Annotated in this window: 50 protein-coding genes and 2 tRNA genes; 36 read left to right on the top strand and 16 right to left on the bottom strand. The window is 65.5% G+C overall.

The window, feature by feature from the left end; all coding sequences use genetic code 11:
• Nucleotides 1-62: 62 nt before the first annotated feature.
• Entirely contained in the window at nt 63-911 is an 849-nt protein-coding gene (locus VJS90_RS12675) for a glycine betaine ABC transporter substrate-binding protein (protein ID WP_324121997.1), read from the bottom strand.
• A 216-nt stretch (nt 912-1,127) separates the two neighbouring features.
• Between VJS90_RS12675 and VJS90_RS12670 the strand changes: the two genes are divergently transcribed.
• A complete protein-coding gene (locus VJS90_RS12670) occupies nt 1,128-2,684 on the top strand; it encodes a beta (1-6) glucans synthase (RefSeq protein ID WP_324121996.1) in 1,557 nt (518 codons plus the stop codon).
• Between the two features lie 176 nt (nt 2,685-2,860).
• Here the strand turns inward: VJS90_RS12670 and VJS90_RS12665 are convergent, their stop codons facing one another.
• Nucleotides 2,861-3,220, bottom strand: coding sequence for a hypothetical protein (locus tag VJS90_RS12665; protein ID WP_324121995.1), 360 nt, complete (start codon nt 3,218-3,220; stop codon nt 2,861-2,863).
• A 160-nt stretch (nt 3,221-3,380) separates the two neighbouring features.
• Between VJS90_RS12665 and VJS90_RS12660 the strand changes: the two genes are divergently transcribed.
• Both VJS90_RS12660 and VJS90_RS12655 read left to right on the top strand, forming a co-directional pair.
• Entirely contained in the window at nt 3,381-4,679 is a 1,299-nt protein-coding gene (locus VJS90_RS12660; RefSeq protein ID WP_324121994.1) for a serine/threonine protein kinase, read from the top strand.
• Nucleotides 4,672-5,487, top strand: coding sequence for a VacJ family lipoprotein (locus VJS90_RS12655; protein ID WP_324121993.1), 816 nt, complete (start codon nt 4,672-4,674; stop codon nt 5,485-5,487). Before VJS90_RS12660 ends, VJS90_RS12655 begins: the two co-directional genes overlap by 8 nt.
• A 152-nt stretch (nt 5,488-5,639) precedes the next feature.
• Here VJS90_RS12655 and VJS90_RS12650 read toward each other — a convergent pair whose 3' ends face one another.
• Nucleotides 5,640-6,569, bottom strand: coding sequence for a lipid A biosynthesis lauroyl acyltransferase (locus VJS90_RS12650; RefSeq protein WP_324121992.1), 930 nt, complete (start codon nt 6,567-6,569; stop codon nt 5,640-5,642).
• A gap of 111 nt (nt 6,570-6,680) precedes the next feature.
• On the opposite strand from VJS90_RS12650, the gene minC reads away from it, so the two are divergent.
• From minC to VJS90_RS12615, 7 genes are all read left to right on the top strand, one after another.
• The gene (minC, locus tag VJS90_RS12645; protein ID WP_324121991.1) at nt 6,681-7,439 is read left to right on the top strand and encodes a septum site-determining protein MinC; all 759 of its coding nucleotides are present in this window, start codon (nt 6,681-6,683) and stop codon (nt 7,437-7,439) included.
• A gap of 97 nt (nt 7,440-7,536) precedes the next feature.
• Nucleotides 7,537-8,349 carry a septum site-determining protein MinD gene (gene minD / locus VJS90_RS12640; protein WP_324121990.1) on the top strand — a complete coding sequence of 271 codons (813 nt, stop codon included), beginning with the start codon at nt 7,537-7,539 and terminating at the stop codon, nt 8,347-8,349.
• A gap of 3 nt (nt 8,350-8,352) precedes the next feature.
• Nucleotides 8,353-8,607 (top strand): cell division topological specificity factor MinE, encoded by a 255-nt coding sequence (gene minE / locus VJS90_RS12635; RefSeq protein WP_010224188.1) that lies wholly within the window; start codon nt 8,353-8,355, stop codon nt 8,605-8,607.
• A gap of 94 nt (nt 8,608-8,701) precedes the next feature.
• Nucleotides 8,702-9,337 carry an RluA family pseudouridine synthase gene (locus VJS90_RS12630; protein WP_324121989.1) on the top strand — a complete coding sequence of 212 codons (636 nt, stop codon included), beginning with the start codon at nt 8,702-8,704 and terminating at the stop codon, nt 9,335-9,337.
• Nucleotides 9,338-9,500: 163 nt separating this feature from the next.
• On the top strand, nt 9,501-10,790 hold the full coding sequence (locus VJS90_RS12625) for a M18 family aminopeptidase (protein ID WP_324121988.1): 1,290 nt from the start codon (nt 9,501-9,503) through the stop codon (nt 10,788-10,790).
• Nucleotides 10,791-10,956: 166 nt separating this feature from the next.
• A complete protein-coding gene (locus VJS90_RS12620; RefSeq protein WP_324121987.1) occupies nt 10,957-11,121 on the top strand; it encodes a hypothetical protein in 165 nt (54 codons plus the stop codon).
• A gap of 49 nt (nt 11,122-11,170) precedes the next feature.
• Nucleotides 11,171-13,327, top strand: a complete 2,157-nt coding sequence (locus VJS90_RS12615; protein WP_324121986.1) for a mechanosensitive ion channel family protein — start codon at nt 11,171-11,173, stop codon at nt 13,325-13,327.
• A 281-nt stretch (nt 13,328-13,608) separates the two neighbouring features.
• On the opposite strand, the gene VJS90_RS12610 is transcribed toward VJS90_RS12615, so the two are convergent.
• Complete coding sequence (locus tag VJS90_RS12610; protein WP_324121985.1) at nt 13,609-14,322, bottom strand: UTRA domain-containing protein; 714 nt, start codon at nt 14,320-14,322, stop codon at nt 13,609-13,611.
• 316 nt (nt 14,323-14,638) lie between these two features.
• Here VJS90_RS12610 and VJS90_RS12605 point away from each other — a divergent pair, with 316 nt between their 5' ends.
• The 6 genes from VJS90_RS12605 to VJS90_RS12580 all read left to right on the top strand — a co-directional run bounded on the left by VJS90_RS12605 (nt 14,639) and on the right by VJS90_RS12580 (nt 20,123).
• Nucleotides 14,639-15,703 carry an ABC transporter substrate-binding protein gene (locus VJS90_RS12605; RefSeq protein ID WP_324121984.1) on the top strand — a complete coding sequence of 355 codons (1,065 nt, stop codon included), beginning with the start codon at nt 14,639-14,641 and terminating at the stop codon, nt 15,701-15,703.
• A gap of 324 nt (nt 15,704-16,027) precedes the next feature.
• Entirely contained in the window at nt 16,028-16,834 is an 807-nt protein-coding gene (locus tag VJS90_RS12600) for an alkaline phosphatase family protein (RefSeq protein ID WP_324121983.1), read from the top strand.
• Nucleotides 16,831-17,670: an ABC transporter permease gene (locus VJS90_RS12595; RefSeq protein ID WP_414704936.1), complete on the top strand. Its 840-nt coding sequence runs from the start codon at nt 16,831-16,833 to the stop codon at nt 17,668-17,670. The genes VJS90_RS12600 and VJS90_RS12595 overlap by 4 nt, the downstream gene beginning before the upstream one ends.
• Nucleotides 17,660-18,454, top strand: a complete 795-nt coding sequence (locus tag VJS90_RS12590) for an ABC transporter permease (RefSeq protein WP_324121982.1) — start codon at nt 17,660-17,662, stop codon at nt 18,452-18,454. Before VJS90_RS12595 ends, VJS90_RS12590 begins: the two co-directional genes overlap by 11 nt.
• A gap of 1 nt (nt 18,455) precedes the next feature.
• Nucleotides 18,456-19,445: an ABC transporter ATP-binding protein gene (locus tag VJS90_RS12585; RefSeq protein ID WP_324121981.1), complete on the top strand. Its 990-nt coding sequence runs from the start codon at nt 18,456-18,458 to the stop codon at nt 19,443-19,445.
• Nucleotides 19,446-19,469: 24 nt separating this feature from the next.
• Nucleotides 19,470-20,123, top strand: coding sequence for an HAD family hydrolase (locus VJS90_RS12580; protein ID WP_324121980.1), 654 nt, complete (start codon nt 19,470-19,472; stop codon nt 20,121-20,123).
• A gap of 224 nt (nt 20,124-20,347) precedes the next feature.
• Here the strand turns inward: VJS90_RS12580 and VJS90_RS12575 are convergent, their stop codons facing one another.
• Entirely contained in the window at nt 20,348-21,310 is a 963-nt protein-coding gene (locus tag VJS90_RS12575) for an NAD(P)H-quinone oxidoreductase (RefSeq protein WP_324121979.1), read from the bottom strand.
• 141 nt (nt 21,311-21,451) lie between these two features.
• On the opposite strand from VJS90_RS12575, the gene VJS90_RS12570 reads away from it, so the two are divergent.
• Both VJS90_RS12570 and VJS90_RS12565 read left to right on the top strand, forming a co-directional pair.
• Nucleotides 21,452-23,533: a carboxy terminal-processing peptidase gene (locus VJS90_RS12570; RefSeq protein ID WP_324121978.1), complete on the top strand. Its 2,082-nt coding sequence runs from the start codon at nt 21,452-21,454 to the stop codon at nt 23,531-23,533.
• Nucleotides 23,534-23,647: 114 nt separating this feature from the next.
• The gene (locus VJS90_RS12565) at nt 23,648-25,426 is read left to right on the top strand and encodes a bifunctional diguanylate cyclase/phosphodiesterase (protein WP_324121977.1); all 1,779 of its coding nucleotides are present in this window, start codon (nt 23,648-23,650) and stop codon (nt 25,424-25,426) included.
• On the opposite strand, the gene VJS90_RS12560 is transcribed toward VJS90_RS12565, so the two are convergent.
• From VJS90_RS12560 to VJS90_RS12545, 4 genes are all read right to left on the bottom strand, one after another.
• On the bottom strand, nt 25,408-25,776 hold the full coding sequence (locus tag VJS90_RS12560; RefSeq protein ID WP_324121976.1) for a hypothetical protein: 369 nt from the start codon (nt 25,774-25,776) through the stop codon (nt 25,408-25,410). The two genes, VJS90_RS12565 and VJS90_RS12560, sit on opposite strands and share 19 nt — an antisense overlap.
• On the bottom strand, nt 25,773-26,117 hold the full coding sequence (locus VJS90_RS12555; protein ID WP_324121975.1) for a helix-turn-helix transcriptional regulator: 345 nt from the start codon (nt 26,115-26,117) through the stop codon (nt 25,773-25,775). The genes VJS90_RS12560 and VJS90_RS12555 overlap by 4 nt, the downstream gene beginning before the upstream one ends.
• A gap of 99 nt (nt 26,118-26,216) precedes the next feature.
• Complete coding sequence (locus tag VJS90_RS12550) at nt 26,217-26,657, bottom strand: YkvA family protein (RefSeq protein ID WP_324121974.1); 441 nt, start codon at nt 26,655-26,657, stop codon at nt 26,217-26,219.
• A gap of 298 nt (nt 26,658-26,955) precedes the next feature.
• Nucleotides 26,956-27,720, bottom strand: a complete 765-nt coding sequence (locus VJS90_RS12545) for an FKBP-type peptidyl-prolyl cis-trans isomerase (protein WP_324121973.1) — start codon at nt 27,718-27,720, stop codon at nt 26,956-26,958.
• A 268-nt stretch (nt 27,721-27,988) separates the two neighbouring features.
• Between VJS90_RS12545 and VJS90_RS12540 the strand changes: the two genes are divergently transcribed.
• The 11 genes from VJS90_RS12540 to VJS90_RS12490 all read left to right on the top strand — a co-directional run bounded on the left by VJS90_RS12540 (nt 27,989) and on the right by VJS90_RS12490 (nt 39,532).
• Entirely contained in the window at nt 27,989-28,726 is a 738-nt protein-coding gene (locus tag VJS90_RS12540) for an AraC family transcriptional regulator (RefSeq protein ID WP_324121972.1), read from the top strand.
• Nucleotides 28,727-28,919: 193 nt separating this feature from the next.
• A complete protein-coding gene (locus VJS90_RS12535; RefSeq protein WP_324121971.1) occupies nt 28,920-29,993 on the top strand; it encodes an SDR family oxidoreductase in 1,074 nt (357 codons plus the stop codon).
• Nucleotides 29,994-29,998: 5 nt separating this feature from the next.
• Complete coding sequence (locus VJS90_RS12530; RefSeq protein ID WP_324121970.1) at nt 29,999-31,255, top strand: aspartate aminotransferase family protein; 1,257 nt, start codon at nt 29,999-30,001, stop codon at nt 31,253-31,255.
• Between the two features lie 9 nt (nt 31,256-31,264).
• Nucleotides 31,265-31,708 (top strand): type II toxin-antitoxin system RatA family toxin, encoded by a 444-nt coding sequence (locus VJS90_RS12525; RefSeq protein WP_324121969.1) that lies wholly within the window; start codon nt 31,265-31,267, stop codon nt 31,706-31,708.
• A gap of 4 nt (nt 31,709-31,712) precedes the next feature.
• Nucleotides 31,713-32,858, top strand: coding sequence for an acyl-CoA dehydrogenase (locus VJS90_RS12520; protein WP_324121968.1), 1,146 nt, complete (start codon nt 31,713-31,715; stop codon nt 32,856-32,858).
• The gene (locus tag VJS90_RS12515; RefSeq protein ID WP_324121967.1) at nt 32,855-33,682 is read left to right on the top strand and encodes an SDR family NAD(P)-dependent oxidoreductase; all 828 of its coding nucleotides are present in this window, start codon (nt 32,855-32,857) and stop codon (nt 33,680-33,682) included. The genes VJS90_RS12520 and VJS90_RS12515 overlap by 4 nt, the downstream gene beginning before the upstream one ends.
• Nucleotides 33,683-33,692: 10 nt before the next feature.
• The gene (locus VJS90_RS12510) at nt 33,693-34,664 is read left to right on the top strand and encodes a fatty acid desaturase (protein WP_324121966.1); all 972 of its coding nucleotides are present in this window, start codon (nt 33,693-33,695) and stop codon (nt 34,662-34,664) included.
• A 42-nt stretch (nt 34,665-34,706) separates the two neighbouring features.
• Nucleotides 34,707-35,507: a DUF3050 domain-containing protein gene (locus VJS90_RS12505; protein ID WP_324121965.1), complete on the top strand. Its 801-nt coding sequence runs from the start codon at nt 34,707-34,709 to the stop codon at nt 35,505-35,507.
• 76 nt (nt 35,508-35,583) lie between these two features.
• Nucleotides 35,584-36,648: an HlyD family secretion protein gene (locus tag VJS90_RS12500; protein ID WP_324121964.1), complete on the top strand. Its 1,065-nt coding sequence runs from the start codon at nt 35,584-35,586 to the stop codon at nt 36,646-36,648.
• Nucleotides 36,645-38,216, top strand: coding sequence for a DHA2 family efflux MFS transporter permease subunit (locus VJS90_RS12495; protein ID WP_324121963.1), 1,572 nt, complete (start codon nt 36,645-36,647; stop codon nt 38,214-38,216). Before VJS90_RS12500 ends, VJS90_RS12495 begins: the two co-directional genes overlap by 4 nt.
• The gene (locus tag VJS90_RS12490) at nt 38,186-39,532 is read left to right on the top strand and encodes a TolC family outer membrane protein (RefSeq protein WP_324121962.1); all 1,347 of its coding nucleotides are present in this window, start codon (nt 38,186-38,188) and stop codon (nt 39,530-39,532) included. The genes VJS90_RS12495 and VJS90_RS12490 overlap by 31 nt, the downstream gene beginning before the upstream one ends.
• A gap of 20 nt (nt 39,533-39,552) precedes the next feature.
• On the opposite strand, the gene pcaQ is transcribed toward VJS90_RS12490, so the two are convergent.
• A complete protein-coding gene (pcaQ, locus tag VJS90_RS12485; RefSeq protein WP_324121961.1) occupies nt 39,553-40,485 on the bottom strand; it encodes a pca operon transcription factor PcaQ in 933 nt (310 codons plus the stop codon).
• A gap of 75 nt (nt 40,486-40,560) precedes the next feature.
• Nucleotides 40,561-41,490: an AraC family transcriptional regulator gene (locus tag VJS90_RS12480; protein WP_324121960.1), complete on the bottom strand. Its 930-nt coding sequence runs from the start codon at nt 41,488-41,490 to the stop codon at nt 40,561-40,563.
• A gap of 350 nt (nt 41,491-41,840) precedes the next feature.
• Between VJS90_RS12480 and VJS90_RS12475 the strand changes: the two genes are divergently transcribed.
• From VJS90_RS12475 to VJS90_RS12460, 4 genes are all read left to right on the top strand, one after another.
• A complete protein-coding gene (locus VJS90_RS12475; RefSeq protein ID WP_324121959.1) occupies nt 41,841-43,190 on the top strand; it encodes an MFS transporter in 1,350 nt (449 codons plus the stop codon).
• 91 nt (nt 43,191-43,281) lie between these two features.
• On the top strand, nt 43,282-43,995 hold the full coding sequence (locus VJS90_RS12470; RefSeq protein WP_324121958.1) for a fumarylacetoacetate hydrolase family protein: 714 nt from the start codon (nt 43,282-43,284) through the stop codon (nt 43,993-43,995).
• Between the two features lie 16 nt (nt 43,996-44,011).
• A complete protein-coding gene (locus tag VJS90_RS12465; RefSeq protein WP_324121957.1) occupies nt 44,012-44,776 on the top strand; it encodes an SDR family oxidoreductase in 765 nt (254 codons plus the stop codon).
• Nucleotides 44,777-44,806: 30 nt separating this feature from the next.
• Nucleotides 44,807-45,757, top strand: a complete 951-nt coding sequence (locus VJS90_RS12460; RefSeq protein WP_324121956.1) for a 2-hydroxyacid dehydrogenase — start codon at nt 44,807-44,809, stop codon at nt 45,755-45,757.
• 289 nt (nt 45,758-46,046) lie between these two features.
• Here VJS90_RS12460 and nirD read toward each other — a convergent pair whose 3' ends face one another.
• From nirD to VJS90_RS12445, 3 genes are all read right to left on the bottom strand, one after another.
• Complete coding sequence (gene nirD / locus VJS90_RS12455; protein ID WP_324121955.1) at nt 46,047-46,409, bottom strand: nitrite reductase small subunit NirD; 363 nt, start codon at nt 46,407-46,409, stop codon at nt 46,047-46,049.
• Nucleotides 46,409-48,967 carry a nitrite reductase large subunit NirB gene (gene nirB, locus VJS90_RS12450; protein WP_324121954.1) on the bottom strand — a complete coding sequence of 853 codons (2,559 nt, stop codon included), beginning with the start codon at nt 48,965-48,967 and terminating at the stop codon, nt 46,409-46,411. The genes nirD and nirB overlap by 1 nt, the downstream gene beginning before the upstream one ends.
• A gap of 361 nt (nt 48,968-49,328) precedes the next feature.
• Nucleotides 49,329-53,363 carry a bifunctional nitrate reductase/sulfite reductase flavoprotein subunit alpha gene (locus VJS90_RS12445; protein WP_324121953.1) on the bottom strand — a complete coding sequence of 1,345 codons (4,035 nt, stop codon included), beginning with the start codon at nt 53,361-53,363 and terminating at the stop codon, nt 49,329-49,331.
• A 451-nt stretch (nt 53,364-53,814) separates the two neighbouring features.
• Between VJS90_RS12445 and VJS90_RS12440 the strand changes: the two genes are divergently transcribed.
• Together VJS90_RS12440 and map are read left to right on the top strand one after the other, a co-directional pair.
• Complete coding sequence (locus tag VJS90_RS12440) at nt 53,815-54,018, top strand: ParD-like family protein (RefSeq protein WP_324121952.1); 204 nt, start codon at nt 53,815-53,817, stop codon at nt 54,016-54,018.
• A 38-nt stretch (nt 54,019-54,056) separates the two neighbouring features.
• Nucleotides 54,057-54,791, top strand: coding sequence for a type I methionyl aminopeptidase (gene map, locus VJS90_RS12435; RefSeq protein ID WP_414704937.1), 735 nt, complete (start codon nt 54,057-54,059; stop codon nt 54,789-54,791).
• A 323-nt stretch (nt 54,792-55,114) separates the two neighbouring features.
• Here map and VJS90_RS12430 read toward each other — a convergent pair.
• A tRNA-Asp gene (locus VJS90_RS12430) sits at nt 55,115-55,191 on the bottom strand.
• 16 nt (nt 55,192-55,207) lie between these two features.
• Nucleotides 55,208-55,283, bottom strand: a tRNA-Val gene (locus VJS90_RS12425).
• A gap of 158 nt (nt 55,284-55,441) precedes the next feature.
• Here VJS90_RS12425 and rdgC point away from each other — a divergent pair.
• Nucleotides 55,442-56,362: a recombination-associated protein RdgC gene (gene rdgC, locus VJS90_RS12420; RefSeq protein WP_324121950.1), complete on the top strand. Its 921-nt coding sequence runs from the start codon at nt 55,442-55,444 to the stop codon at nt 56,360-56,362.
• Nucleotides 56,363-56,437 lie beyond the last annotated feature (75 nt).

Below are 56,437 nucleotides of genomic sequence, written 5' to 3'. Positions count from 1 at the left end.
CCGCGTGGGAGCTGGCTTGCCAGCGAATGGGTCAGACACTGCGGATCCAGGACTGGATGACCTTATTTCCCCGTCCACTCCTTCACCCGGTCCGGATGCTTGGCCACCCAATCCTTGGCCGCGGCTTCAGGCTTGGCGCCTTCCTGGATCGCCAGCATCACTTCACCGATCTCATCCTTGGACTGCCACGAGAATTTCTTCAGGAACTCGGCCACCTCGGGCGCCTTGGTGGCCAGCTGCTTGCTGCCAATGCTGTTGACGGTCTCGGCCGCGCCATACACGCCCTTCGGGTCATCCAGGAACTTGAGTTTCCACTTGGCGAACATCCAGTGCGGCACCCAGCCGGTGACGGCGATGGACTGCTGCTTGGCATACGAGCGCCCGAGCTCGGAGGTCATGGCGGCACCGGAACTTGCCTGCAGCTTGTAGCCGGTCAGGTCGTAGTCCTTGATCGCCTGGTCGGTCTTGAGCATGACGCCTGAGCCGGCGTCGATGCCGACGATCTTCTGCTTGAAGCTGTCATCGGTCTTGAGGTCGGCGATGCTGGTGGCCTTGACGTATTCGGGGACGATCAGGCCGATGCGCGCATCCTTGAAGTTGGGACCGTAGTCGACCACCGCGTCCTTGTTCTTGGTCCAGTACTCGCCATGGGTCACCGGCAACCAGGCCGAGAGCATGGCGTCGAGCTTGCCGGTGGCCACGCCCTGCCACATGATGCCGGTCGCCACGGCCTGCAGCTTCACGTCGTAGCCCAGCTTCTGCTTGATCACTTCGGCGGCAACGTTAGTGGTCGCCACGCTGTCGGCCCACCCGTCCACGTAGCCAATGCTTACTTCCTTGGCCATCGCCTGCGCGGCACTGATGGCCAGTGCCAGGGCGGTGCCCACTCCCAGGAGTTTTCGCATTTTCATCAAAGCATCCCCTCGTCAGGTCTCGGAGAGTGCATCATCGGCCTGCGGGGGTGGACAACCTGATCTGTCAGCGACCTCCAGCCAGCGATCCACGACATCACATAGCCATTAACGCCACGCGCCTCCCCTGCCCTGCGCGATCTTTGCATGCCAAAGCGTTGACGCCGGGCGTTTGCGGTTACTATCGGCGCTTTGCCCTCGTCGACGGACCGCCCCATGCCCGGCACCGCCCGCCCTTTGCTGCCTTTCTACCTGCTCGCCTGCGTGGCCGCCTTGCTGGCCCTGGGGGGGCTCTGGTACGGGCTGGGCAAGCCGGTGCAGCTGCCTGATGCGGCCAGTGCCACGCATAAACTGCAGTGTGCCTCCTATACGCCGTTCGACAAGGACCAGTCGCCGTTCGACCAGCCGTTCAAGCTGCGTCCGGCGCGCATGGACGCCGACCTGGCGCTGCTGGCCGAGCGATTCCAGTGCATCCGCACCTATTCGATGACCGGTCTTGAGGCAATCCCGGCGCTGGCGCGCAAGCACGGGCTCAAGGTGATGCTCGGTGCCTGGGTGAACGCCAACCCGGTGGACACCGACAAGGAAGTCGCCGCGCTGATCGCCCAGGCCAACGCCAACCCGGACGTGGTCAGCGCGGTGATCGTCGGCAACGAGGCCTTGCTGCGCAAGGAAGTCACCGGCGAGCGCCTGGCCAGCCTGATCCACCGTGTGAAAAGCCAGGTGCAGGTGCCGGTCACCTACGCCGATGTCTGGGAGTTCTGGCTGCAGCACCCGCAGGTGGCCCCGGCGGTGGATTTCCTGACCATCCATCTGCTGCCCTACTGGGAGGATGATCCGCGTGGGATCGAGGATGCGCTGGCGCATGTCGGCGAGGTGCGCAGGCAGTTTGGCGAGCGCTTCGCGCCCAAGGACATCGTCATCGGCGAGACCGGCTGGCCCAGCGAGGGCCGCCAGCGCGAGACCGCCCTGCCGAGCCGGGTCAACGAGGCGAAGTTCATCCGCGGGTTCGTGGCGATGGCCGAGCAGCACGGCTGGCACTACAACCTGATCGAGGCGTTCGACCAGCCCTGGAAGCGCGCCAGTGAAGGCGCGGTGGGCGGGTACTGGGGGCTGTATGACGCGGATCGCCACGACAAGGGGGTGCTTGAAGGGCCGGTGAGCAATCTGCCGTTGTGGCCCCAGTGGTTGCTGGCCGGGGTGGTGCTGTTTGCTTCGACGCTGATGCTGGCCGGGCCTGCGCGTGATCGCCGCGCCGCTGTGCTGCTGCCCTTCCTGGCGGCCCTGGGCGCGGGGTGCCTGGGGTTGTGGGGCGAGCTGATGCGCACCAATGCGCGGTTTGCCGAGGAGTGGGTCTGGGCGCTGTTGCTGGCCGGGCTGAACCTGCTGGTGCTGGCGCATGGGGCGCTGGCGCTGGCCCGCCGCGACGGCTGGCGCCAAGGGCTGTTTGCCTGGCTGGAGGCGAGAGCCGGCTGGTGGCTGACGGCGGCCGGGTTTGCCGCGGCGGTGAGCATGCTGGCGATGGTGTTCGATCCCCGTTATCGCAGCTTCCCCAGCGCAGCGCTGCTGTTGCCGGCGCTGGCGTACCTGCTGCGGCCTGCGGCGGCGCCCAAGGCGGAGATCAGGTTGCTGGCGGTGATTGTCGGGATGGGGATCGTGCCGCAGCTGTATCAGGAAGGGTTGAGCAATCAGCAGGCGTGGGTCTGGGCGGTGGTGAGTGGGTTGATGGCCATCGCGCTGTGGCGCGGTTTGCGGCAATCCAGATCCCTATGACCGGCGAAGCCAGGGCATTGTTGGAGCGTGCCTTGTGCCGGAACGCCGGACCGCGCGAAATGAGGGCGTAGCCCTCACCGGGGCGCAGAAATGTCGAGTTATGCGATGCTGGCAGGTAGCACAGAACTCAGTCTGGTACCCCCTCTGCAACGCCGGTGCAATGTCGGGATATGGCCTCAGGAAGACCGCACCAACCGCAGTCCAGCCAATACAACGGCAAACACAGCAAGACTTGCGGTATACAGCACCAGCGCAGGAATGCCGAACGCCAACGCCGCCACGGCAATCCACCTCCCGCCCTGACGCGGCACCACCTGGGCGATCAAGGCCAACCCCAGCGCGCTCCACGCGATCACCCGGAAATGAATCCCCAGCCCCAGCACCGAGCGCACCTGGCATTGCCAGTACGCGCCAGGCTCGGCGCACAGCCCGACCCACTGCCCATCTTCCATCAACCCATAACGCACCCCGTAGCTCGCGGCCAGCCACAAGGCCAGAAAGGCCAGCAAGGCGATCAAAGGTAAAGAACGGGACATAGGCCTCTCCGGCGACGGTTACAAACGGCCAGCATACGTGCGTGGTATGTTCAGATGATACGTTTTGAGCGATAAATACCCCAGCGCCCGGCAACTTTGCCACCGTGCGCGGGGTCTTAGCCTGCGTACCGCATTTTGCAGTATCTCTATGGGGGTTTGAATGCTTCGATCTATGCGCCTCGCTGCCGTGCTCGGCGGTGTGCTCCTGAGTGCGGCCGCGACGGCGCGGGACATCGACGCCGCGAGCTACGGCTACCCCTTGACCAACCCGTTCGAGGCGACCATCGCCACCACCCCACCGGAGCTGCGCCCGACGCTGCCGACCGATGAGGACATCACCCAGAACGACTACACCCTGAACCTGCGCCCGGAGCGCTCGTTCACCTTGCCGGACAACTTCTGGCCGGTGAAAAAGCTGACCTACCGCCTGGCCCGCCAGGACCACGAGGCGCCGCTGATCTTCCTGATCGCCGGCACCGGCGCGCCGTTCTCGAGCAGCATCAACGAGTACCTGAAGAAGCTCTACTACCAGGCCGGCTTCCACGTGGTGCAGCTGTCCTCGCCCACCAGCTACGACTTCATGAGCGCCGCCTCGCGCTTCGCCACCCCCGGGATCAGCAGCGAGGACGCCGAGGACATGTACCGGGTGATGCAGGGCGTGCGCGCCCAGCACCCGCGCCTGCCGGTCAGCGAGTTCCATCTCAGCGGCTACAGCCTGGGCGCGCTCGACGCAGCCTTCGTCGCCAAGCTCGACGAAACCCGGCGCAGCTTCAACTTCAAGCGCGTGCTGCTGCTCAACCCGCCGGTCAACCTGGTCACCTCGATCACCAATCTCGACAAGCTGGTGCAGACCGAGGTGAAGGGCGTCAGCAGCAACACCACCTTCTATGAGCTGATGCTGAGCAAGCTGACCCAGTACTTCCGCCACAAGGGCTACATCGACCTGAACGAGGCGCTGCTCTACGACTTCCAGCAATCGCGCCAGCACCTGTCGAACGAGCAGATGGCGATGATCATCGGCACCTCGTTCCGCTTCTCGGCGGCCGATATCGCGTTCACCTCCGACCTGATCAACCGTCGTGGGCTGATCATTCCGCCCAAGTACCCGATCAGCGAGGGCAGCAGCCTCACGCCGTTCTTCAAGCGGGCCCTGCAGTGCGACTTCGACTGCTACCTGAGCGAGCAGGTGATCCCGATGTGGCGCGCCCGCAGCGATGGCGGCAGCCTGCTGCAGCTCAACGACCAGGTGAGCCTGTACGCGCTGAAGGACTACCTCGCGACAAGCCCGAAGATCGCCGTGATGCACAACGCCGACGACGTCATCCTCGGCCCGGGCGACATCGGTTTCCTGCGCCAGGTATTCGGCGACCGGCTCACGCTCTATCCCCACGGCGGGCATTGCGGCAACCTCAATTACCGCGTCAACAGCGACGCCATGCTGGAGTTCTTCCGTGGTTAAGCACCTCTTGATCGTCTCCGCCCTGGTGGCGAGCACTGGCGCGATGGCAGCCGAGACCGCCCCGCGTACCAGCGTGATCGAAGCCGACGTGATCGACACGCCCGCGGTTGAAAGCGATGGTTTCACCGATCCGCTGCGTGCGCTCAAATTCAACCCGGGGCTCGACCAGCGCGAGTTCGAGCGCTCGACCTTCGATGCGCTCAACGTGTACGACCCGTTCGAATCGGTGAACCGGCGCATCTATCATTTCAACTACCGCTTCGACCAGTGGGTGTTCCTGCCGACGGTCAGCGGCTACCGGTACATCACCCCGCATTTCGTGCGCACGGGGGTGAGCAACTTCTTCAACAACCTGGGCGATGTGTCGAGCCTGGCCAACAGCCTGATGCAGCTGAAACTGCAGCGCTCGGGGCAGATCACCGCGCGCTTGATGTTCAACACCATTCTCGGTGTGGGCGGGCTGTGGGATCCGGCGACCAGGATGGGCCTGCCGCGCCAGAGCGAGGACTTCGGGCAGACGCTGGGCTTCTATGGGCTGGATGAAGGGCCCTACCTGATGCTGCCGGTGTTCGGGCCCTCGAACCTGCGCGACACCACGGGGCTGGTGGCGGATTACCTGGGCGAGCGCGAGGCCAATTACCTGGACTTCGCCGATGCCAGCGATGACCAGCCGGCGCTGACCGTGCTGCGCGCGGTGGACAAGCGGTATACCACCAGCTTCCGCTATGGCCAGCTCAACTCGCCGTTCGAGTATGAGAAGGTGCGGTATGTGTACACCCAGGCGCGGAAGTTGCAGATCGCGGAGTAGATTCCATCTGTGGGAGCGGGCTTGTCCCGCGATCGGGCCCGGAGGGGCCGAAGAACAGGCAATGCCAACTTGCCTGATTCACCATGATAGCCGGTTCTACGGCCCATTCGGGCCCGATCGCGGCACAAGGCCGCTCCCACAGGTGGCCACCGCTATTTCTTGTCGTAGAGCTTCGGCTCCCCCGGCGGCCGTGACTTGAACCGGCGGTGTGCCCACAGGTACTGCTCGGGACACTCGCGGAGCACCCCTTCCACCCACTGGTTGATCCGCAGGCAGTCGGCCTCTTCGCTCTCTCCCGGGAAATCCGCCAGCGGCGGATGCACCACCAGCCGGTACCCGCTGCCATCCGTGAGCCGCCGCTGGGTGAACGGGATCACCTGCGCCTTGCCCAGCCGGGCGAACTTGGTGGTCGCGGTGACCGTCGCCGCGGGAATGCCGAACAACGGCACGAACACGCTCTGCTTGGCGCCATAGTCCTGGTCCGGGGCATACCAGATCGCCCGGCCCTTGCGCAGCAGCTTGAGCATGCCGCGCACATCGTCGCGCTCCACCGCCAGCGAATCAGCATTGTGCCGCTCGCGGCCGCGGCGCTGGATGAAGTCGAACAGCGGGTTGCCATGCTCGCGGTACATGCCGTCGATGGTATGCCGCTGCCCGAGCAGCGCGGCGCCGATCTCCAGGGTGGTGAAGTGCACGGCCATCAGGATGGCACCCTGCCCTTGCTGCTGCGCGGCCTGCAGGTGCTCGATGCCTTCGATGTGCGCCAGCCGCGCCAGCCTGGCCTGGGGCCACCACCAGCTCATGGCCATTTCAAAGAACGCGATGCCGGTCGAGGCGAAGTTTTCCTTCAGCAGGCGCTGCCGTTCGTCGTCGGACAGCTCGGGAAAACACAGCTGCAGGTTGCGCGCGGCGATCCGCCGACGCTCACCGGCAACCCGGTACATCAGCGCACCCAGCGCGCGGCCGAGCCCGAGCAGGGCCTTGTAGGGCAGCTGTACCAGCAGCCACAGCAGGCCCAGGCCCAGCCACAGGCCCCAGAAACGCGGGTGCAGGAAAAGGGGACGAAAACGCGGGCGATCCATTGAAGCTTCCACAAAGACATGGGCCGGGCATTCTACAACGGTTCGCTGCTGGTTGCGGCTAACCCAGGTAATCGTTATAACCTTGGGCACTTTTATCGTTACAAGCCGTCTATGCAGACCATGAGCCTCAACCAGACACCCGACTCCGTACCCGTGTTCCAGCTCAAGGGCAGCATGCTTGCCATTACTGTGCTGGAACTGGCCCAGAACGACCTCGAAGCCCTCGACCGGCAACTGGCGGCGAAAGTGGCGCTGGCGCCCAATTTCTTCAGCAATACGCCGCTGGTATTGGCCCTGGACAAGCTGCCCGCGGGCAGCGGCGCCATCGACCTGCCCGGCCTGATGCGCGTCTGCCGCCATCACGGCCTGCGGACCCTGGCGATCCGTGCCAGCCGCATCGAGGACATCGCCGCGGCGATCGCCATCGACATGCCGGTGCTGCCGCCCTCCGGCGCCCGCGAGCGCGCGCTCGAGCCCGAGCCCGAGGTAAAGCAGCCCGAGCCGCCTCCGGCCCCCCCCGCGCCGGCCGAGCCTGAAATCAAACCGACGCGCATCATCACTTCGCCGGTGCGCGGCGGCCAGCAGATCTATGCTCAAGGTGGGGATCTGGTAGTGGTGTCGTCGGTCAGCCCGGGTGCGGAACTTCTCGCCGATGGCAATATCCATGTGTACGGCGCGATGCGCGGCCGGGCCCTTGCGGGTATCAAGGGCAATACCAGAGCGCGGATCTTCTGTGCGCAGATGACCGCCGAAATGCTCTCGATCGCTGGCCAGTACAAGGTATCCGAAGACCTTCGCCGTGACCCGCTGTGGGGCGCCGGGGTGCAGGTCAGCCTGGCCGGTGACGTGTTGAACATCACCCGCCTTTAACGGATACTTGCCGCCATTTTCTGCGCAACTTGTTTCCATGTTGCCGTTTTTTGCATTTTTAGGGACTCGACGTCCTTTTCTTTAGGGGTGAAGCACCTTGGCCAAGATTCTCGTGGTTACATCCGGCAAGGGTGGTGTGGGCAAGACCACCACCAGCGCCGCTATTGGTACCGGCCTCGCGCTGCGCGGCCACAAGACTGTCATCGTCGACTTCGACGTCGGCCTGCGTAACCTCGACCTGATCATGGGCTGCGAACGCCGCGTGGTGTACGACTTCGTCAACGTGGTCAACGGCGAGGCCAACCTGCAGCAGGCCCTGATCAAGGACAAGCGCCTTGAGAACCTGTACGTGCTGGCCGCCAGCCAGACCCGCGACAAGGACGCGCTGACCCAGGAAGGCGTCGAAAAGGTCCTGATGGAGCTCAAGGAGCAGTTCGAGTACGTGGTCTGCGATTCGCCGGCCGGTATCGAGAAAGGCGCCCACCTGGCGATGTATTTCGCCGACGAAGCCATCGTCGTGACCAACCCGGAAGTATCGTCGGTGCGTGACTCGGACCGCATGCTCGGCCTGCTGGCCAGCAAGTCGCGCCGCGCCGAGCGCAACGAAGACCCGATCAAGGAACACCTGCTGATCACCCGCTATCACCCCGAGCGCGTCAGCCAGGGCGAGATGCTGGGCGTCGAGGACGTCAAGGAAATCCTGTCGGTCGCGCTGCTGGGCGTGATTCCCGAGTCGCAGGCGGTGCTCAAGGCATCCAACCAGGGCGTGCCGGTGATCCTCGACGACCAGAGCGATGCCGGCCAGGCCTACAGTGATACTGTTGACCGCCTGCTGGGCAAAAAAGTGGAACACCGATTCCTTGATGTGAAGAAGAAGGGATTCTTCGAGCGCCTGTTTGGAGGCAACTAACCCATGAACCTTTTTGACTTCTTTCGTGCCAGCAAAAAAGTAAGCACCGCCTCTGTCGCGAAAGAGCGTCTACAGATCATCGTGGCGCACGAGCGCGGTCAGCGCAGTACCCCGGACTACCTGCCAGCCTTGCAGAAGGAGCTGGTCGAGGTGATCCGCAAGTACGTCAATATCGGCTCCGATGATGTGCAGGTCGCTCTGGAAAACCAGGGCAGCTGCTCGATCCTGGAACTTAACATCACCTTGCCCGATCGCTGATCGGCGCCCCGGGTAATCCGCCACGGCGACGGCCGGGCCGGCAAGACAGTTGCCGGGTCCGTCCGTCGCCGTTGGTGTTTGCAGAGAACTCGCAATGCCGCTGTCGAATGTCCACGTCCTGTATGAAGACGCCGCCATCCTGGTGATCAACAAGCCTACCCTGCTGCTCTCGGTGCCTGGACGGGCCGACGACAACAAGGACTGCCTGATCACCCGCCTGCAGGAAAACGGCTACCCCGATGCCCTGATCGTCCACCGGCTCGACTGGGAAACCTCGGGGATCATCCTCCTGGCCCGTGATGCCGACAGCCACCGCGAGCTGTCCCGGCAATTTCACGACCGCGAGACTGAGAAGGCCTACACCGCTCTGTGCTGGGGCCAGCCAGCGCTGGACAGCGGCAGTATCGATCTGCCGCTGCGCTACGACCCGCCGACCAAGCCGCGGCATGTGGTCGACCACGAGCTGGGCAAGCATGCGCTGACGTTCTGGCGCGTGCTCGAGCGGTGCGGGGATCATTGCCGGGTCGAGCTGACGCCGATCACCGGGCGCTCGCACCAGTTGCGCGTGCATATGCTGTCGATCGGGCATCCGCTGCTGGGGGACCGCTTGTATGCCAACCCCGAAGCGCTGGCGGCCCATGAGCGGCTGTGCCTGCACGCGAGCATGCTGAGCTTCACCCACCCGGTTTCCGGGGAGCGGTTGAAGTTCGAGTGCCCGGCGCCGTTCTGACGGACCGAGTCTACCCTGTTCGCGGGCAAGCCCGCTCCCACAGGTACCGCGCTGCTCTTGGGGCCAGCGCTGCACATGTGGGAGCGGGCTTGCCCGCGAACAGGGGCGACACAATCCCCACCCAATTACGCTAAACTCGCGCCACTGCTGTCTGGAGTGTTTTATGCGCGATGCCCTGAACCAAGGCCTGATCGATTTCCTCAAGTCTTCCCCCACGCCCTTCCACGCCACCGCCAGCATGGCCATGCGCCTCGAGGCCGCCGGCTACCAGCGCCTGGACGAGCGCGACAGCTGGGCGACCGTGCCCGGTGGTCGCTACTACCTGACCCGCAACGATTCCTCGATCATCGCCATCAAGCTGGGCCGCCATTCGCCGCTGATGGGCGGGATCCGCCTGGTCGGCGCCCACACCGACAGCCCGTGCCTGCGCGTCAAGCCGCAGCCTGAGCTGCAGCGCCTGGGCTTCCTGCAACTGGGCGTCGAGGTCTACGGCGGCGCGCTGCTCGCCCCCTGGTTCGACCGCGACCTGTCGCTGGCCGGGCGGGTTACCTTCCGCCGTGACGGCAAGGTCGAAAGCCAGCTGGTCGACTTCAAGCTGCCGATCGCGATCATTCCCAACCTGGCCATCCACCTGAACCGCACCGCCAACGAAGGCTGGACGATCAACCCGCAGAACGAGCTGCCGCCGATCCTGGCCCAGGTGGCCGGTGACGAGCGCATCGACTTCCGCGCCCTGCTCACCGAGCAGCTGGCCCGCGAGCACCAGCTCAACGCGGACGTGGTGCTCGACTACGAGCTGAGCTTCTACGACACCCAGGATGCCGCGCTGATCGGCCTGAACGGCGACTTCATCGCCGGTGCCCGCCTGGACAACCTGCTGTCATGCTTCGCCGGCCTGCAGGCGCTGCTGGCGGCCGACAGCGACGAGACCTGCGTGCTGGTCGCCACCGACCACGAGGAAGTCGGCTCCTGCTCGGCCTGCGGCGCCGACGGCCCGATGCTCGAACAGACCCTGCGCCGCCTGCTGCCCGAGGGCGATGACTTCGTGCGGACCATCCAGCGCTCGCTGCTGGTGTCGGCCGACAACGCCCACGGCGTGCACCCCAACTACGCCGACAAGCACGACGGCAACCATGGGCCCAAGCTCAACGCCGGGCCGGTGATCAAGGTCAACAACAACCAGCGCTACGCCACTAACAGCGAGACGGCCGGGTTCTTCCGCCACCTGTGCATGGCCGAGGAAGTCCCGGTTCAGAGCTTCGTGGTGCGCAGCGACATGGGCTGCGGCTCGACCATCGGGCCGATCATGGCCGGGCACCTGGGCGTGCGCACGGTCGATATCGGCTTGCCGACCTTTGCCATGCACTCGATCCGCGAATTGTGCGGGAGCCAGGACCTGGCGCACCTGGTGAAGGTGCTGACGGCGTTCTACCGTAGCCAGGATCTGCCCTGAGGCGGCAGGTTCGGGGGCCCTTGAGATCAGGGGCCCCTTCCTGACTGCCTGCCCTGATGGAACGCCCCTCCCTCGCCTGCGCACCCACTGATCCCGATCAAGCCACACCTCTGGAATCAGGCCTATCCTTGTAGTAGAGCGTCTCCCCCGCACAAGGACCTTGCCCATGACCGCCTTCCATTCCATGTTTATCCCGGTCATCGCCGGCCTGGCGTTGCTGACCGTGGGTTTCAGTTTTCGCGAGCGCAACATAGGCGTGCTGATGATGTGGATCGGCACCATGGGCATGCTCGGGCTGATGTGCTGGAAGATCCTCGAGAAACTGGCCTGAAAAATCCTCTACACTCGGGCATTCGTTTGACCCTGAGGTAGATTTTCCGGTGCCTGCTCTCCTGCGTAGCCTGACCCTGCTGTTGCTGTTCCTGTTCATCGCCCCTGTCCAGGCCGCCGGCCTGCCCGGCCTGCTCGGTTCGAGCGCGCCCGCCCAGGCCGAATCCACCGAGCCGCTGGGCAAGTCCCTCGACGAGGTGATCAAGACCCTGGAGAACGACCAGCAACGTACCAAGCTGCTGGGCGATCTGAAAAAGCTGCGCGACAGCACCCGCCAGGCCCAGCCGGCCCAGGACCAGGGCGTGCTGGGCCTGATCGGCGGGACCCTGCACGATTTCGAAAAACAGTTCAGCGGCGATGCCAGCCCGTTCCGGCGCTGGGCGCTGGAGATGGAACAGGCGCATGCCGAGCTTTCCGACCTGGTGGTGCCGGTGCACCAGTGGCCGGCGATCCTGTTCGGATTCGCCGCGATCATCGCTGTCTGGAGCCTGCTGGCCTACGCCTTCAACTGGATCGGCCACCGGGTGCGCGTGCGCTTCGGCCTGACCGAGGAGCTGCCGCAGCACCCGCGCACCTGGGACCTGGTGCGCTTTGCCCTGCGCAAGCTGGGGCCCTGGCTGGTGGCGCTGGTGTTCACCGTGTACCTGAGCTTTGCCCTGCCCTCTTCGCTGGGCAAATCGATGGCGATGGTGCTGGCGTACGCGCTGGTGGTCGGCACCTGCTTCTCGGCGATCTGCGTGATCGCCTTCTCGCTGCTCGACGGCCCGCACCGCCACCGTGCCCTGTACATCCTGCGCCACCAGGCGTTTCGCCCGCTGTGGTTCATCGGCAGCTTCGCGGCCTTTGGCGAGGCGATGAACGACCCGCGCCTCACCACGGCCCTGGGCACGCACTTGGCCCATGGCCTGGCGACCCTGGCCAACGTGCTGGCGGCGTTGTCCACGGCGCTGTTCATCCTCCGTTTCCGCCGACCGATCGGTCATCTGATCCGCAACCAGCCGCTGGCGCGGCGGCTCAATCGGCGAGCCCTGAACGACACGCTGTCGATCCTGGGCAGCTTCTGGTATCTGCCGGCGATGGTGCTGGTGGGGATCTCGCTGTTCGCCACCTTTGTTTCGGCCGGCGACACCAGCACGGCGTTGCGCCAGTCGCTGATGTGCACGGTGCTGGTGGTGATCTGCATGGTGCTCAACGGGCTGGTCCGCCGGCATGCGCTCAAGCCGCGCAGCAACCGCCGCCACGTGGTGTATGCCGAGCGCCTGCGCAACTTTGGCTACACCCTGGTGCACCTGTTCATCTGGCTGCTGTTCATCGAGCTGGGGCTGCGGGTGTGGGGGCTGTCGCTGATCAGTTTCGCCGAAGGCGAAGGGCATGACGTAAGCCTGCGCCTGCTGGGCCTGATGGGCACGCTGATTGCTGCCTGGCTGGTGTGGATCCTGGCCGACACCGCGGTGCACCATGCGCTGGTGGGCTCGCGCCGAGGCCTTGCCAATGCCCGCGCGCAGACCATGATGCCGCTGATCCGCAACGTCATGTTCGTGGCCATCTTCATCATCGCGGTGATCGTCGCGCTGGCCAACATGGGCATGAACGTCACGCCGCTGCTGGCCGGTGCCGGTGTCATCGGCCTGGCGATCGGTTTCGGTGCCCAGTCGCTGGTGGCCGACCTGATCACCGGCCTGTTCATCATCATCGAGGACTCGCTGGCGATCGACGACTACGTCGATGTCGGCGGCCACCTGGGCACGGTCGAGGGGCTGACCATCCGCACCGTGCGCCTGCGTGATATCGACGGCATCGTGCATACCATTCCGTTCAGCGAGATCAAGAGCATCAAGAACTACTCGCGCGAGTTCGGCTACGCGATCTTCCGTATCGCCATCCCCCACAGCATGAACATCGACCAGGCGATCGGCCTGATCCGCGATGTCGGCCAGAAGCTGCGCAACGACCCGCTGATGCGCCGCAATATCTGGTCGCCGCTGGAGTTGCAAGGGGTGGAGAGTTTCGAGTCCGGTTCGGCGATTCTGCGCGCCCGCTTCAAGACCGCGCCGATCAAGCAGTGGGAAGTGTCACGCGCGTTCAACCTGGCGTTGAAGCGCCAGCTGGACGAGGCCGGGCTGGATCTCGCGACGCCGCGGTTGTCGGTGCAGGTGATCACGGCGGGGGGAGAGACGGTGCCGGTCAAGGGTGGCGTGGAGGGCTGACCGCTAGCAGGCCGGAGATCCCCGGGCCGGGTCCGGCGGGCCTTGGAGCAATTGTCTTGGTCCCCTGCCGACATCGCACAACGCGGTAGTGATGCGCCCCGGCGAGGGCTTCGCCCTCGATCGCGGCACAAGGCTCCCACAAGGGACTGCTTCGCAGTCCCGGGCGCAGCAATGCCCGGCGCAGCCAGGGCATTTGTGGGAGCAACTGTCTTCCACCCAAGGCGATCTCAGCCCCCGGCCCGGCAACCCCGCGCCCCGGTCCCGGGGTCAGGAAACCAGCCTCATCGGGCAATTGCCCGGATACAAATGGCATCATGCCGCCAATATTCCAGATCACAATCAATCACTCGCCCTTGCCGGTCGCTGTTGATCCGGGTGATATTCAGCCCCGGACTCCCCACCGACACTTTCAAGGCTCCCGCCGCCGCACCAGGCAATGCCGTGGGCAGCACCTCGAAACACACCTGCCCATACTCAATCCCGTAATACCGGGCATAGGTCTGCGTCAACGAGCCTCCCAGTTCCAACTCAAGAATCCCCGGAAAATAACCAGGATTCAGATACCGCTCCACATACAGCACCGCCCGCCCGTCAATCCGCCGCAGCCGACACACCTGGATCACACTCGACAACCCCGCCAACCCGAGCCGCGCGCAGATTGCCGCACTGGCCGGCACCAACCGCGCCGACAGCAACTCGGTTGCAGGCTCGCGTCCCTGCCGTCGCACCATCACCTCGAAATGACTCCGCTCACCCAGGTCGTAGATCAACCGCCGTCCGGCAACAAACCAGCCCCGCCGCTCCTCCCGATAGACAAGCCCCTGCGCCTCCAGCTGCACCAACGCTTCTCGCAAAGTGATCCGCGTCGTCGCGAACACCTCGCTCAGCACCCGCTCGGCCGGCAACTTCCCGCCAGGCGCCAGCAACCCGTGCTCGATCTGCTCCTGCAGGGCCTGGCAAATGGCTGTTACCGCACGCGCTGGCAATGACCGCATCAGGGCTACCCACCTGGACTAGTCCAGCACCCCGGCGGGGCACTTCCCCAAGGCTTGGAGAATAGTGCAAGCCTAGGCAGCCCCAATGACCATCCGATGACACGCGGGCACCCCAGCCCCTGCAACATCCGGTCAACCCCTTGCGTATCAGCCAGTTGAAGATGGTCTACGCTGTAAACCCAGGGTCTGCCTCTGGCGCGGGCTACATCAAACTGTCACGCACCCGCCCTAATTTGGCTCAGGTATTGCTGACCTAGACCACCCCACACAAGGTCTGCCCTCACAACGATTGCAAGGCACCCCAAAGGAGCTTCGGATGAAAAAGTTCTTCATGGCGTCACTGCTCGGCTCGGCCATTGCCCTGAGCACCTCGGTCATGGCCGCCGGCCCCGACCTCAAGGCCCTGGAAGACGCCGCCCGCAAGGAAGGCGTGGTCAACAGCGTGGGCATGCCCGATGCCTGGGCCAACTGGAAAGGCACCTGGGCGGACCTGGCCAGCAAATACGGCCTCAAGCACAGCGACACCGACATGAGCTCGGCGCAAGAAGTCGCCAAGTTCGACGCCGAGAAGGACAACGCCAGCGCCGACATCGGTGACGTCGGCGCCGCCTTCGGCCCCATCGCGGTGGCCAAGGGCGTGACCCAGCCCTACAAGCCAAGCACCTGGGACCAGGTCCCGGCGTGGGCGAAAGACCAGGACGGCCACTGGGCGCTGGCCTATACCGGCACCATTGCCTTCATCATCAACAAGCAGCTGGTCAAGGAAGGCGAACGCCCGAAAACCTGGCACGACCTGGAAAAAGGCAAGTACAAGGTCGCCATCGGTGACGTCGGCACCGCCGCCCAGGCCGCCAACGGCGTGCTCGCCGCCGCGATCGCCTACAAGGGCGACGAGAAGAACATCGAACCCGGCCTGCAGCTGTTCACCAAGCTGGCCCAGCAAAAGCGCCTGTCGCTGGCCAACCCGACCATCCAGACCCTCGAAAAGGGCGAGGTGGAAGTCGGCGTGGTGTGGGACTTCAACGGTCTGAGCTATCGTGAACAGATCGACCCAAGCCGCTTCGAGGTGCTGATCCCGTCCGATGGTTCGGTGATTTCTGGTTACACCACCATCATCAACAAGTACGCCAAGCACCCCAATGCGGCCAAGCTGGCCCGCGAGTACATCTTCAGCGACGCTGGCCAGACCAACCTCGCCATCGGCCACGCCCGCCCCATCCGCGCCGAGCACCTCAAGCTCCCAGCGGACGTCCAGGCCAAGCTGCTGCCGAACGAACAATACGGCGCCGCCCAGCCGATCAAGGACGCCGCCGCCTGGGAAGCAACCTCCAAGACCCTGCCTCAGAAGTGGCAAGAGCAGGTGATCATCGAGATGGAGTAACCCGAGCGCTGTAGCTCTTGATCTTGATCTTGCTCTTGATCTACCGCCCCTTTCAGCAGGCCGAGTGGAGGTGTCGAGGAGGGGCGTGGGCGCAGCCCACCTTCGGCGAAGCCGAAGGCGCGAGCAGGGCCGCGCAGCCCCGTATCGACACCGGAGCGAGGGGACCCGAAGCGCAGCGTAGGGCCCATGAAGGGGCAAGATTTTTTGGTTACTTTTTCATCGAATGGAAAAAGTGACTCGCCGTAAGGGCGAAACCATACCCAGCGCCCCTAAATCAAATGGATATTCACCCAAACCCCGAGCCACCCAACCAGGCCCACCCCCATGAAGCACAACGTAATCCTGGTCCTCCTGGACGGCCTCAACCACCAGGTAGCCCACCACGCCATGGGCCACCTCCACGCCTACGTCGAAGCCGACCGCGCCGCGCTCTACCGCCTGGAATGCGAACTCCCCTCGCTGTCGCGCCCCCTGTACGAATGCATCCTCACCGGCGTTCCCCCCATCGACAGCGGCATCGTCCACAACAACATCAACCGCCTCTCCAACCAGCGCAGCATCTTCCACTACGCCCGCGAAGCCGGCCTGAGCACCGCCGCGGCCGCCTACCACTGGATCAGCGAACTCTACAACCGCTCCCCCTTCGACCCCCTGCGCGACCGCCACACCCACGCCCCAAAGCTGCCCATCCAGCACGGCCTGTTCTACTACGCCGACCACTACCCCGACTCGCACCTGCTGGCCGACGCCGAATACCTGCGCCGGCGCCACGCGCCAAACTTCCTGCTCGTGCATCCGATGAACATCGACGACGCCGGCCACCGCCATGGCCTGGACAGCAGCCAGTACCGCAACAGCGCCCGCACCGCCGACATCCTGCTGGCCGACTACCTGCCCCGCTGGATCGAAGAGGGTTACCAGGTGCTGGTGACCGCCGACCACGGCATGAACAACGACCGCTCGCACAACGGCCTGCTGGCCGAGGAGCGCGAGGTGCCGCTGTTCGTCTTCGGCGAGGCCTTCAGCCTGGACCCCAACGTCAAGCCGCTGCAGACCGAGCTGTGCGGCACCATCTGCGAGCTGCTCGGGGCCGCCCATGACAAGCCCGTGTGCCGGGAGCTGCTGACGTGAACTCGATCAAACGCGGTCGCTTGCTCGCCCTGCTGTGCCTGTTGCCATTTTGCGTCTTCTTCATCATCTTCCAGATCGCCCCGCTGGCCTGGGTGGCGATCCACAGCGTGCAAAGCGAAGCCGGCTGGGGCCTCGACAACTTCATCAAGGTCTTCACCTCACGCTTTCACCGCCAGGCCATCCAGCACAGCCTGGAGATCAGCTTCTGGTCGAGCCTGATCGGCATCCTGGTGGCGGTGCTGGGCGCCTACTCGCTGCGCCAGGTGGATTCGCGTCTGCGCGACTTCGTCAGTGCCTTCGCCAACATGACCAGCAACTTCAGCGGCGTGCCGCTGGCATTCGCCTTCATCATCCTGCTCGGTTTCAACGGCGCGCTGACCCTGCTGCTCAAGCAGGCCGGGGTGATCGAGGATTTCAACCTGTATTCCAAGACCGGACTGATCCTGGTGTACACCTACTTCCAGATCCCGCTGGGCGTGCTGCTGCTCTACCCCGCCTTCGACGCGCTGCGCGAAGACTGGCGCGAGTCTTCGGCGCTGCTGGGCGCCAGCGCCTGGCAATACTGGCGCCACATCGGCCTGCCGGTGCTGACTCCGGCGCTGCTGGGCACCTTCGTCATCCTGCTGGCCAACGCCCTGGGCGCCTATGCCACGGTGTACGCCCTGACCACCGGCAACTTCAACGTGCTGACGATCCGCATCGCCGCGCTGGTGGCCGGCGACATCACCCTCGACCCGAACCTGGCCAGCGCCCTGGCAATGCTGCTGGTGGGGCTGATGACGCTGGTGACGATGGTCCATCAATGGCTACTGCGAAGGAGCTACCATGCGCGCTGAACCCGGCTCCGGCGGCCTCTACCATCGCGTGGTGGTATATGGGCTGTTTCTGATCCTGCTGCTGCCCCTGGCAGGCACCCTGCTCTACTCGGTATCGACCAGCTGGTCGGCGAGCCTGCTGCCCAGCGGGCTGACCCTGAAATGGTACGTGGCGGTGTGGACCGACGCGCGCTTCCTGGCGGCCTTTGGCCAGTCGCTGCTGGTGTGCGTGGGCGCGCTGGTGCTGTCGGTGCTGCTGATATTGCCGCTGCTGTTCGTGGTGCATTACCACTTTCCACGGCTGGACGCGCTGATGAACATCCTGATCCTGCTGCCGTTCGCCGTGCCGCCAGTGGTGTCGTCGGTGGGCCTGTTGCAGCTGTACGGCAGCGGGCCGATGGCCATGGTCGGCACGCCGTGGATCCTGATCGGCTGCTACTTCACCATCGCCCTGCCCTTCATGTACCGGGCGATCACCAACAACCTGCAGGCGATCAACCTGCGCGACCTGATGGACGCGGCCCAGCTGCTTGGCGCCAGCACCTGGCAGGCGGCGTTCCTGGTGGTGCTGCCCAACCTGCGCAAGGGCCTGCTGGTGGCGCTGCTGCTGTCGTTCTCGTTCCTGTTCGGCGAATTCGTGTTCGCCAACCTGCTGGTCGGCACCCGCTACGAGACGCTGCAGGTGTACCTGAACAACATGCGCAACAGCAGCGGCCACTTCAACAGCGCCCTGGTGATCTCGTACTTCTTTTTCGTGCTGGTGCTGACCTGGGTCGCCAATCGCCTGAACAAGGACAAATCCTGATATGAGCTTTGTCAGCGTGCAGAAGCTGCAGAAAAGCTACGCCGGCAGCCCGGTGTTCAATGACATCGATTGCCAGATCGAACGTGGCGAGTTCGTCACCCTGCTCGGGCCGTCTGGCTGCGGCAAGTCGACCCTGCTGCGCTGCATCGCCGGCCTCACCCCGGTCGACAGCGGCAGCATTCTCCTCGACGGGCAGGACCTGGTTCCGCTGAGCCCGCAGAAACGCGGGATCGGCATGGTGTTCCAGAGCTACGCGCTGTTTCCCAACATGACCGTGGAGCAGAACGTCGCCTTCGGCCTGCGCATGCAGAAGGTCAAGGCCGAGCAGAGCCAGGCGCGGGTGCGCGAGGTGCTGCAGCTGGTCGAGCTCACCGAGTTCGCCGCGCGCTACCCGCACCAGCTCTCGGGCGGCCAGTGCCAGCGCGTGGCCCTGGCCCGCTCGCTAGTGACCCGCCCGCGCCTGTTGCTGCTCGACGAGCCGCTGTCGGCCCTGGACGCACGCATCCGCAAGCACCTGCGCGAGCAGATCCGCGAGATCCAGCGCGAGCTGGGGCTGACCACCATCTTTGTCACCCACGACCAGGAAGAGGCGCTGACGATGTCGGACCGCATCTTCCTGATGAACCAGGGGCGCATCGTCCAGAGCGGCGATGCCGAGACGCTCTACACCGCGCCCGTGGACCTGTTTGCCGCAGGCTTCATCGGCAACTACAACCTGCTCGACGCCGACAGCGCCAGCCGCCTGCTGCAGCGCCCGGTGACCAGCCGCCTGGCGATCCGTCCGGAATCGATCACACTGGGGCTGGACGGCGAACTCGACGGCCAGGTGCGCAGTCACAGCCTGCTGGGTAACGTGATCCGCTACCGGGTCGAGGCCCATGGGGTCGAACTGGTGGTCGATGTGCTCAACCGGTCATCGGCCGACCTCCACCCGGACGGGCAGCGGGTATCCTTGAGCATCGACCCTACCGCATTACGTGAAGTGGCCTGACGGGCCCACGGGAGAACTACAGCAATGGCCTTGGCGATTTTCGATCTGGACGAAACCCTGATCCACGGTGACTGCGCGTCGCTGTGGAGTGAGCAGATGGCCCGGCTGGGCTGGGTCGATGGCGAGTCATTCCTGCGCCGCGACCGCGAGATGATGGATGCCTATGGCAAGGGCCACCTGGCCATGGAGGACTACATGGCCTTCAGCCTGGAGCCGATTGCCGGGCGCACGCTCGAGGAGATCGAGCACCTTGTCGAGCCATGGGTCGAGGACGTGATCGAGCCGATCATCTTCGGCGATGCGTGCCGGTGCATTGCCGAGCACCGCAAGCGCGGCGACCGCGTGCTGATCATCTCGGCGTCGGGCACGCACCTTGTGGGACCGATCGCGGCGCGGCTGGGGGTGGAGGAGTATCTGGCGATCGAGCTGGAGGCGGTGAACGGCGTGTACACGGGGCAGACCCATGGAGTTCTGACGTACCGCGAAGGCAAGGTGGACCGGTTGCTGGAGTGGCTGGATCAGGAACAGGAGAATCTGGAAGGTGCCAGCTTTTATTCGGATTCCCGCAATGATCTGCCGTTGCTGGTGAAGGTGGATCACGCGAAGGTGGTGAATCCGGATCCGGTATTGCGCGAGCATGCCGAGAAGAATGGGTGGCCGATTCTGGATTGGTCCTGAACGTCACAGTGGCCGGTTTTGGGGGCGCTGCGCGCCCCTAGGCAAACCCAGCCCCCGGTCCGGCAGCGCCGGACCCTGTGGGAGCGTACCTTGTGCCGGAACGCCGGACCGCGCGAAATGAGGGCGGAGCCCTCACCGGGGCGCAGGATCAGAAGATTGTGCGATGCAGGCAGGGGACGCAGGCAGTTCCTCCACAAGCGGCCACTGCGCAACCCGGATGGGCGTTACACCAAGCTGTCGTCAATCACCAGAACCAGCTTCCCGGACACCTGGTTCCCCGCCAGCTCTTCATAGGCCTTCTCAGCCTCGGCCACCGGATACGTGCCAACCAGTTGCGGCTTCAACCGTCCTTGCTCGAACAGCGGCCACACCTCACGCCCCAGCTCGCTCAGCAACTCTGCTTTGAACCCGTCATCGCGGTTACGCAAGGTCGACCCTGTTACCTGCAAGCGCTTGCCGAGCATCAACGACAGGTCCAGCTCGGCGGTGCGCCCGCCCATCAGGCCAATGATCACCCAGCGGCCATCACGGGCCAGCAGCTTGAGGTTCAGCGGGCCATAGCTGGCACCCACCGGATCAAGGATCACATCGAACGGCCCAAAGCCTTCGAGCGCCTCGAGGTTCTCGCTGCGCACCACGCCGCCCGCGGCACCGAGGCTTTCGCAGTAGGCCAGCCGCTCGGGCGAGCCGACACTGACCCAGATCGGGTTGCCGAAGGCCTTGCACAGCTGGATCGCCGCCGACCCCACGCCGCTGGCCCCCGCGTGCACCAGCACCTTCTCGCCCGCCTTGAGGCCGCCCAGCTGGAAGATGTTCAGCCACGCCGTGGCATAGACCTCGGGGATCGCCGCGGCCTCATGCAGGCTCAGGCCCTCGGGTACCGGCAGCACATGCCGCGCATCGACCACCGCTTCCTCGGCCATGCCGCCGCCCGCGAGCAGCGCGCACACCCGGTCCCCCACGCGCCAGTCGGCACCCGGGCCGACTTCGCTGATGACGCCCGCGCACTCGAGCCCCATGTACGGGCTGGCGCCAGGCGGCGGCGGGTACAGACCCGCGCGCTGCAACAGGTCGGCCCGGTTCAGGCCGGCGGCGGCCACGCGAATGCGCACCTGCCCCGCGTCACAGGTCGGGCGCTCGGCTTCGACCCACGCCACATGTCCGTCCACGCCTTGCAATGCCTTCACAGTGCCTCCATAGTTGAGTCATGACTGAGCCTGGGGAACGCTTGCCCCAGGCTTTTTGCAGTATGCGTCCGGCTCCATGGAACCGGCGAATGGATAAGACGGCCTACTATGCGTGAACAATTGCCCCTACGTCGAATCAGCATGAAGAAATTCCTGCCCGGCACCGCCCTCGCCCTGATGCTAGGCCTCGGCAGCCTGTCGCTTAGCGGCTACGCATCGGCCGCCAACAAGTGGGACGGCCTTCAGCCCGACCGCGATGAAATCGTCGCCAGCCTCAACGTGGTCGAGCTGCTCAAGCGCCACCACTACAGCAAGCCGCCCCTGGACGACGCACGCTCGGTCATCATCTATGACAGCTACCTCAAGCTGCTCGACCCCTCGCGCAGCTACTTCACCGCCAGCGACATCGCTGAATTCGACAAGTGGAAGACGCAGTTCGACGACTTCCTCAAAAGCGGCAACCTGGACCCCGGCTTCACCATCTACAAACGCTATCTGAACCGCGTCAAGTCGCGCCTGGACTTCGCCTTGGCGGAGCTGAACAAGGGCGTCGACAAGATCGACTTCGGCGTGCGCGAAGAGCTGCTGGTCGACCGCGAGAAAGCCCCGTGGATGAAAAACCAGGCCGAGCTCGACGACCTGTGGCGCAAGCGCGTCAAGGACGAAGTACTGCGCCAGAAGATCGCCGGCAAGGATCCCAAGCAGATCCAGGAAACCCTGACCAAGCGCTACAAGAACCAGCTGGCGCGCCTTGACCAGACCCGGGCCGAGGACATCTTCCAGGCCTACATCAACACCTTCGCCCAGTCCTACGACCCGCACACCAACTACCTGTCGCCGGACAACGCCGAGAACTTCGACATCAACATGAGCCTGTCGCTCGAAGGCATCGGCGCGGTGCTGCAAAGCGACAACGACCAGGTCAAGATCGTGCGCCTGGTGCCGGCAGGCCCTGCCGCCAAGACCAAGCAGGTGGCCCCGGCCGACAAGATCATCGGCGTGGCCCAGGGTGACAAGGAAATGGTCGACGTGGTCGGCTGGCGTCTCGATGAAGTGGTCAAGCTGATCCGCGGCCCGAAAGGCTCGGTGGTGCGCCTGGAGGTCATCCCGGCCAACAACGCGCCGAACGACCAGACCAGCAAGATCGTGCCGATCACCCGCGAGGCCGTGAAGCTTGAAGAGCAGGCCGCGAAAAAATCGGTGCTCAACCTCAAGCAGGATGGCCGCGACTACAAGCTCGGCATCATCGAGATCCCGGCCTTCTACCTGGACTTCAAGGCGTTCCGCGCCGGGGATCCTGAGTACAAGAGCACCACGCGCGACGTGAAGAAGCTGCTCACCGAACTGCAGAAGGAAAAGGTCGACGGCGTGGTCATCGACCTGCGCAACAACGGCGGCGGTTCCCTGCAGGAAGCCACCGAGCTGACCAGCCTGTTCATCGACAAGGGCCCGACGGTCCTGGTGCGCAACAGCGACGGCCGTGTCGACGTGCTCGAGGACGAGAACACCGGCGCCTTCTACAAAGGCCCGATGGCGCTGCTGGTCAACCGCCTCTCGGCCTCGGCGTCGGAGATCTTCGCCGGTGCCATGCAGGACTACCACCGCGCGCTGATCATCGGTGGCCAGACCTTCGGCAAGGGCACCGTGCAGACCATCCAGCCGCTCAACCATGGCGAGCTGAAGCTGACCCTGGCCAAGTTCTACCGGGTTTCCGGGCAGAGCACCCAGCACCAGGGCGTGCTGCCGGACATCAACTACCCGTCGATCATCGACACCAAGGAAATCGGCGAGAGCGCCCTCCCCGAGGCCATGCCGTGGGACACCATCCGTCCTGCGATCAAGCCGACGGCCGATTCGTTCAAGCCTTTCCTGGCGCAGCTCAAGGCGCGTCACGAAGCGCGCAGCGACAAGGATCCGGAGTTCGTGTACATCCGCGACCGCCTGGCCCTGACCCAGAAGCTGATGAACGAGAAGACCGTCAGCCTCAACGAGGCCGAGCGCCGCGCCCGTCACGACGAGATCGAAGGCAAGCAGCTGGCGCTGGAAAACATCCGCCGCAAGGCCAAGGGCGAGGAGCCGCTCAAGGAGCTGAAGAAGGAAGACGAGGACGCGCTGGCGGTGGAAGATGAAGACACCAAGCCGGAAGATGACGCGTACCTGTCGGAGACCGGCCGCATCCTGCTGGACTACCTGAGCCTGAATTCGGCGGTGGCGAAGCACTGATGGCAAAATAGTGCACAGCTGAGCCATTGCGTCATCAAATGGTCACGCAACTGTCGTGAAATACGGGGCTGGACACTCAGGTGTCCGGCCCTTTTTTTCAAGGAAACGCAGTCCATGACCGTCACCGAACAGCTCAGCGCATTGAGCGCCATCCTGGCTCAACGCGGCGTGCACAGCCTGTTCCAGCCCATCGTCTGCCTTTCCGAACGCCGTATCCTGGGCTACGAGGCCCTTAGCCGCGGTCCGTCCAACAGCCCGCTGCACTCGCCGCTGAACCTGTTCGCCATCGCCCGCCAGGCCGGCCGCCTGACCGAACTCGAGGTGGCGTGCCGCGAGAGCGCCTGCCGGCGGTTCAGCGAACAGGGCCTGGAAGGCAAGCTGTTTCTCAACGTCTCCCCCGAATCACTGCTCGAACCCCAGTACGAATCCGGCCGCACCCTCAAGCTGTTGCAGGCGCTCGGCCTGCCGCCCAGCCGGGTGGTGATCGAGCTCACCGAACAGTCGCCCACCGAAGACCTGCACCTGCTCTCCAATGCGCTGCACCACTACCGCGACATGGGCTTTTCGATCGCCCTGGACGACCTCGGCGCAGGCTACTCCAGCCTGCGCCTGTGGTCGGAGCTGCGCCCGGACTACGTGAAGATAGACCGGCACTTCATCGATGGCATTCACCTGGACCCCCTCAAGCGCGAGTTCGTCGGCTCCATCCTGCAGATCGCCCGCGCATCGCGCGCCCAGGTGATCGCCGAGGGCATCGAACTGGCCGAGGAGCTCACGGTATTGACCGAGATGGGCGTGGACCTGGTCCAGGGCTACCTGCTGGGCCGCCCGCAGGAGGTGCCCTCGCGTGAGGTCCAAGGCCTGCCGCCGCTGGCCCTGTCTGGCACGGCGGCCACCCTGGGCGAGGACAGCGGCGACCTCTCGGCCTTGCTCATCGAGCAATCCGCCGTGACCGGCGACACCACGACCCTGCAGGTGCTGGAAGCCTTTCGCCGCCAGGCCAACCTCAACTCGCTGGCGGTGCTCGATGCGCGCGGCAAGCCGTGCGGCATCGTCCATCGCCACCTGCTCTCGGACGCCTTGCTCAAGCCCTTCGCCACCGACCTGTTCGCGCGCAAGCCGATCAGCCGGCTGATGAGCAAGGACTTTCTCGCCGTCGAGCGCGGCCAGTCACTGCAGCAGGTCAGCCGCCTGCTGACCAGCCGCGCCAGGCAACGCATCGAAGAGGACTTCATCATCACCCTGCATGGCCGCTACCTGGGCCTGGGGCGGGTCATCGACGTGCTCAAGCTGATCACCGAGCAGAAGATCCAGCAGGCCCGCTATGCCAACCCGCTGACCCTGTTGCCCGGCAACGTGCCGATCCAGCAATGCCTGACCCGCCTGCTGCAACAGCGGCGTGCGGCCGCGGTATGCTATGTGGACATCGACAGCTTCAAGCCCTTCAACGACCTCTACGGCTATGCCCGCGGGGACGAAGTGCTGCTATGCCTGGCCCACTGCCTGAGCGAAAGCGTCGACCCGAGCCGCGACTTCGTGGGGCATATCGGCGGGGATGACTTCATGCTGGTGCTGGGCAGCGACGACTGGCAATCGCGTCTGCAGCGCCTGATGGATGCCTTTGCCAGGCAATGCCAGCGCTTCTACCGCAGTGAGCATCTGCAGGCGGGATGTTTCGTGGCCCATGACCGCCGGGGCCAGCGCGAGACCTTCGCGCTGCTGTCACTGTCGATTGGCGTGGTGCGGCTGCATGCCGAGCGTGATCAGGCACTCGATGCCGAGCAGCTGGCGGACCTGGCCTCCCAGGCCAAGCGCCAGGCCAAGCACATTCCAGGATCGAGCCTGCACCTGATCGATACGCGCGCGCTGACGCTTCAGGTTTCGTCGGGATAGCTGTATTCGAACACCCGCACCACTTCGGAGGCATGCCAGGAGGCGGCGGCCATGCCGTCGACCGGTCCGGAGAAACGCCCCAGGCGCTCGACGCACTCGAAGAACCCGGTGCGCGGCAGGCGGCTGGCACCCTGGCTGATGACCAGCGAGCTGCGCAGTGGCTGCTCGGCGCGGGCGTCAAGGGCGGCCAGGTGCTCGAGCGCGGCGGTGAGCGTCTGCATGGCGGGGGTGGGCAGCTGCAGGCGCTCGAGCAGTGCGCGGTAGGTCAGAAGGTGGCGTTGGCGGCGGGCCAGGTCGAGCTCGTTGAGCAGGTTTTGCCAGTGCTCACGGCTGATCCTGACCTGACTCACGAGGGATCGCTCCAGCCGCCGGTACCCAGCTCCCAGGCGAGGCAACGACGGATGGCGGCGTCCGGCTGGCGCTCGCCGGATTCGATCATCGCCAGATAGGCCGGGCTGATGCCGACACTGCGGGCCAGTTGCTCGGGCGCGAGTCCCTTGGCCTGGCGCAGGCTCGCCAGCTCGCTGAACGCCGGCAGGCCGATGGCCGCGGTGCCCGCCCCGGTGTCGCCCGTGCCGACCTCGGCAACGGCCGGTGCCTGCCCTGCCGCCTTCAGCAGCGCCTGGTACTGCTCCCACGGGACGACTGCATATTCGGGCTGACCGTCCCGGCTGATGACCTGAATACCCATCACACTCCCCTTTTGCTGGATCACGACATGTAATCCGTAGGCATAACGCTTATGCCAATTATATTACCAAGCTCGGGAGTTTGTGCCGATCAGGCAATGTCATTCGCTGCGCTGCTCCAGGTGCAGGGCTTCGGGAGTGGCTGGCAAGCGCTCCACCACGCGCAGGCGTTCGGGCGACTGGCGATCGCGCCAGGCCTTGAAACGCCCCAGCTCATCGGCGACGGTCTTGAGCACCCAGCCCAGTACCGCGATGTCGTCGAGAAAACCGACGCCCAGCAGCCAGTCGGGAATCGCATCGAGAGGGCTCACGAAGTACAGCAGCCCGGCGACGATGGTGATCAGGGCCTTGGGGCTGATCGCGCGGTATTCCCCACGCCACCAGGCCAGGCACAACGACTGCAGCAAGCGCACATCTTCACGCAGCTGACCCAGGCGCGGGCCTTTGCGCGCCACCGCGAACAGCAGTGCCGGCAGTCGTCCGCGGCTTAGCAGACGCTCGGCCAAGGGCAAGAAGCGAGCAAAATTCCAGGGAGCGCTCATGGAACCTCCACAGCAAAATGGCAGGAAGGTTATCCACATTTATTGTGGATAACCTTGTGAACAGAGCCGTAGCCACGGGCGCGCGGTGCCCGCCCAGCATGGGCCGCACCCAGATCGGGCGTTTTTTACACACTTGTTTCAGTCGCGCAAACGTTTTGCGGCAACCTGTGCGGCAACCACGCCCTCGGCAACGGTCGCCCTGTTGAGACAGTGCCCGGCCTCAGGCGTTCGCGTCAACCCCGCCCGCATGAACGACAACGCCCCGTCGGGACGGGGCGTTGCAGGTGCAGCGCAGGCCTTACTGGGCAGGCGCCTCGGCAGGCGACTGGGCCGGAGCAGCGGCGTCTGGCGCGCCGCCCTGCGGGGCGTTCATGTCTTTGATGCCCAGCAGTTCGAGGTCGAAGACCAGGACCGAGTTGGCCGGGATCAGCGGGCTCGGGCTCTGGGCGCCGTAAGCCAGCTCAGCCGGGATGTACAGCTTGTACTTCTCGCCGACGTGCATCAGTTGCAGGCCTTCGACCCAGCCCGGGATGACGCCGCTGACCGGCAGGTCGATCGGGCTGCCGCGCTCGACGGAGCTGTCGAACACCTTGCCATCGGTCAGCTTGCCTTCGTAGTGAACGGTCACCACGTCGGTGGCCTTGGGCTGCGGGCCATCGGCCTTTTTCACGACTTCATACTGAAGACCGGAGGCAGTGGTGACCACGCCAGGCTTCTTGGCGTTTTCCTCGAGGAACTTCTTGCCCGCGGTGGCGGCTTCCTCGCTCTGCTTGGTCAGACGCTCTTCGGCACGTTTTTGCAGCGCGGCGAAGGCTTCGACCAGCTCTTCGTCCTTGAGCTTCTGCTCTTTCTTGCCGACGGCGTCCTCGATGCCCAGCGCTACCGCTTTCGAATCAAGGTCGTCCATGCCTTCCTGAGCCAGGCTCTTGCCCATGTTCAGGCCGATACCGTAGGAGGCTTTCTGTGCCGGAGTCTTCAGCTCGACGCTGCTGGTCTGCGAATCGCAACCCGCCAGGACCAGGCTAACCAGGGCAACCGCAGCCGCCAAACGATGCTGTTTCATGCTATTTCCTTGTTCATGCGCCATGAGGGCAATCAGGGTAAAGCCGCGAGCTTAGCAGGCGGCCATGACCAATGGCTACCGGGATCAGAGCCGGAAAAGCCCGATTAGTTCAACTGCGCGGGCGTGACGGAAACACGCTCGTTACTGCAAACGATTATTCATTACATTTGTGTCGACCTGGCTCATGCCACGACGCTATCATCTGCGCCTGACACACGGCTGGCACGGACACGGCCAGGCGGTCTAAAACAGGCTTCAGGGATGAGCGATGAGATGGGATGGGGCAGTAACCTTCGGTGACTACTGGCTGGGCTATACCGGCAAGACCGACCAGACCAGTGCCCACGCCCACGTCGCCATACAGCTGTGCATCGGGCTGCAGCTCGATGTCACGGTGGAATTCACCGACCACGCCCTCACGGCTGCGGGGGTGCTGATCGGCCCCTCGGTCGATCACTGCTCCTTGCCCAGTCCAGGGCGCGTGGCGGTTCTCTACTTCTATCCCGATGCGCCCCTGGGCCGCGCCCTGAATGCCTTGCTCGATGAACGCGGCAAGGCATCGGTCAGCGCCGATATCGTCGATTGCGTCCGTCAGGCCAGCAGCTTTCATGAAGTGGTGGCCTCCCTTGAACGCAAACTGGTGACCGCCGACAGTTTCGACACGCGATTGTCCAATGCCCTGGACCTGCTGCGCGAGGACTGCGCAGGGGTCGGCGCGGTCTCCCGGGCAGCCAGTGCCGTGGGCCTTTCCAGCCCACGCCTGCGCTATTTCGCAACCCGCCAGATGGGCGTGCCGCTCTCGCAATGGATCATCTGGCGCAAGCTCGAGCGGGCCTGCCACGCCCTCGCCCATGCAGCGAGCCTGAGCGACGCCGCCATGGCAGGCGGTTTCGCCGACCAGGCCCACCTCACCCGCATGATGCGGCGCATGGTGGGCATGTCCCCCAGCCGTGTCGCCATGGTACTGCGCAATTCGAGCGATTCGTTCAAGAATCAGCAATTCTGAATCGCCATCATCCCCTGCCCGCGCCAACCGGGATCTCCACCTTCTGGCGCGGGCCTTGTTGCCGGCCCGCAGGCGCGTAGGCCGGCTTTTTTCCGATCCTTACCGCCCCTTGGCGCCCCGGCGGCTGCCAGGCATGCGGTCGCCCATGGCACATGCCACCTCATCAACCCCTGCGAGCAAGGAGTGCTAGCACATGTCAGGATCCAAACGGCTGACCGTTTTCCTCACCGGCGGCGCCGGCGTACTGGGCGATACCTTGATCGGCCAGTTGGCCGACCGCTATCACCTGGTCTGCCTGACCCGGCGCAGCAGCATTTGCCACCCAGGTGTCGAAACGCTTCGCGGCGACATCTGCCAGCCTCGACTGGGGCTCGCCAGCAGCGACTATCTTGCGCTGGCCCGGCGCGTCGACTGGGTGATCCACTGCGCGGCCATCACCCGCCTGGATGGCCACGCCGAAGCGGTGTTCTCGGTCAATTACCAGGGCACCGAGCAGGTGCTGGAGTTCGTCCGCGACGCGCAAGTACCGCTTTATCACATCAGCACCGCCTTCACTCACCCCTGCGACTACCACCCCGGGGTGATGCCCTCGACCCCGTACGAGGTGGTCAAGCGCCAGGCCGAACAGCTGGTGCGAGAGGCGGGCGTGCCGGTATCGATCTTCCGTCCGTCGATCATCATCGGCGACAGCCAGACCGGCCACATGCCCATCCTGCAGGGTTTCCACCTGACCATGGGCCTGATGATGTTGGGCTACCTGCCGATCATTCCCTGCCCCGAGGACGGACGCGTCGACGTCATCGCCCGGGACGTGGCCGCGGCCGGCATCGTCAGTGCCCTGGATCAGCGCCTGATCGGCAACGACTACTTCCTTTCCAACGGCCCGCAGGCCCTGGATATTCGCACCCTGCTCGACCTCATGTGCACGCAGATGCAGCAGCAGCCCGAGCCGTTCCAGCGCCCGCGCTGCATGAACCCGGACATCTACGAGCGCCTGGTGCGGCCGGTGTTCCTGCCCGCGCTTGAGGAAAACATCCGTGCCGCGCTTGGCCGCGCGACCCAGCTGTGCCGCTACGCCAGCCTCCTGCAACCGCTGCCCAGCTCGCTGGCAGAGCTGTTGCCGGCGCAGTACCTGGCCCAGCGCTCACCCCGCCAGGAGCTGGCACTCACCCTCGCCCGCCTGTCCCCCAAGCTTTCGGCCATGCAACGCATGCTCAAGGTGCCATCGCCCAGCGAACGTCGCGCCGAACTGGCCGTGGAGGCTTGAGGACGATGAACAGTTTCAGCCCCTTGCCCGCCGCGACTGACGCGCAACGTGTGCGCGAGCAGTACCGCGACCATGTCAACGCCGGCTATGCGCGCCTGGCCTCGATGATGAATCTGCCCATCGAAGTATCCGGTGCTGGCGTGTACCTGTTCGACATGGACGGCAACCGCTACCTGGATGCCGGTGGCTACGGCGTGTTCCTGCTCGGCCATTCGCACCCGCATGTGGTCGAGCAGGTGAGCCGGCAGCTGCACAGTCACCCGATGGCCAGCAAGCTCATGCTCAACCCGTTCCAGGCCCAGGCCGCCGCGGCCCTGGCCGCTGTCTGCCCTGGCGAGCTGCAGTATGTGTTCTTCTGCAACTCGGGCACCGAAGCCACCGAGGCGGCGCTGAAGCTGGCCTGGCTGAATGGCTGCCAGCAGGTCATCTCGACCGCCGGTGGCTATCACGGCAAAAGCCTGGGCGCGCTGGCCGTGACCGGCAGGGAGCTGTACCGCTCGCCTTTCGCCGACCGCCTTGGCCATAGCCATTTCGTGCCCTTCGGCGATATCGACGCCCTGCGGCTGCAACTCGAATCGCTGTCCGAACGGGCCTGCGTGATCCTCGAACCGATACAGGCCGAGGCCGGCGTGATCGTGCCCCCGGCCGATTACCTGCGCCAGGTGCGCGGCCTGTGCGACCAGTACAACGCGGTGCTGATCGCCGATGAAATCCAGTCCGGCATGGGCCGTACCGGCCGCTGGTGGGCCTGCGACCACCATGCCGTGACCCCCGACATCCTGCTGGCCGGCAAGAGCCTGTCCGGCGGCTGCGTCCCGGTCAGCGCGATGGTCTGCACACCGCAGATGCAGGCCCCGCTCAACCGCCACCCGTTGATGCACACCTCGACCTTCGGCGCCAACCCGCTGGCCATGGCTGCGGTGATGGCAACCCTGGAAGTCATGCAGCGCGAACACCTGGTGGAGCGCGCCGAGACACTCGGCCAACGCCTGCAACAAGGCTTGCAGGACGTGCTGCGGCAGCACCCCCGCGGCACCCAGGTGCAACTGCGCTGCGCCGGGCTGCTGCTCGGCCTCGAGTTCGCCGACGCGGGCCTGGCAGCGAACATGGTCATGCACCTCATCGACCAGCGCATCGTGGTCAATCACTCGCTCAACGATCACCGGGTAATCCGCCTGACCCCGCCAGCGCTGTACAGCGACAGCGACATCGACTGGCTGCTCGGCGGCGTTGCCCGCGCCCTTGCCAGCACCTTCGAATAGGACATCGAAATGAAAGAAGTCAGCTTGAACGCCTACGTGCCAAGCCAGAGCGCCGCACAGGTCTACGCCGCCATCAGCGATTTCAGCGCCTACCCGCGACTGTGCGAGTCGGTCCGCCACATCGACATCGAATCGGTCGATGAAAACGTCGTGCTGAGCAACTGGGAGGTGAACTTCCACAGCGGCATTCTCAAGTGGCAGGAACGGGACGTCTTCGACCCCGCCAACCTGCACATCCACTTTCGCCAGACCGCCGGTGACATCGAGCATTTTTCCGGCTACTGGCAAGTCAGCGAAGCGCCCGAAGGCGCCAGCATCGCCTTCCACTCCTGCTTCGACCTGGGCCTGCCAATGCTCGCCGACATGCTCGATCCCGTGGCACGCGAGGCGATCCGCGACAACATCAGCGCCATCATCAATGGCCTGTTCCCGAACAGTCATATCAAGGATTGATGGAATGACCCTGTCATTGCTCCAGCGCTCCAGGCAGACCCTGGAACACTTCGCGCCCGGTTTCGCCAGCCTGCTGGCAGAGCTGCCTTTCGACCAGCGTGAAGCGCAGGGCAGCCCCGTGGTGGACTGGTTCAAGCAGAGCGGCCCGGTCGCCTTGCTCGTGCCCAAGGCCGGCGGTGGCCTGGGTGCCAGCGCGCTCGAGGCGGTCCGCGTGCAGATCGCCATCGGTGCGTTGTCACCTTCGCTGGCGGTCGCCAGCACCATGCATCAGTTTTCCGTGGCAAGCCTTGTGGCGGTCGCCGACAAGGGGGCCGGTGCCGAAGGCCTGCTGCTGTCGGCCATCGCCAGGCAGCGCTTGCTGGTGGCCTCGGGGTTCGCCGAGGGCGTACCGGGCGGCGGCATCCTCGACGCGGGGATGGAGGCCGTGCAGCTCGCCGACGGCGTGCGCCTGAGCGGCAGCAAGCAACCCTGCTGCCTGGCAAGTTCGATGGACCTGCTGACCGCCAGTTACAGCCACACGGGCGATCAGGGCGAAGAGCTGATGATCGCGCTGATTCCCGCCAGCGCGCCGGGCATCAGCCAGCACCCGTTCTGGGCCAACCGCTCGCTGGCCGGGGCGCAGAGCCTGGAAGTGCGCCTTGAAGACGTCTACGTCAGCGACAAGATGGTGTTCTCGGCGGGGCTCAAGTCGCAGCTGGGCGATGTGCAGACCATCGGTTTCATCTGGTTCGAACTGCTGATCAGCGCCACCTACCTGGGCGCCTGCCTGGGCCTGGCGGAAACGGTGATCAGCGAGCGCCGCTGGAGCGATCAGCAACGTGTGCAGCTGGCCTGCCCGCTGCAGTTGTGCCTGAGCGCGCTCGAAGGCCTGGCGCAGGAGGTGGAGCACCTCGAGGCCGATGCCGACGACCTGCTGGCGCGCCTGTTGCTGGCCCGCTACGGCATCGAACAACAGCTGGCAAGCGCCTCGGACCTGGCCCACCAGATGCTCGGCGGCCTGGCCTTCATCCGCTCAAGCCTGGGCAGCGACTGGCTGGCCAGCACCCGTGGCCTGCAATTTCATCCGCCCGGCCGCTACAGCATGTCGGCGAACCTCGACAGCTACCTGCACAGCGCATCCTTCAGCATCGCCAATGGAGTCAACCCTTGAAACTGCTCAACAAGATCGTCGTCATCACCGGCGCGGCGCGCGGCCTCGGCCTGGAAACGGCACGCAAGCTCAAGCGCGAGGGCGCGACCGTGATCGGCATCGACCGGCTCGAGCCGCAAACGGGCCTGAACTTCGATGCGTACTACCTGCTCGACCTGTGTGACCAGGCGCGCATGGAGGAAGCCGCCGGTTCGATCCAGGCGCGTTTCGGTGACATCGACATCCTGGTCAACAATGCCGGGGTCCTGACCCTGGAGCGTGGCGAGACGGGCGTCAACGATGAGGTACGGCGCGCCATGGAGGTCAACCTGCTGGCGCCCTGGCAGCTGACCGCGCGTTTTCTGCCAGCGTTGCTGCGCAAACGCGGGAAGGTGGTGAACGTGTCCTCGCTGTTCGCCCTGGTGAACGCGCCCTACGTGCCCGCCTACGCGGCCAGCAAACGCGCCATGAGCGCCTATTCGGACGTGCTGCGCATGCAGTACGCGGGGCAGCTGGATATCGTCACGGTGTTCCCCGGTTTCATCGCGACGGCGATCCACGACCCCGCCGAACGGGTCGGCCTGTCGGTGAAGCGCCTGGTCAGTTTCAAACGCGGTGAGCGGGTGCTGCTGTCGCTGGAGGAAACCCTCGACGACGCCAGCAATGGCCTGCTGCGCGCCTGCTGCAAGCGCGGCCTGCGCAACCGCGGCCTGACCTTCATGGGCAGCCTGACGATGTACACCGCGCGCTGGATGCCCAGCGTGGTCGACGCCTTCATCGGCCTGCGCCTGCGCAGCCTGAGCAAGGCCGGCCAGCTGGCGCTCAAGCCAGAACTGATCGAGTGAGGCCGGCGCGATGAAGCCACTGCTGCTGGACAAGCCCACGCTGCGCCCGGACCGACGCCTGCTGGCGCCGTCAGCGCTGGAAACAGCGCTGGTGACCGGCTACGCACTGTTGCTGTTCGGCGCGCCGCTGGCACTGTTCGTGGCCGTGGCCGGGCAAGCACCGGCAGCCGGGTGGCTGGCCCTGCCGCTGTTGTTGCCGGCAGGCTACGGCCTGTTCCTGCAGGGCATCCTGGGCCACGAGGGTTTCCACTTCAACCTCAGCGGCAATCGCCTGCTCAGCTGCCTGCTGGCGGTGTTGCTGAGCTCGATGCTGTGCGGCTTCTGCGTCACCGGCTACTTCGTCGACCACTGGCAGCACCACCGCTACAACGGTGGCCCGCAAGACCCGGACTGGCGTCTGCTGCGCCGCTATCGCCTGGCGGTTACCCGGCTGCTGGTGTCACGGCTGCATGCCACCGGCAGCTACCTGGTGCAGACGGTGCGCCTGGCCCTGCCCGGTGCCCATGTCGCAGGCGCGCTGCCGCTGCCGGATGGCCAGATCCGCCTGCTGGCCAGGGTCAACCTGGCCTGCCAGCTGCTCTGGCCGGCGCTATGGCTGTTGCTGGCCAGCCAGTGGCCGATGGTGCTGCCCGCCGTGGCCGGCTGCCTGTTGCTGGCGTTGCTGATCTCGGCGCTGAACGCCTATCAGGAGCATGCCTTCGACACCAGCGTCGAACACCCGGTGGCCCGCTCACGCACGGCCTGCCTGAGCACCCTGTTGCACCTGGGCTCGAACTACCACCTCGAGCACCACCTGTATCCCCGGGTGCCGTGCTGGCGCCTGCCCCGCCTGCACCGCCAGCTGCTCGCCAGTGGCTGGTACCAGGACCGCCATGCGCTGCTCGAACCCAGGTTCTTCGGCGCCTTGCGCTACTGCACCGCGCGCTTTCCCTATGCCGGTGCCTTGCAGGCAACGCCCACGCACACCCCCTCCGGACAATAACCCGCGCCCCGGCGCTCTACCCACACACTCATGGAGCCGAGTATGTCTTTTGAAATTGATGACCTGATCGAGGCTGAACGCCGCACCCTGCTGGAACATCCGCTGTTCGCCAGGATCAGTTCGCTGGAGGACGTTCGCCTGCTGATGGAGAACCACGTCTTCGCCGTATGGGACTTCATGACCCTGCTCAAGCGCATCCAGCGCGACCTGACATGCGTCAGCCTGCCCTGGCTGCCGCCACGGCACATCGTCGCCGCCAGGCTGATCAACGAGATCGTCACCGGTGAGGAAACCGACGAGCGCCCCGGTGGTGGTTTCATCAGCCACATGGAGCTGTACCTGGAAGCGATGGACGAGATCGGCGCCGACACGGGCCCGTTCCGCCAGTTCCAGGCGCTGTTGCAGGCAGGCGTGCCGCTGGCGCAGGCACTGACCAACGTCGAGATGCCGCTGCCGGCCAAGCTGTTCGTCAGCAAGACGCTGGATGTGGCCCTGCATGGCTCGACCGTGCAGGTGCTGGCGTACTTCTTCTTCGGCCGCGAAGACATCATCCCCGACATGTTCGGTGGGCTGCTGCAGCGCTGGGCCATCGACGAAGACAGCGTGCCGATGCTGACCTACTACCTCAAGCGCCACATCGAGATGGACGGTGACGACCACGGCCCGGCGGCCAAGCGCATCATCGCCGAGATCGTCAGCGAGCCCGCGCAGCAGCAGGCGCTGGCCAACAGTGCGCGCGATGCCCTGGTCGCGCGAACCGTGCTGTGGGACGGCGTGCTCGAGCAACTGGAGCAGCGCAGCGCCAGCGCCACCCGCCCATCGCCCATCGCGGCGGCCAGCTGAGCCTTGGCCCCTGCCCGCGAGCAGCGTGGGCAGGGGCCGTTGCCCTCCCTACAACACGGACGAGAGAGAGCGTGACATGTTGAAAGGCAAGTACGCCAAGTGGGCGGTATCGGCAGTGGTGATCGCAGGCCTGGCGGTGCTTGCCTTGCAGCGCTGGCAATACGCGAAACAGTATGTCAGCACCGACAACGCCGAGGTGGAAGGCGTGATCATCCCGATCCGCGCCAGGCTGAGCGGGGTGGTGGTCCAGGTGCCGGTGCTGGAAAACGCCCGGGTCGGCAAAGGCGACCTGCTGTTCCAGGTTCGCGAGGATGAATACCATCAGCGCGTCGAGCAAGCCGAAGCCGATTACCAGGGCACCCTGGTCGCCACAGGCCAGGGCGGCATGCCTGGGCTGATGGACAGCCAGGTACGCAGCGCGGCCGCGCGCAACCAGGCGGCCAAGGCCACCATCGGCCGGCTGGTGGCCAATGTCGAGCAGGCTGGCAGCGACTACCGGCGCGCGCAACGCCTGGCCGCGCAAGGGGTGCTCAGCACCCAGGACCTGGAAGCCGCGCGCGCCCGCTTCAACGCCCTGAGCCACGAGCTGCAGGCGGCGCGTGACAACTCCACCGCCGCCCGTGAAGGCACCCTGGCCAACGAGGCGGCCTTGAAGGTGGAGGAGTACCGGATCAAGGCGGCGGAGTCGGCGCTGGGCCTGGCGCGCATCCAGCTGCAGGACACCCGGCAGACCGCGCCGCAGGACGGGGTCATCGCCCACAAGGACGTGCAGCCCGGACAATTCGTGGTCGCCGGGCAGAAACTGCTGAGCCTGGTCAGCACCGAGCACCTGTGGGTGGTGGCCAACTTCAAGGAAACCCAGATCGGCCGGGTCCGCGTCGGCCAGCCGGCACGCATCAGTGTCGATGCCTTCCCCGGGGAGCATTTCGAGGGTGTGGTGCATAGCCTGGTGCCCGCCACAGGCGCGCGCTTCTCGCTGCTGCCGCAGGAAAACGCCACCGGCAACTTCACCAAGGTGGTGCAGCGCATCCAGGCGCGGATCGAGTTCAGGCAACTGCCCGCGTCGATCCAGCAGGCGCTCAGCCAGGGCATGAGCGTGTTCGTCGAGGTCGATACCCGCGACAACGGCCAGCCGCTGTGAAGTCGCCCTGGCTGGTGGCCGTGACGGTCACGCTGATCTCGATGATGGAACTGCTCGACGTGACCATCGTCAACGTGGCCATCCCGGGGCTGATGGGCAGCTTCGGGGCATCGATAGACGAGATCTCCTGGATATCGACCGGCTACATCGTCGCCAACGTGGTGATCTTGCCGGCCAGCGGCTGGTTGTCGGCCTGGTTTGGCCGACGTACCTATTACCTGGTGTCCTCGGGCCTGTTCGTGCTCGCCTCGCTGGGCTGCGCGCTGTCGCAGGAACTGTGGCAGATGGTGTTCTGCCGGGTGGTGCAAGGGTTGGCCGGCGGCGGCCTGCTGGGCATCTCCCAGGCGATCATCTACGACGTGTTCCCCAAGGAAAAGGTCAGTTCGGGCCTTGCCTTGTATGGCGTCGGGGTGATGATGGGGCCGACCCTCGGCCCATCGGTGGGCGGCTACCTGATCGATGAGTTTTCCTGGCACTGGATCTTCCTGATCAACTTGCCGATCGGCGCGCTGGCCATCCTTCTCGCCTGGCTGTGCGTGGAGGACTCGCCCAACGAACGGCGCCCGCGAAGCATCGACTACCTGGGCTTCGTGCTGCTGGCGGTCGGTGTCGGCAGCTTGCAGATCCTGCTCGAGCGCGGTGAGCACTGGGACTGGCTGGAATCGGACCTGAGCGTGCTGTGCCTGGCCCTGGCGGTGCTCGGGCTGCTGGGCTTCTGCTATTGGGAACGGCGGGTGGCCAACCCGATCGTCAACCTGGCGCTGTTCGGCAACCGCGAGTTCCTGCTGGGCTCGGTCTGTGCGTTCTGCGTCGGTTTCGGCTTGTACAGCACGTTGTTCATGGTGCCGCTGCTGCTGCAGACACTGCTCGAACAAAGCGCGTACCAGAGTGGCCTGGTGATTTTCCCCGGCGCGCTGGCCAGCGCGGTCAGCACCCTGGTGATCGGCAAGCTGTCGCAGGAAAACCGGATCGATGAACGCTGGTTCATCTGCGTCGGCATCCTGATCTACGGCTATGCCATGTACCTGCATACCCAGTTCACCCTGCAGAGCAACCCCGACACCCTGTACTGGCCGCTGATCATTCGTGGCTTCGGCCTGGGAATGATCTTCGTACCGCTGACCAACCTGGCCATGCGCCAGTTGCCAGCGCAGCTGATTTCGGTCGGCTCCGGCGTGCTCAATCTGATGCGCCAGCTGGGTGGCAGCGTCGGCATCGCCATCGCCGCCACGCTGCTGACGCGGTTTTCCTGGTCACGCTACCGGCAACTGTCCGAGCACGTCGACGAAAACCAGCTGGTCGCCAGCGGCTGGGACCTGGCCAGCCTCGACCCCAGGCGGCTGTCCACCGACCTGCTCGGCGCTGACCAGGCCAACGCGCTGCTGGCCTACCTTCAGGCGCGCGAGCAGGCGCAGATGCTCGGCTTCAGCATGCTTTTCGGGCTGCTCGGCGCCGTGATGCTGGTCGGCGTGCCGATGGTGCTGATGATGCGCAACCCCCGCAAACCCAAGGACCAACTTGCAAAGGAGTCCGCGACGTGTTCGGACAATGCACCCCGATCCGCCTAGCCCTGCTGGCGCTGGCCCTGCTCTGTGCCCCGGCGGCCCAGGCCAGTGACCTGTACCAGGCCTACCAGCAGGCACTCGACCATGACATGGCCTATGCCGCCGCTCAGCAGCGTCAGCTGGCGGCCGCGGAAAAGCCCCCCCAGGGCCTGGCCACGTTGCTGCCGCACCTGTCGCTGGAAAGCGGCGCGGCCTGGGTCGACCGCGAGCACAGCGGCGCGGCACGGCGCAACCGCGACAACTCCAATGCGTACGCGCTGGTCCTGATCCAGCCCCTGCTGCGCTGGCAGAACGTCATCGGCCATGCCCAGGGCAAGGCACTTGGTACCGCCGGCGAGATCGACCTGCTGGCCGCACGCCAGGACCTGATCCTGCGGGTGGCCGATGCCTACTTCGAGCTGCTGCTCGCCGAGGACCACCTGCACACCCTCGATCAGCAGGTGCGGACCCTGGGCCAGCAGCTGGACAAGGCGCAGCGGTTCAGACACGAGGGCTCTGGCACCGAAAACGAGGTGCAGCGCATTCAGGCCCGCCACGACCTGGCGCACGCCGAACAGATCGCCGCCAGCAACGCGCTGCGCCTCGGTCAGCAGGCGCTGGCCCGGCTGACCGGCAGCATGCCGGGCGAACTGGCCAGGCTCGATCAGCAAGTTGTATTCAGTGGCCCGCAACCGGCCAGGCTGGACGCCTGGACGGACCAGGCTCGCCAGCACAACCTCAAGGTACAGGCAGCCGAAGTGCGACGGCTGATCGCCGGGCAGGAGGTGGAAAAACAGCAGGCCGGCCACCTGCCGACGCTCGACCTGGTGGCCGCGCATGGCCGTTTTGCCTCGGTGGGCGGCAGTCTCTACGACGTGACCGTGCCGGAAGAGAAATACACCCAGACCGTGGTCGGCGTGCAGCTGAGCATGCCGCTGTACGCCGGTGGCGGTACCAGCAGCCGCACCCGCGAAGCCCGCGCCTTGCAGGGCGCCGCCGAGGACGAACTGGAAGACGCCCGCCGCGAGGCCGACTTCATGGCGCGCCAGGCCTATCTCAACCTGACCGGTGGGCTCAGCCAGTACCAGGCCCTGCAGCAAGCGTTGCGCTCCAGCCTGAGCAACCTGCGGATCACCACGCACGCCTTCGAGGCCGGCGCCCGGATCAGCAGCGACGTGCTGGATGCCGAGCAGCAGGTGACCCGCACCCAGCAGCAACTTGCCCGGCAGCGCTATGCGATCCTCCAGGCCCAGCTAAGGCTGATGGCGGCAAGCGGCAGCCTCGGCGACGATAGCCTCAAGGCGCTCAGTGCCTTGCTCGCCGAGCGGGCTCAGGGGTAGCGGGCTCAGGGACAGCCGGCTCAGGGATAGCTGCCTTCGCGGTACTGCAACGCCACCTCGCGCAACACCTCGCACATCCACTCGGCGGGGAGGCTCTGCGGCAAGGCGGCATTGCGGCAGATACCCACCGAGCCGCCCGGCTCGTTGCCGCCCACGTCGAGCTCGGCCAGCTCGCCGCGGCGCAGGTCGAGCAGCACGGCATCGCGCGGCGCCACCCATAGCGCATCGCTGCCCAACAGGTAGCGCCGGCTCAGGGCCAGGGAAAGCGTCTCCAGGCGCTGCGCCGGCATCGGGATGCCGCATTGCACGAACAGGCTGTCGGCGTGCTGGCGGATGGTCGTGCCCGGAGGCGGCAGCACCAGCGGATAACGCCCTACCCGTGCGCGCTCCACCGGCGTGCTGGCCAGCAGCGGGTGCCCGGGGCGCACCACCAGCGCCATCGATTCGCTGTACAGGTGCTCGAACGACAGCCCCTGGATCTGCGGGCTGTCGGTCATGCGCCCGACCACCAGTTCCAGCTCGCCCAGGCGCAGTTGCCCGAGCAGCTGCGCGCTGGCCCCGGTCACCACGCTGATCAGCAGCGCCTCATGGCGTTGATGCAGGCGGCACAGCACTTCGGGCATCAGCAGCCCTTCGACCGTCGACAGCACGCCGATGCGCACCTGCGACGGCGCCCGCGCTTCACCGCGCAGGCTGCTGACGCCATCGCGCAGGGCCTGCACGCTGGGCCCGGCATAGCGCATGAAGCGGGTGCCGGCCGGGGTCAGCTCGACGCCCTGCCGGCTGCGCTCGAACAGGCGCGTCTCGAGCAGCCCCTCGAGTTCCTTGAGGGTCTTGGAGATGGCCGGCTGGCTGATCGCGAGCACGTCCGCGGCCTTGGCCAGGCTGCCCTGGCGGGCGATTTCGAGAAAGCACAGCAGGTGGCGGTACTTGATGCGGGTGTCGAGGTTCATGGGTCTGCGTGGGGCCGGCGGTCAGCATGAGATGCCCGCATTCTCGGGCTCGCGGCTGGCGCAGGCAAGCCGGAGCTAGGGCATGGCCGCCTGGGTGGCGCCGGGATCGCGCTGCTGCCGCCGAAACTGCCCGGGCGGCAGGCCGTGCATCTGCCGGAAGCGCCGCGAAAAATAGGCCTCGTCGGCAAAGCCGCACAGGCGCGCCACCTCGCCCACCGGGCGGCTGCCATTGAGCAGGTAGTTGCGCGCGGCGTGCATGCGCCGCTCCAGCACCAGCTCGCTGAAGGTCTTGCCGATTTCCTTGCGCAGCCAGTGGGTCAGGTAGGTGGGTGACAGGTAGGTGGCCGCAGCCACCTTGTGCAGGCACAGGTCCGGGTCGTTGATATTGCGCCGCAGGTAGTCGCTCATCCGCCCCAGGGCGTCGCGGCGGCTGAGCTGCGCCGCGTTGCCGTCCGCCAGCTGGCGCAACGGCTCGGCGTAGAGGGTGCAGACACGGCCGATCAGCTGCAGCAGCAGGCCCTTGAGGATCTCGCGGCTGCCGAACTGGCGGTTGGCGTCGAGCACGCGCATCTGCTCGAGCAGCTGGCAGAGGGGCTGGAAATCGGCCTCGTCGAGGCAGAAGTCCAGGTGCTCCTGGAAGCGGAACGGCGACAGCTCCGGCGCCTGCAGGATCGACACCTCTTCCAGGTCCATCGGGTCGCACTGCAAATGCGGCAGCAGGAAAGTCTGGGAGAAATTGATCACCACGAAGTCGCTGTGCGCGGGATGCGGGATCACGTGCACGCGGTGCGGCAGGATGAAGGCCAGGGTACGGCGGGTGAACGGGCGCTGCACATTGCCGATGTGCTGCACGGTGTCGCCGCCCAGGTTGACCTGGATCTGGAAGTACTCGTGCCGGTGCGGGGTGGTCTCGGCCGCGCGGCCGCGCTGGTCGCGGATGTAGAAATCCATCAGCTCGCTGCGCTGCTGCATCACATAGGTCGGGACTTCACGCTTGGGTGGCATGGCTGGGCTCCAGTTGACCGGGTCGGGATCCGCCGCGGCGGGCCTTCGGCGATTCTGAAGGGGCGCGGGCAGCATTGGCAATATGTTGTACGACGTCGAAACTCCAGATCACAGGGTCCCGGTCAAAAAGCCTGACGTCAGCATCTCTTTGAAACCCCTCTAAATCAGTAGTTTCAGCCGTAAACATGCTCATTCCCCTGGCCTCGGGATTTTTTGGACAGTGCAGCGGCATGCGGATGAAAGTACAAAAAACGGTCTAAAACCTGCGTTGCTTTTGAGCGGTTGTACGACCACCTTAGATACGGACTGCAGCCCCCACACCTCACCAACAACAATAACGAGGTCGACTCATGTCGAGCACGCCTACTTCCCGTACCGCGTCGGCGCCCTTTGCCGTGCCCACCGACGCTGCCATCCCCCAGCGCCTGCCCACCCGCCGCCGCTGGTTCATGTTGTCGCTGCTGCTGGTGGCAACCATCATCAACTATGTCGACCGCGTGAACATCTCGATCGCCGCGCCGTTCATGGCCAAGGACCTGGGCCTGGACAAGGTCGAGATGGGCCTGATCTTCTCCGCCTTCGCCTGGACCTACGCGCTGGCCCTTGTGCCCGCCGGTTTCATCGCTGACCGCTTCGGTTCGCGCCTCACCTACGGCGTATCGCTGATCAGCTGGTCGGCGGTGACCGTGGCCCAAGGCCTGGCCACCGGTTTTGCCTCGCTGTTCGGCCTGCGCCTGGCGGTGGGCGCCATGGAGGCGCCGGCCTTCCCGGCCAATAGCCGCGCGGTGACTGTATGGTTCCCCGCCCGCGAACGGGGACTGGCCAGCAGCGTGTATGTCTGCGGCCAGTACCTGGGCACCGCGCTGTTCACCGGCGCGCTGCTGTGGCTGGCGACCACCTACGACTGGCGCCACGTGTTCTACAGCACCGGCATCGTCGGCATCGTGTTTGGCGTGGTGTGGCTGTTCCTCTACCGCGACCCGCTCAACTGCAAGAAGGTCAGCAAGGAAGAACTGGCCTACATCGAGCAAGGCGGCGGCCTGGTCAAGAGCAGCCAGCAACGCACCCGCTTCGACTGGCGCCAGGTGGCCGAGCTGTTCCGCTACCGCCAGGTCTGGGCCATTTGCATTGGCAAGTTCGCCAGCACCTCGGCGTTGTACTTCTTCCTCACCTGGTTCCCCACCTACCTGATCGAGGAGCGCCAGCTGACGCTGATCAAGGTCGGTATCTTCGCGGTGATGCCGTTCATTGGCGCGACCATCGGGATCCTGCTGGCGGGCATCGTCTCCGACCTGCTGATCCGCAAGGGCTACTCGCTGTCGTTCGCCCGCAAGCTGCCGCTGGTGGTCGGCTCGATGCTGGGAATGTCCATCGTGCTGGTCAACTTCACCGACTCCAACGTGCTGTGCATCGCCATCCTGACCCTGGCCTTCTTCGCCCAGGGGATCGCCTCTTCGTCGTGGGCAGCGGTGTCGGAAGTGGCGCCCAAGGAGCTGATCGGGCTGACCGGGGGCATCACCAGCCTGGCGGCGAACATCGGCGGGATCGTCACGCCCATCGTCATCGGCGCCATCGTGCATGCCAGCGGCTCGTTCGCCATGGCGTTCTGGTTCATCGGGGCGGTGGCGCTGATCGGCACCCTGTCCTACTCGCTGCTGCTGGGCCGGCTGTACCGCATCGAATTGCAGCCGCGCGCATGAAGCCGGATTTGTCCAAGCCGAGGCGGCTTTCGTCCAACTTTGCAGGCGCGGCGCCGCTTAGGCTGGGTTTCCCGAACAGGAGGTTTACCGCATGACCTACGTTTTCAATCCCCCTGCCACCACCAGCCTGCCGGTGCACGACAGCACCTTGCGCTTTCCCGTTGGCCGGGTGTTCTGCCTGGGACGCAACTACCCCTGGCCGGCGTCCGCGGGCGCGGCGCCGAGCGAGCTGGTGTTCTTCATGAAACCGGCCAGCAATGTGGTCGAGGCGGTGGGCGTGCTGCCCTTCGCGCCGCACACCGAAGAGTTCTGCCACGAAATCGAACTGGTGGTCGCGATCGGCCAGGGCGGCGCTGATATTTCGCCAGAGCAGGCGCTGGAGCATGTGTTCGGCTATGCCGCCGGCCTCGACCTGACGCGCCGTGACCGGCAGCGCGAAGCCAAGCGCGACGGCTTGCCGTGGGAAGGCGCCAAGGTGTTCGACGCGGCCGCGCCGATGACTGCGATCGTGCCAGCCGGGCAATTGCAGCAGCCGCTGGAGGGTGCCCTGTGGCTGCGGGTCAACGGTGAGGAGCGTCAGCGCGCCAGCCTGGCCGACCAGACCTGGCCGCTGCAGGAGGTGATCAGCCTTCTGTCCCGGCAGATACCGCTGCGCCCGGGTGACCTGATCATGACCGGCAGTCCGCCAGGGGTCGATGTGCTGCACCCGGGGGATGTGATCCACGCCGGGATCGATGGCATCGGCGAACTGCGCCTGCAGGTCGGACCGCGCCCCGCCCGCCAACCCGCCAACGACGCCGCCTGAATACGGGAGTACACGCATGTCTGATTCACACAACAAGAAAATCGCCCTGGTCACCGGCGCTGGCAGCGGCATCGGCCGCGCCGTGGCCCTGGCGCTGATGCAGGACGGCTTCAGCCTGGTGCTCGCCGGGCGCCGTGCGGAACCTTTGCAGGCGCTGGCCGAGCAGGCGCGCGCCGAAGGCCATGAAGCCATGGCGGTGCCCACCGACGTGCGCGATCCGGCCAGCGTCGAGGCGCTGTTCGCCAGCATCGAGGAAGTGCATGGTCGCCTCGACCTGATCTTCAACAACGCCGGGGTCAACGCGCCCGCCGTGCCGATCGACGAGTTGCCGCTGGAGAACTGGCGCAACGTCATCGCCACCAACGTCGATGGCGTCTACCTCTGTGCCCGCGCGGCGTTCGGCCTGATGCGCCGGCAGCAGCCCCAGGGTGGCCGGATCATCAACAACGGCTCGATCTCGGCGCACACGCCGCGCCCGTTCACCGCGCCCTACACCGCCAGCAAGCACGCCGTGCTCGGCCTGACCAAGGCGCTGGCGCTCGATGGCCGCGCCTACAACATCGTCTGCAGCCAGGTGGACATCGGCAATGCCCTGACCGAGCTGTCCGAGCGCATGACCCGTGGCGTGCGCCAGGCCAACGGCGAGATCGCCGCCGAGCCGATGGTCGATGTGCGCCATGTGGCCGATGCGGTGCGCTACATCGCCAGCCTGCCGTTGCAGGCCAACGTCCTGAACATGACCGTGATGGCCAGCAACATGCCCTTTGTCGGCCGCGGCTGAGCCGCCCTACTTCACTGCCTGGAGCGTTAGATGAAACCTGAAATCCTGCAATTGAGCCCGATCCTCATCCCTGAGATCCGCGAGCGCCTGGAAGAGCTGTTTGTCATTCGCCGCTACTACGAGCAGAGCGACAAGGCGGCCTACGTGGCCGAGCATGGCGCGGCTATCCGCGGCGTGATCACCGGCGGTCATACCGGTATCAGCCAGGCGCTGATGGCCCAGCTGCCGCAGCTGCAGGTGGTGGCGGTCAACGGCGTCGGCACCGACGCGGTCGATCTTGCCTACGCGCGCGATCGCGGCATCACGGTGACGGCGACCATCGGCGCGCTGACCGAGGATGTCGCGGACCTGGCCATCGGCCTGCTGATCGGTGTCTGCCGTGGACTGTGCACGGGCGACCGTTATGTGCGCAGCGGGCAATGGGCGACCAGCGCCACGCCGCTGGTGCCCCTGCCGCTGGCGCGCCAGGTGTCGGGCATGCGCATCGGCATCGTCGGCATGGGCCGGGTCGGGCGTGCTGTCGCCGTGCGGGCCGCGGCCTTCGGGTGTCCGATCCGCTATACCGACCTGCAGGCGGTGGATGTGCCGTATGGTTTCGAGCCTTACCTTGAGCAACTGGCCGCGGACAGTGATGCGCTGATTCTGGCGGCGGCGGCGGACCAGGGTACGGCGCTGGTCGACAGCCGTGTTCTGCGGGCATTGGGGCCAGAGGGTTACCTGATCAATATCGCGCGCGGCAAGCTGGTGGATGAGCAGGCGTTGGTCAGCGCGCTGCAGGCCGGAGAGATTGCCGGGGCGGCGCTTGATGTGTTCGTGGATGAACCGCGCGTGCCGGCCGAGCTGTTCGAGCGTGAGGACATTGTGTTGCAGCCGCACCGCGCCAGCGCCACCGTGCAGACCCGCACGCGCATGGGGGAGATGGTGGTGGCGAGTCTGGTCGATGTGTTTGCGGGGCGCGCGCCGAAGGGGGTGGTGGTCTGATTCATGGGAGGTTTCATGGGGCATGGTGATTCGGCCGGTGTCCCCTCCCACCACGGCACAACCCGATAGCCCTGCGCCCCGGCGAGGGCTTCGCCCTCGATCGCGGCACAAGGCTCGCTCCCACAGGGCCCGGCGATGCCGGGCCGGGGGGGCGCCCGGTTTTGGTTACTTTTGCCACGACAAAAGTGACTCGCCGTAAAGGCGAAAAGCGATATCAGTGCCTACGACAAATCAGGATATTCACCCCGAACACGGGCCAACCCGCACCCACAACCCGCCCCGTTTCTCCTCACCCAACGGCCACCTCAACCGACTCACCATTCACCCGAACCGGCCACACCTGCAGCCCCTGCTCGGGATCCTCAAGACAACGCCCATCACGCAAACTGAAATGCTGCTTGTACAACGGCGCAGCAACCACCAGCTCCCCTTGCAGGCTGCCAACCAGGCCTCGGCCAATGACATTGGCCCCAGACCGCGGATCGCGGTTATCAATGGCATACAGCCCCTCGTCCTCCCCAGGCACATAGAACAACGCAACCTGCGCCCCATCCACCCACACCACCACACCAGAATCGGCGACCAGGTCTTGCTGGCGGCACACCGGCCGCCAGTCGGTTTCACGGGCTACAGCAGTATTGGACAGGTTCATCAGACAGCCTCCTCGGTGGTTGCGATCAGGTGCAGGGGCGTTGCGGCCACGGGCCGGCGCTGGCCACGTTCGCGCACGAAGTGCACGTCCGGGTCGCCGCGCTGGTCGTTGACGAAGGTGCGGAAACGCTTGAGCTTCTCGGGGTCCTTCAGGGCGTTGGCCCACTCGCATTCGTAGCGGTCGACCACCAGCTGCATCTGCGCCTCGAGCTCGGCACCCAGGCCCAGGCTGTCTTCCAGGATCACCTGCTTGAGGTAGTCCAGGCCGCCTTCGAGGCCCTCGCGCCACACCGAGGTGCGTTGCAGCTTGTCGGCGGTACGGATGTAGAACATCAGCACGCGGTCGATGATGCGGATCAGGCTTTCATCATCCAGGTCGGTGGCGAACAGCTCGGCGTGGCGCGGGCGCATGCCGCCGTTGCCGCAGACATACAGGTTCCAGCCTTTTTCGGTGGCGATCACGCCGATGTCCTTGCTCTGCGCCTCGGCGCACTCGCGGGTGCAGCCAGAGACGGCAAACTTGAGCTTGTGCGGCGAGCGCAGGCCTTTGTAGCGGTCTTCGATGGCCAGGGCCATGGCGACGCTGTCCTGCACGCCGAAGCGGCACCAGGTGCTGCCCACGCACGACTTCACCGTGCGCGTCGACTTGCCATAGGCGTGGCCGGTCTCGAAGCCTGCCTCGATCAGCTCGCCCCAGATCAGCGGCAGCTCGTGCAGCTGGGCGCCGAACAGGTCGATGCGCTGGCCGCCGGTGATCTTGGTGTAGAGGTCGTACTTTTTCGCGACCTGGCCGATGACGATGAGTTTGTCCGGGGTGATCTCGCCACCGGGAATGCGCGGCACCACCGAGTAGGTGCCGTTTTTCTGCATGTTGGCCATGAAGGTGTCGTTGGTGTCCTGCAGCGGCACCAGGGAGGGGTCCATCACCGGCTGGTTCCAGCACGAGGCGAGGATGTTGCCCACGGTAGGCTTGCAGATGTCGCAGCCGACGTGGCCCTTGCCGTGGCGGCCCAGCAGTTCGGCGAAGGTCTGGATGCCTTCGACACGTACCAGGGCGTAAAGCTCCTGGCGGGTGTAGGCAAAGTGCTCGCACAGGCTCTTGTCGACGGTGACGCCACGGGCGGTCAGTTCGTGCTCGAAGACCTGCTTGAGCAGGGCCGCGCAGCCGCCGCAGCCGCTGGCGGCCTTGGTGCAGCCCTTGACCGCGGCAAGGTCCGAGCAGCCGCTGTCGATGGCGGCGCAGATCGCGCCCTTGCTGACGTTGTGGCACGAGCAGATGGTGGCGCTGTCGGGCAGCGCGTCGGCGCCGAGGGCCGGGGCGCCGCCGCCCTGGGGCAGGATCAGCGCGGCGGGATCGGCCGGCAGCTTGATGCCGTTCTGGGCGTACTGCAGCAGGGTGTCGTAGTAGCTGTTGTCGCCGACCAGCACGGCGCCGAGCACGCGCTTGCCGCTGGCATCGACCACCAGGCGGCGATAGGAAGCGTTGGCTTCGTCGATGAAGCGGTAGCTGCGCGAACCCGGCGTGGCGCCGTGGGCATCGCCGATGGAACCGACGTCGACGCCGAGCAGCTTGAGTTTGGTCGACATGTCGGCGCCGGTGAAGGCGGTGGCCGTCTCGCCCATCAACAAGGCAGCCAGGTTGCGGGCCATGCTGTAGCCGGGCGCGACCAGGCCGAACACGCTGCCGTTCCAGGAGGCGCATTCGCCGATGGCGAAGATGTGCCCGTCGCTGGTGCGGCAGTCGCCGTCGATCACCACGCCGCCACGGGCGGCGATCTCAAGGCCGCTACTGCGGCCGAGGGCATCCTGGGGGCGGATGCCGGCGGAGAACACGATCAGGTCGGTTTCCAGGTGCTCGCCACCGTCGAAGTTCATGCGGTAGCGGTAGTCTTCACCGGCGCTGATCGACTGGGTGGCGCGCGACAGGTGCACGCCCACGCCCAACGCCTCGATCTGCGCGCGCAGCGCCGCGCCGCCCTCGCCGTCCAGCTGCACGGGCATCAGCCGTGGGGCGAACTCGACCACGTGGGCTTCCAGTCCGAGGGACTTGAGTGCGTTGGCCGCCTCCAGGCCCAGCAGGCCACCGCCGACCACCACGCCGCGGCGGGCATCGCTTGCCGCGGCGCGGATGCCATCGAGATCGTCGAGGGTGCGGTAGACCAGACGCGCGTTGCCGCTGGAGCCTTCGATCGGCGGCACGAACGGGTAGGAACCGGTGGCCAGGATCAGCTGGTCATAGGCGTAGCGGCCTTGGGGGGTGACGACTTCGCGGCGTTCGCGGTCGATTTCAAGCACCGCCTCGCCTAGGTGCAGGTGCACGCCGTTGGCGGCGTAGAAGCCGGGCTCGCACAGGGCCAGGGCCTCGGCGTCGCTGCCGCCGAAGTACTCGGACAGGTGCACACGGTCGTAGGCACGCTGGCGTTCCTCGCCGAAGACATGCAACTCGAAGCGCGCCAGGGCGCCGCGTTCGATCAGTTGTTCGACGCAGTGGTGGCCGACCATGCCGTTGCCGACGATGATCAGTTTCTGGCGCTGCAGGCCTTTGGCGATTGCGTTCATGGGGCGGTCCTCAATCACGGGTGCAAAAAAAAACGCCTGGAGCCGAAGCTCCAGGCGCCTTTGCCTGGTGTTCATCATGTTATGGGCCCGGGTGTCGATCGACGTTGACCGGCGGGGCCGTTGTGGGATGGATAAAGCAGGGAGCGTGCCAGGTTGGGTTTTCGGTGGTAGGGATTGTGGCTGTGGGAGGTACCTGTGGGAGCTGGCTTGCCAGCGAAGAGGCCAGTCCTGACACAGCAGTTGTATGGCCCGGGCTTCGCCCGGGTTCGCTGGCAAGCAGCTCCCACAGGTACTGCATCCGCCTGGATCAGCGTGGCGACTGATCTATCCTGGTGCACAACTCCCCGTCTTGGGGCATTTTTCAGTACACATCGCGGCGATAGCGCTTGGCTTTGCCGAGCTCGGCGACGTAGGCCGCGGCAGCCTCGGTGCTCATCGCGCCATGCTCGGCGACCACCTGGCGCAGCGCGGCATCGACGTCCTTGGCCATGCGCTCGGCATCGCCACAGACATAGAAGTACGCCCCCTCCTCCAGCCACTGCCACAGCTGCGCGCCCTGCTCGAGCATGCGCTGCTGCACGTAGATCTTCTGCGCCTGATCGCGGGAGAAAGCGGTGTCCAGGCGCAGGTGCCCGCTGGCCTGCCAGGCCTGCAATTGCTCCTGGTAATAGAAGTCGCAGGCCTCGCGCTGTTCACCGAAGAACAACCAGTTACGCCCGGCAGCCCCACGCGCTTCGCGCTCCTCGAGAAACCCGCGAAACGGCGCGACGCCGGTGCCGGGTCCCACCATGATCACCGGCGCGCTGTCATCCTCGGGCAGGCGAAAATGCTTCGACGGCTGCGCGAAGATCGCCACGCGAACCGCCTCGGCGCGATCGGCCAGGAAGGTCGAGGACACCCCCTTGCGCTGGCCATAACGTACCGTCGACACGGTAAGGTGCACCTGCCCTGGATGTGCCTTGGGGCTGGAGCTGATCGAATAGAGCCGTGGCTGCAGGGGCTTGAGCAGCTCGAGCCATCTGGCGAGCGGCAGCGCCTGCGGGAACTCGCGCAGCACATCGGCCAACTGACGTCCCCAGAGCCAGGACTTCAGTTCAGCCTTGTGCTCGGGCAGCAACAGCCGGCGCAGGTCGTGGGCTTCGGGATGCTCGCCGAACACCTCGAGCTGCTGGACGGTGACCCGGGCAATCTCCAGATGCGCCTCGAGCGCCGTGGCCAAAGGCATGGCCGGCAGGTCCTTGAGCTCGACCGGCGCCTGGCCGTCGAGCTGCATCAGGCCCAGCAGCTCCTGCACCAGGGCCGGACAATTGCGTGGCCAGACGCCGAGGGCGTCGCCGGCTTCGTAGGTAAAGTCGCTGCCGGTCAGGTCGAACACCAGCTGGCGGGTTTCCTTGCTGGCGCCGGGGGCGTTGAGCAGGCGGTTTTCCAGCAAAGGCGCGTGCCATGGCTGATGCTTGCTGTAGGCCGCGGCTGCGGGCAGTGGTGCCTCGGCAAGCGGCGCCGACGCCTGGCCAAGCGCTGGCACCAGCGCGTCCAGCCACTGGGCGAAGGCTTCATCAAAGTCCGGTTCGCATTCCACCCGTTGCAACAGGCGCTGGCCGCCCAGCTCGGCAAGGCGCTGGTCGAGGCGCCGGCCAAAGCCGCAGAACTGATCGTAGCTGGAATCGCCCAGGGCCAGCACCGCATACGGCAGGTCGGTGCAATGGCTGGCCTCCTCGCCTTGCAACGCCTGCCAGAACGCCGCGCCGCTGTCGGGGGCGTCGCCGTCGCCGAAGGTGCTGGTGATCAGCAGCACGCTCGCCGCGCCTTGCAACTGGCGCGGGCTGATCGCCTCCATGCAGCTGAGTTCCACTGCCAGGCCCGCCTCGCGCAGCCGTTGCGCGCAGCGTTCGGCCAACGCCTCGCCGTTGCCAGTCTGGGAGGCCCAGAGGATGCGGTGCGGCGCCTGCACGGGGAGCGGCTCGAGCACCTGAGGCTGGGCCAGCAGGCCAGCCAGCAGGCCATCGACGAACAGGCGGCTGCCCGGCGCCAGGGGTGCGCTGGCGGGCAGGCTCGGCACGCCCTTGCCACGCGCGTCGGCCTGCCCCAGGCCGAGCAGGAAGCCTTGCAGGTACTTCTGTTCGGCGGCGGCAAGCTGGGGTACGGGCAGTGTGTCCAGGCCCAGCAGCCGGGACAGGATGGCGGTCGGCATGGTGGCAGGCTCCGACAGAGGTTCAGGGGGAAGTTCGAGGGTGTCTATGCGCTCGCCGCTGACCCGGCTAAGGGCCACGGCGCAGTGCTTGAAGGCCGGTTGCAGCGACAGCGGGTCGACGGCGTCGCAGGTGACGGCATTGATCGCCAGCTGCTCGCCGTAGACATCGTTCCAGTGAAACGGCGCGAAGCAGTTGCCGGGCAACACCCGCGGGCTCACCCTGGCGGGCAGCACTGCCTGGCCGCGGCGCGAGCGGATCGCCACCTGGTCCTTGTCGGCGATGCCCAGGCGGGCGGCGTCCTCGGGGTGGATCTCGACGAAGGGGCCGGGGTCGAGCTTGTTCAGCGAGGGCACCTTGCCGGTCTTGGTCAAGGTATGCCACTGGTGCTGCACGCGACCGGTATTGAGCACCAGCGGGAAGTCGTCGTCGGGCAGCTCGGCCGGCGGCAGCCAAGGCCGGGCGAAGAAGCGCGCGCGGCCAGTGGGGGTCGGGAAGGCCAGCGCGGGGCGCTGGCCGTCATGCTCCAGCAGGGTCTGGCTGATGCCGTCGTTGCGGTAGCGCAGAGGGCTGCGGTCGTCCTCGCGGCCCGGCGCGCAGGGCCACTGGCGCGGCTGTTGGCGCAGGCCGGCGTAGTCGATCCCGCGCAGGTCGTAGCCGGTGGCCGGGTTGTGAAACCGGCGGATTTCGTCGAACACCGCCTGCGCGTCGGCGTAGCTGAACGCCTCGGCATAGCCCATGGCGCAGGCGACGCGGGCGATGATCTGCCAGTCGGGCAGGCTTTCGCCCGGCGCGGGCACGGCGCGTGGCATCAGGGTAAGGTTGCGCTCGCTGTTGATCATCACCCCCTCGCCTTCGGCCCACAGCGCGGCGGGCAAGAGGATGTCGGCGTAGCGGTTGGTCTCGGTGTCGAGGAAAGCGTCCTGGGTGATCACCAGCTCGGCCTGCCGCAGTCCGTCGATCACCTGCTGGCGGTTGGCGACGCTGGCCACCGGATTGCTGCAGATGATCCAGCAGGCTTTGACCTGCCCCTCGGCCATCTGCTGGAACAACGCCACCGTGCCCTCCCCGCCCTCCTTGCGCAGGCTACCGGGGGCGAGCCGCCATTGCTGCTCGACGAAGACGCGGTCACCGTCCACCAGCGCCGAGCGCTGCCCTGGCAGACCGGGGCCCATGTAGCCCATTTCCCGGCCGCCCATGGCATTGGGCTGGCCGGTGAGGGAAAACGGGCCGCTGCCTGGGCGGCAGATCGCGCCGGTGGCCAGGTGCAGGTTGCACAGCGCGTTGCTGTGCCAGGTGCCGTGGATGCTCTGGTTCAGGCCCATGGTCCAGCAGCTCATCCAGTCCCTGGACTCGCCGATCCAGGCGGCGGCCTGGCGGATGTCGGCTTCGCCAAGGCCTGTGAGTTCGGCCACGCGCGCGGGGGTATAGTCGGCCAGGAACTCGGGCATCGTTTCCCAGCCTTCGGTGTGGCGGGCGATGAAGTCGGCGTCGGTATGGCCGTTCTGGTGCAGCAGATGTAACAGGCCGTTGAGCAGCGCCAGGTCGCTACCCGGGCGAACCTGCAGGAACAGGTCGGCCTTTTCCGCCGTGGCCGTGCGCCGGGGATCGACGACGATCAGCCGGGCGCCGGCCTTGACCCGGTCGAGCAGGCGCAGGAAGAGGATCGGATGACAGTCGGCCATGTTCGCGCCGATCACCAGGAATACCTCGGCGTGCTCGAAGTCCTGGTAGCTGCCGGGCGGTCCGTCGGCGCCCAGCGACAGTTTGTAGCCGCTGCCGGCGCTGGCCATGCACAGGCGGGAGTTGGACTCGATATGCCGGGTGCCGATGTAGCCCTTGGCCAGCTTGTTGGCCAGGTATTGCGCCTCGAGCGACATCTGGCCGGAGACATACAGCGCCACTGCGTCGGGGCCGTGGGTGTCGATGATCGCGCGCAGGCGGGTGGCGGCCTGCTCGATCGCGTTGTCCATGCCGGTCTGGGCGGGGTCTTGCTGGCGCTGCTGGCGCACGAACGCGTGCTGCATGCGGCCGGCGGCGGTCAGCGGCAGGTGCGCGGTCAGGCCCTTGGTGCACAGGCGGCCGAAGTTGCTCGGGTGCTGCTTGTCGCCGCTGATCTTGCTGACTTTCTGGTCTTGCACGGTCATGACAATGCCGCACCCTACCCCGCAATACGGGCAAACGCTGCGCACCTGGCTGCTGCTCATCGGCCGATCTCCTGCCTGCACGAACGACAAAGGCGCCGGCTGCCCCGGCTTGCGCAAGCAAGCGGGGCAACACGGCGCCTTTGTCGTGAACGGTGGGCCATCTGCGTTGACGGCCCTGATGGCAAGGCTTCAGCAAAAGTCAGGCCAGCCACCCAGTTTTCCCATGGCACCCGATCGGTATGGGAGATTCCATGGCACATGACAACACCCTGTGGGAGCTGGCTTGTCCTGCGATCGGGCCCGCAGGGGCCGTAAAATCTGCAATCGCGGTGTGCCTGGATGAATGAAATTGCAGCTTTTGCGGCCCCTGGGGGACCGATCGCAGGACAAGCCAGCTCCTAAAGCGATCGGGGTGTTCGCACTAAAGCGGTGATGGATGCACCAAGGCGTAGCACTCGGGGGATGATCGAATATATGATTCAGATACGTTTCATATATTCAGGAGCACCCCATGGGCATCGTCAAGATCGCCGACGACCTTCATGAAGACCTGCGTATCGCCAGCGGCGCGCTGTCGCGCTCGATCAATGCACAGGCCGAATTCTGGATTCGCATCGGCATGCTTGCCGAGCTTCACCCCCAGGCCAATTACCAGGAACTGCTGCGCCAGCTGCTGCGCCGCGAACACCCCAGCCTCAAGGAACTGATCCAGTGAGCCAAGTCATTCTCAAGGACGCCGCCCAACTCGCCCTGATGCGCCGTGCGGGACAACTGCTGGCCCAGGTCTTCGCCGACCTCGACACGTTCATCCGCGCCGGTGTCACCACGATGCAGATCAATGACCGCGCCGAAGCCTTCATCGTCGAGACCCTCAAGGCGCGTCCGGCCAGCAAGGGCCAGTACGGCTTTCCTTATTCCCTCAACACCTCGGTCGACCATGTGGTCTGCCATGGCATGCCGAACGCGGACGAGGTTTTGGCCGAGGGGTCGATCATCAATGTCGACATTACCCTTGAGCAAGGGGGCTATATCGCCGACTCCTCGAAGATGTACTGCATCGGCGCGATCGAAGATCAGGCCCGGCGCCTGGTCGATGTCACCTACGCCGCGCTGTGGAAAGGCATCGAGCAGGTGCGCCCCGGCGCCAGCCTCGGCGACATCGGCCATGCCATCCAGACCCATGCCGAGGCCGCCGGGTACAGCGTGGTGCGCGAGTACTGCGGGCACGGGATTGGCCGGCAGATGCATGAAGGCCCGGAAGTGCTGCACTTCGGGCAACGGGGCAGTGGTCTCAAGCTGAAGCCTGGGATGGTGTTCACCATCGAGCCGATGATCAACCAGGGTGGACGCGGCACACGTACCTTGCGCGACGGCTGGACGGTGATCACCCGCGATCGCAGCTTGTCCGCGCAGTGGGAACATACGGTGGCGGTGACGGAAGACGGTTATGAGGTGCTGACGTTGCGGGGGGAAGAGCAGCTGCCATAGCAGGTGTGGCGGGGACGGGCTCTTCGCTGGCAGGCTGGAGGGCCGAACCGCCTGCGATCGGGCCTGCAGGGGCTGTAACACCCTGCCACCGCGGTTTGCATGACACAGTGTGTGTGCAGGTTTCACGACGGCTTCGCCGCCGATCGCTGGACAAGCCAGCTCCCACAGGGGTTGTCATGCACCATAGAATCTCCCACAGGAACTGCAGGAAGTGCAGGAAGTGCAGCGGCTTCAAAACATAGAACAGCAGAAACAAAAAAAGCGACCCTAAGGTCGCTTTCTTTGTGGCTTCAGGGAGTTCAGTAGGCCCTGAAGCTGGAATATGGCGCAGCGGACGGGACTCGAACCCGCGACCCCCGGCGTGACAGGCCGGTATTCTAACCGACTGAACTACCGCTGCGCTATACACTGAGAAGTGGTGGGTGATGACGGGATCGAACCGCCGACCCTCTGCTTGTAAGGCAGATGCTCTCCCGGCTGAGCTAATCACCCTTCGTCTCGGTGTGGCGCGCATTCTACGGAGGACGTACCACCCTGGCAAGCACTTTTTTAAATTATTTTTTGAAGCCTTTCAAAGACCTACAGCTCTGGCCTGAAACAGCCGCACGGAGAATAATGCCCTCCTTATGCATTAAGGAGAGTTTCACCCCATGTGGTTCAAAAACCTGCTGACCTACCGCCTGACCCAGGACGTTGCATTCGACGCCGAAGCCCTGGAAACCGCCCTGGCCTCCAAGCCGGCCCGTCCCTGCGCCAGCCAGGAGTTGACCACCTACGGTTTCGTCGCGCCGTTCGGCAAGGGCGAAGATGCACCCCTGGTCCATGTCAGCGGTGACTACCTGCTGATCGCCGCACGTAAAGAAGAACGCATCCTGCCTGGAAGCGTGGTGCGCGACGCCGTCAAGGAGAAGATCGACGAGATCGAGTCCGAGCAGATGCGCAAGGTCTACAAGAAGGAACGCGACCAGATCAAGGACGAGATCATCCAGGCCTTCCTGCCGCGTGCCTTCATCCGCCGCTCGATGGTGTTCGCGGCCATCGCGCCCCGCCAGGGCCTGATCCTGGTGAACTCGGCCAGCGCCAAGCGCGCCGAGGACCTGCTCTCCACCCTGCGTGAAGTGCTGGGCTCGCTGCCGGTGCGCCCGGTGTCGGTGAAGATCGCGCCGAGCGCGACCATGACCGACTGGGTCAAGTCGCAAAAGGCCGCGCCAGACTTCCACGTGCTGGACGAATGCGAGCTGCGCGACACCCACGAAGACGGCGGCATCGTGCGCTGCAAGCGCCAGGACCTGACCAGCGACGAGATCCAGCTGCACCTGGGCACCGGCAAGGTGGTCACCCAGCTGTCGCTGGCCTGGCAGGACAAGCTGTCGTTCGTGCTCGACGACAAGATGGTCATCAAGCGCCTGAAGTTCGAGGAGCTGCTGCAGGACCAGGCTGATGAGGATGGCGGCGATGACGCGCTGGGCCAGCTGGATGCCAGCTTCCTGCTGATGATGCTGACCTTCGCCGATTACCTGCCCGCGCTGTTCGAGGCGTTGGGCGGTGAGGAAATCCCGCAGGGCGTCTGATACCTGTTGATGGCATGGCAATGACCTGTGAGAGCGGCCTTGTGCCGCGATCGGCCCCGCAGGGGCCGTGAACCC

The sequence above is a fragment of the Pseudomonas sp. genome, from assembly GCF_035277045.1.
In the GTDB taxonomy this organism is placed as follows: Bacteria; Pseudomonadota; Gammaproteobacteria; order Pseudomonadales; family Pseudomonadaceae; genus Aquipseudomonas.
This window is presented reverse-complemented; position numbering and strand designations above follow the sequence as displayed.

Excerpts from the sequence above, each read along its gene's own strand:
- VJS90_RS12675 (WP_324121997.1), bottom strand. The coding sequence starts at position 911 with ATGAAAATGCGAAAACTCCTGGGAGTGGGCACCGCCCTGGCACTGGCC.
- VJS90_RS12670 (WP_324121996.1), top strand. The coding sequence starts at position 1,128 with ATGCCCGGCACCGCCCGCCCTTTGCTGCCTTTCTACCTGCTCGCCTGC.
- VJS90_RS12665 (WP_324121995.1), bottom strand. The coding sequence starts at position 3,220 with ATGTCCCGTTCTTTACCTTTGATCGCCTTGCTGGCCTTTCTGGCCTTG.
- VJS90_RS12660 (WP_324121994.1), top strand. The coding sequence starts at position 3,381 with ATGCTTCGATCTATGCGCCTCGCTGCCGTGCTCGGCGGTGTGCTCCTG.
- VJS90_RS12650 (WP_324121992.1), bottom strand. The coding sequence starts at position 6,569 with ATGGATCGCCCGCGTTTTCGTCCCCTTTTCCTGCACCCGCGTTTCTGG.
- minC (WP_324121991.1), top strand. The coding sequence starts at position 6,681 with ATGCAGACCATGAGCCTCAACCAGACACCCGACTCCGTACCCGTGTTC.
- minE (WP_010224188.1), top strand. The coding sequence starts at position 8,353 with ATGAACCTTTTTGACTTCTTTCGTGCCAGCAAAAAAGTAAGCACCGCC.
- VJS90_RS12630 (WP_324121989.1), top strand. The coding sequence starts at position 8,702 with ATGCCGCTGTCGAATGTCCACGTCCTGTATGAAGACGCCGCCATCCTG.
- VJS90_RS12625 (WP_324121988.1), top strand. The coding sequence starts at position 9,501 with ATGCGCGATGCCCTGAACCAAGGCCTGATCGATTTCCTCAAGTCTTCC.
- VJS90_RS12620 (WP_324121987.1), top strand. The coding sequence starts at position 10,957 with ATGACCGCCTTCCATTCCATGTTTATCCCGGTCATCGCCGGCCTGGCG.
- VJS90_RS12610 (WP_324121985.1), bottom strand. The coding sequence starts at position 14,322 with ATGCGGTCATTGCCAGCGCGTGCGGTAACAGCCATTTGCCAGGCCCTG.
- VJS90_RS12605 (WP_324121984.1), top strand. The coding sequence starts at position 14,639 with ATGAAAAAGTTCTTCATGGCGTCACTGCTCGGCTCGGCCATTGCCCTG.
- VJS90_RS12600 (WP_324121983.1), top strand. The coding sequence starts at position 16,028 with ATGAAGCACAACGTAATCCTGGTCCTCCTGGACGGCCTCAACCACCAG.
- VJS90_RS12590 (WP_324121982.1), top strand. The coding sequence starts at position 17,660 with ATGCGCGCTGAACCCGGCTCCGGCGGCCTCTACCATCGCGTGGTGGTA.
- VJS90_RS12585 (WP_324121981.1), top strand. The coding sequence starts at position 18,456 with ATGAGCTTTGTCAGCGTGCAGAAGCTGCAGAAAAGCTACGCCGGCAGC.
- VJS90_RS12580 (WP_324121980.1), top strand. The coding sequence starts at position 19,470 with ATGGCCTTGGCGATTTTCGATCTGGACGAAACCCTGATCCACGGTGAC.
- VJS90_RS12570 (WP_324121978.1), top strand. The coding sequence starts at position 21,452 with ATGAAGAAATTCCTGCCCGGCACCGCCCTCGCCCTGATGCTAGGCCTC.
- VJS90_RS12565 (WP_324121977.1), top strand. The coding sequence starts at position 23,648 with ATGACCGTCACCGAACAGCTCAGCGCATTGAGCGCCATCCTGGCTCAA.
- VJS90_RS12555 (WP_324121975.1), bottom strand. The coding sequence starts at position 26,117 with ATGGGTATTCAGGTCATCAGCCGGGACGGTCAGCCCGAATATGCAGTC.
- VJS90_RS12550 (WP_324121974.1), bottom strand. The coding sequence starts at position 26,657 with ATGAGCGCTCCCTGGAATTTTGCTCGCTTCTTGCCCTTGGCCGAGCGT.
- VJS90_RS12545 (WP_324121973.1), bottom strand. The coding sequence starts at position 27,720 with ATGAAACAGCATCGTTTGGCGGCTGCGGTTGCCCTGGTTAGCCTGGTC.
- VJS90_RS12540 (WP_324121972.1), top strand. The coding sequence starts at position 27,989 with ATGAGATGGGATGGGGCAGTAACCTTCGGTGACTACTGGCTGGGCTAT.
- VJS90_RS12535 (WP_324121971.1), top strand. The coding sequence starts at position 28,920 with ATGTCAGGATCCAAACGGCTGACCGTTTTCCTCACCGGCGGCGCCGGC.
- VJS90_RS12530 (WP_324121970.1), top strand. The coding sequence starts at position 29,999 with ATGAACAGTTTCAGCCCCTTGCCCGCCGCGACTGACGCGCAACGTGTG.
- VJS90_RS12525 (WP_324121969.1), top strand. The coding sequence starts at position 31,265 with ATGAAAGAAGTCAGCTTGAACGCCTACGTGCCAAGCCAGAGCGCCGCA.
- VJS90_RS12520 (WP_324121968.1), top strand. The coding sequence starts at position 31,713 with ATGACCCTGTCATTGCTCCAGCGCTCCAGGCAGACCCTGGAACACTTC.
- VJS90_RS12510 (WP_324121966.1), top strand. The coding sequence starts at position 33,693 with ATGAAGCCACTGCTGCTGGACAAGCCCACGCTGCGCCCGGACCGACGC.
- VJS90_RS12505 (WP_324121965.1), top strand. The coding sequence starts at position 34,707 with ATGTCTTTTGAAATTGATGACCTGATCGAGGCTGAACGCCGCACCCTG.
- VJS90_RS12500 (WP_324121964.1), top strand. The coding sequence starts at position 35,584 with ATGTTGAAAGGCAAGTACGCCAAGTGGGCGGTATCGGCAGTGGTGATC.
- pcaQ (WP_324121961.1), bottom strand. The coding sequence starts at position 40,485 with ATGAACCTCGACACCCGCATCAAGTACCGCCACCTGCTGTGCTTTCTC.
- VJS90_RS12480 (WP_324121960.1), bottom strand. The coding sequence starts at position 41,490 with ATGCCACCCAAGCGTGAAGTCCCGACCTATGTGATGCAGCAGCGCAGC.
- VJS90_RS12475 (WP_324121959.1), top strand. The coding sequence starts at position 41,841 with ATGTCGAGCACGCCTACTTCCCGTACCGCGTCGGCGCCCTTTGCCGTG.
- VJS90_RS12470 (WP_324121958.1), top strand. The coding sequence starts at position 43,282 with ATGACCTACGTTTTCAATCCCCCTGCCACCACCAGCCTGCCGGTGCAC.
- VJS90_RS12465 (WP_324121957.1), top strand. The coding sequence starts at position 44,012 with ATGTCTGATTCACACAACAAGAAAATCGCCCTGGTCACCGGCGCTGGC.
- VJS90_RS12460 (WP_324121956.1), top strand. The coding sequence starts at position 44,807 with ATGAAACCTGAAATCCTGCAATTGAGCCCGATCCTCATCCCTGAGATC.
- nirD (WP_324121955.1), bottom strand. The coding sequence starts at position 46,409 with ATGAACCTGTCCAATACTGCTGTAGCCCGTGAAACCGACTGGCGGCCG.
- nirB (WP_324121954.1), bottom strand. The coding sequence starts at position 48,967 with ATGAACGCAATCGCCAAAGGCCTGCAGCGCCAGAAACTGATCATCGTC.
- VJS90_RS12445 (WP_324121953.1), bottom strand. The coding sequence starts at position 53,363 with ATGAGCAGCAGCCAGGTGCGCAGCGTTTGCCCGTATTGCGGGGTAGGG.
- VJS90_RS12440 (WP_324121952.1), top strand. The coding sequence starts at position 53,815 with ATGGGCATCGTCAAGATCGCCGACGACCTTCATGAAGACCTGCGTATC.
- map (WP_414704937.1), top strand. The coding sequence starts at position 54,057 with ATGCGCCGTGCGGGACAACTGCTGGCCCAGGTCTTCGCCGACCTCGAC.
- rdgC (WP_324121950.1), top strand. The coding sequence starts at position 55,442 with ATGTGGTTCAAAAACCTGCTGACCTACCGCCTGACCCAGGACGTTGCA.